The organism is Telluria sp. RB2R28 (genome assembly GCF_059685835.1).
This window is the reverse complement of the sequence record NZ_JCASIK010000004.1, coordinates 169,498-225,537: the sequence shown is the minus strand read 5'-3', so window position 1 is coordinate 225,537 and position 56,040 is coordinate 169,498. Positions and strand designations below refer to the sequence as shown.

Sequence of the window (56,040 nt, the reverse complement as noted above, 5' to 3'; positions counted from 1 at the left end):
GGCGCGGTGGGCCTTTACTCGGTCACTGGCAGGCTGCGCGCGCGGATCTTGCGCGAGACTTCGACGCAGTACGCCACCTGCGTGGCAATCGATGGCGGTACCGGCACCTCGCCGCGCAGCGCGGCGCCGATCCAGGCGGCCGTGGTGGCCGCATCGCGGCCGTCGGGCACGATCGCCAGATCATCGGTAGGCGCGTCGCGCTCGACCAGCAGGGCGCGCTGGCCGGCGTGGAACCAGTCAATACGCTGGGCGCGGTGCGGGTGGGCGACGGTTTCGCCCTCGGTGCCGCGCATCAGGAATGCGTCGCCCCGGGTTTCACTGTCGACGCCTTCGAAGTACTCGCCCAGTGTTACCAGGTATTCAGGGTGCGTGTACGAGACCAGGCGCAGCGCCGGGCCGTCGAATGGCTGCAGGATCTTGACGATGGTGTGGGTCGAATTGCGCACGCCCAGCACGCGGCGCAGCGCGAGCATGCGCGCCAGTTCCGGGGCCAGATGCTCGATCGGCATGAAGGCCACGCGGCCGTGGACGAATTCGTTGTGCACCTCGGCGCCGGTGGTCGCGTCGGTCACGCCCAGCTCGTGCAGGATTTCAGCCGTGGTGACGCGCCCCGGATCGTTGCTCACGCCATGCACCAGCACCGGCACGCCTTCGCGCGCCAGCAGCAGCGCCAGCAACGGCGTCAGGTTGGCCAGCTTGCGTGAACCGTTGTAAGTGGGGATCGATACCGGCGCGAATTCGCCGCGTGGCGCCGGCAGCGGCGTGAACGCAGCGCTCGCTGCATCCATGAAGCCGGCCAGCTCGTCGACCGATTCGCCCTTGATGCGCATGGCGAGCAAAATGGCGCCCAGTTCGAGGTCGGACACGCGGCCCTCGAGGATGGCCGCGTACAGCCGGTGCGCGTCGTCGCGCGTCATGCTGCGCGCCCCTTTCACGCCGCGGCCGATTTCCTTGATGAAGGGGGCTGCGACAAAGCGTTCGATATCGGTAGTCATGACAAAAGGATACACGGGAACGTCGCACTCCGGCAGCACGCACGGGTGCAGAGCGCTGCCCGACGCCGCCATTTGGGGCCGCGCATGTGCACATACAGCAATTTCCGCTTACACTGATCCATCCCCCAAAAGAAATATAGATCGCATCATGACCAGTACGCCACAAATCGAAAATACCAACGTCAGCTCGTTCGCCCGCATGCCAACGCCGGTCGAGCTGCATACCACCCTGCCGCTGAACGAACGCGCCTATGCCACCGTGATGCAGGGCCGCGAAACGCTGCGCAACATTCTGGATCGCAAGGACAAGCGCCTGTTCGTCGTCGTGGGCCCGTGCTCGATCCATGATCCCGAAGCCGGCCTCGACTATGCGCGCCGCCTCAAGGCGCTCCAGGATGAAGTCAGCGAGACGATGGTGCTGGTGATGCGCGTGTACTTTGAAAAGCCACGCACGACCACCGGCTGGAAGGGCTATATCAATGACCCGTTCATGGACGATTCGTTCCGCGTCGAAGTCGGCATGGAGCGGGCGCGCCAGTTCCTGCTGGATGTCTGCGAAATCGGCTTGCCAACCGCCACCGAGGCGCTCGACCCGATCTCGCCGCAATACCTGGGCGACCTGATCGCCTGGACCGCCATCGGCGCGCGCACGACCGAATCGCAGACGCACCGCGAAATGTCGTCCGGCCTGTCGACACCAGTGGGCTTCAAGAACGGCACCGATGGCGATGTGAGCATCGCCATCAATGCGGTGCTGTCGTCATCGAACCCGCACGCGTTCCTGGGCATCAATGGCCAGGGCTCCGTGTCGATCGTGCGCACCAGCGGCAACGCCTATGGCCACGTCGTGCTGCGCGGCGGCGGTGGCCGGCCGAACTATGATTCAGTTTCGGTGGCCATTGCCGAACAGGCGCTGACCAAGGCCAAGCTGCCGGCCAATCTGGTCGTCGACTGCTCGCACGCCAACAGCTACAAGAAGCCGGAACTGCAACCGCTGGTCATGTCCGACGTCATCCAGCAAATCCGTCATGGCAACAAGTCGCTGGTGGGTGTGATGATCGAGTCGAACATCGTCAGCGGCAGCCAGTCGATTCCAAGCGATCTGTCGCAGCTGACCTACGGCTGCTCGGTCACCGACGGCTGCATCGGCTGGGAAGAAACCGAAACCATGCTGCGTGAAGCGCACAAGGAATTGCTGCAGCGTCCGTAAGAAACCAAGCAACATCCGCAGGGTGGGCGGCGGCGCCCTCCGCCCTGCGGTAGAATGCCCGGTTCCGCTCAATCCACCTGGCTTTCCACATGATCGTTCTCGGCGTCGAATCCTCCTGCGATGAAACCGGCTTTGCTCTGTATGACACCGAGCGCGGCCTGCTGTCCCACGCCCTGCACTCGCAGGTCGCGATGCACGAAGAATATGGTGGCGTGGTGCCCGAACTGGCGTCGCGCGACCATATCCGGCGCGCCATTCCGCTGCTGGACGAGGTGCTCAAGCGTGCCAATCTGCCGGCCTCGAACATCGACGCCATCGCCTATACCCAAGGCCCTGGCCTGGCCGGCGCGCTGCTGGTCGGCTCGTCGGTGGCGTGCAGCCTGGCGCTCGCGCTCGACAAGCCGGTGCTGGGCGTGCATCACCTCGAAGGCCACCTGCTCTCGCCGCTGCTCGCGTCGGAACGACCGGACTTCCCGTTCATCGCCCTGCTCGTCTCGGGCGGTCACACGCAACTGATGCGCGTCGATGGCGTGGGCAGCTACACGCTGCTGGGCGAAACGCTGGACGATGCTGCCGGCGAAGCCTTCGACAAATCGGCCAAGCTGCTGGGCCTGGGGTATCCGGGCGGCCCGGCGATCTCGCAACTGGCCGAGCGTGGCGATCCGGCGGCCTACAAACTGCCGCGGCCGATGTTGCACAGCAAAGATTTCAACTTCAGCTTTTCGGGCCTGAAGACGGCGGTGCTTACCGTCGTCAAGAACCACGACGTCAAGGTGATTGCGGATATCCCCGAACAGGACAAGGCGAACATCGCGCGCGGCTTTGTCGATGCGATTGTCGACGTGCTCACCGCCAAGTGCGTGAGCGCCATGAAGCACACGGGTTTGAGCCGGCTGGTGATCGCCGGCGGCGTCGGCGCCAACAAGCAATTGCGCGCGTCGCTCAATGCGGCGGCGGCCAAACGCAAGTTCAAGGTCTATTATCCGGAGCTGGAATTTTGCACCGACAATGGCGCGATGATCGCGTTTGCCGGCGCGATGCGTCTTGAGCGCAACCCAGCGCTGGCACAGCGTGATTATGCGTTCAATGTGCGTCCGCGCTGGCCGCTGGACGAGCTCGAAGCGGCCTGAATACAGTCCCACAACCAGCCTTAAGCCACGAGAAACAGCCTGCCGCCAACATTGAACTTGCCTGTCTGACACCGATCCTACGGTGTGACCGTTGCCATTAAAACGGTGGCAATATCCGTCGATCAAGTTTTACGGAGGTGAGCAATGCGCGTAGTCAGCTGGAATATTCATTGGGGTTGTGGCAAGGACGGTCGGATCCGCATTCACGCGATGATCGACGTGCTGCGCCGCCTGAACCCCGATGTGATTTGCCTGCAAGAGGTGGCTGCCAATCACCCCGAGCTCGAAGGCAGCGCCAGCGCCAACCAGTTCAAGCAACTCGCCGGCGCCTTCGGCGGCTACCACGCGATGGAGCACACGCCGAGCGAGATTTACCAGAACAATGTCCCGCGCCTGTTCGGTAATCTGATCCTGTCCAAGTACCGCATCTCGCAGGTGCACCGTCACCTGCTGCCGTGGCCGGCTGATCCGGACCATGCGGCCGGCATGCCGCGCGGCCTGCTCGAAACTGTTGTCGAAGCACCTGGCGGCAAGCTGCGCCTGCTCACGACGCATCTCGAATATTATTCGCCCGTCCAGCGCATGGCGCAGGTCAACCGCATCCGCGAACTGCATGCCGAGGCCAGCGCCAGAGCCCTGCTGTTCCAGCCCGATCCGAACCTCGACGCGCCATACCAGCTGGGCTTTCGACCCGGCTCGGCGATCCTGTGTGGTGACTTCAATTTCGCGCCCGATGCACCGGATTACGCGGCGCTGCTGGCCCCGCCGGAAGGCAGCGCCCTGGCGCTGGTCGATGCCTGGCGCGTCGTGCACGGCGCCATGGCGCGCGCGCCGACCACCGGGCTGCACGGGTATCCGTGGCCCGAGCGGCCTGAATGCTACGATTATTTCTTCGTCACCGACGACCTGGCGCCGCGCCTGACCGCCGTTGACGTGCAGTCCGAGACGGCGGCGTCGGACCACCAGCCGGTGGTCCTCGATCTGACTTAAGCGACGGCGTCGGCCGGCGTTTCCAGGCCCGGGATCTCGCGCAGCGCGCGCTCGAAGACTTCAGGCAACTGGCCGCCCGAAATCAGGTGTTTCTGGTTGATGATCACGGCTGGCACCGACTTGATGCCGGCGTTCAGGAAGAACTGCTCGCGCTCGCGCACTTCGTCCTTGTACTCGTCCGACGCCAGGATACGGGCTGCCGTCTCGCGCTCCAGGCCCACACTCTCGACCGCGCGCAGCAGCACGGCGTGGTTGCTCGGGTCTTCGCAGCGGGTGAAATACGCTTCGAGCAGCGCGACCTTGAGCTGGCGTTGCTTGCCTTCTTCTTCGGCCCACGACAGCAGGCGGTGCGCGTCGAAGGTGTTGTAGATGCGGCCGCGCCGCTCCATGTCGAACGTGAAGCCCACGGCAGCGCCGCGCTCGCGGATCATTTCGCGGCTGGATGCCTGCTGCTCGAGGCTGGCGCCATATTTTTCAGTGACGTGCTCGACGATGTCCTGGCCTTCCGGCGGCATGTTCGGGTTCAGTTCGAACGGCTGGAAATGCAGGTCGACGCGCACGTCGTCGCCCACGTTCAACAGTGCCTGTTCGAGCGATTTGAGACCGACTGCGCACCATGGGCACGAGACGTCCGATACGAAATCAATCCTGAGTTGCTTGGTCACGGCGTACCACCTTTCTGTCCGGCGCGGCACGAATGTGCCGCTATTGCCGACTATGGTAACGCCTCCGTAAAAACCCCGCGCACGCTGCTCATCCCGTTAAGGTGGACGCGGTCGGCCAGGCCGCTATGCCGTCCACGCGTTCAGCTTCACGGGATGTAGTGGCGCATTAGATTTATTTGAACGCGTGGACGGCAGAGCCGCCTCGCCGGCCGCGCCCACCCTACTTCTTGGCCGCGGCTGACTTGCTGCCAAGCTTGGACTCTTTGCCGGCGATCAGGTTGCCGATATTGCCGCTGTGACGCCAGACCAGCAGCGCGCTCATGACGATCACGGCCAGCAGAATGGCATCGACGCCGAACAGCAGGCCGTAGTACAAGGGCGCGAAGACCGCGGCCACCAGGGCTGCCAGCGACGAGTAGCGAAACGCATACGCGATGATCATCCAGGTGGCCAGCGTCGCCAGGCCCAGCCATGGATTGATGCCGAGCAGCACGCCCAGCGCAGTGGCCACGCCCTTGCCGCCGACAAAGCGGAAGAATACGGGCCACAGGTGGCCGATGAACACGGCGATGGCCACCAGCGCGATGCCGGTATCGTCCAGCCCGTAGTCGTAGCCATAGCGCACCGCCAGCCAGACGGCCAGCCAGCCCTTGGCCGCGTCGCCGACCAGCGTGGCAATCGCGGCCTTCTTGCTGCCGCTGCGCAGCACATTGGTGGCGCCGGGGTTTTTCGAGCCATACGTGCGCGGATCGGACAGGCCGAACGCGCGGCTCATCACGACCGCGAAGGAAATCGAACCGAGCAAATAGGCGGCAATGGTGGCAATCAGGGTGTTCATCGTGTCTCTTTCGTGGGCGCCGGTATCGAGCTCATTCTTGTACCGGAAATTGGTGCGTGAATATACACCATCGGATGCGTGCGGCGAAGCTACTCGGCAATGGCGCAGATCACCGGTTGCGCCTGCAGCACATCGACCAGCACGCGCGGATCGATGCCCACCAGATAGCCGCGGCGTCCGCCGTTGATATAGATCTTGTCGAGCTGCAGGATGCTTTCCTCGACATACACCGGCATCGCCTTGCGGATGCCGAACGGCGATGTTCCACCAACCAGATACCCTGAATGGCGCTGGGCCACATCCGGCTTGCATGGTTCGACCGACTTGCAGGGGATGGCGCGGGCCAGATTCTTGGTCGACACCTTGCAATCGCCGTGCATCAGCACGATCAATGGCCTGGCTGCTTCATCCTGCATGACCAGGGTCTTGACCACGTCATGTTCCGGCACGCCCAGCGCGCTGGAGGAGACCGATGTACCGCCGTGCTCCTGGTACGCATACGGATGCTCGGAAAACGCCACGCCATGCTTGCGCAGGAATTGGGTGGCGGGGGTCTCGGAGACGTGCTCTTTCTTGGCCATGCGTGTTACGCTAAAGACGAACAATAGGGGTTTCTATTATGCAGGAAGAACTTCGGTTTGCCACCTTCAACACTTTCAATCTGGCACCACCCGGTGCACGCTTGTACGACAATCTGGCACCCACCACGGCCGACGAATACGAAGCCAAACTGGACTGGACGGCGCACCAGCTCGACCTGATCAATGCCGACGTGATCGGCTTTCAAGAAATTTTTTCGCAGAGCGTGCTGGCGGAAGTCCTGCAGCGCACACGGCGCTATCGCGACGCGCACCATATCGGCTTCGATCCCGACCCGGGCGCGGCGCGCCTCACGCCCAGCGTGGCCCTGGTCTCGCGCCTGCCGCTGGCCGAGCCGGGCACCGAACTGGGCAAGTTTCCGGCCAATGTCACGATGCCACCCGGTAGCCGCGACCCCGATCGCTTTACGCGCGCGCCGCTGCATGCGGGCGTGATTGCGCCGTCGGGCGTGGTGATCGACGTGATCGTCGTGCATTTAAAATCGCGCCGCCCCGATTACCGCTCGAGCGACAGCGGGGCCGACCCGCACCTGTACGCGCTGGCATGCCTGCGCTCGCTGATCCGGCGCGGCACCGAGGCCACCGCGCTGCGCGTGCTGCTGACAGATATGGCGCACACGCACCGCCGCCCGCGCATCGTGCTGGGCGACTTCAACGATGTGGCCGATTCGGTGACGACCGAAATCGTGCTGGGTGCGGGCACACCGCAGGCCGAGCGCCTGTATGACGCGAGCCAGGTGCAGCGCCGGCTCGATCACCAGCGCCATGTGGGGTTTTCGATCCTGCACGACACGCGCCACTCGACGATCGACCATATCCTGGTGTCGCCCGAATTCAATCCGGCGCTGCCCGAAGCGATCGGCGAAGTCATCGACGTGGTGTATCTGAACGACCACCTGAACCTGGCATTGCCAGAATCGTCGGACCACGGGCAGGTGCTGGCCAGGATCCGGCTGTTCGACTAAGGCTGCCGCATCAAGGCCGCCGCATCACGGCCTCCGCACTAAGGCCTCATATACCAGGCCCGGTGCGGGCTCAGGTTCGGCCGCGTACTGGCCGCGCTGGCATAGAACCCCTGGTAATCGTCGCACCCATGCCGGCGCAGAAAGTCGAGCTGCTCGGCGGTTTCCACGCCCTCCCCCACCACCCGCAGCTGCAGGCTGCGTGCCACCGCGATGATGGCTGGCACCATGGCGGCATGCACGGGATCGTGCACAACATCGCCCACGTAGCTGCGGTCGATTTTCAATTTGGTCAACGGAAAGCGCCGCAATGCTTCCAGGCTCGACAGGCCAGTACCGAAACGGTCGACACTCAGCTGCACCCCGCGTGCGTGCAGCGCCAGCGCCGTGGCGCCAAACGCCGGCTCGCCCCGGATCAACGCGTCTTCTGCGATCTCGAGCTCAAGCGCGGCCGGCGGCAGGCCGGCGCTCCCGAGTGCGGCGTCGATTGCCGGGAGCAAGCCGTCATGCGCCAGCTGGACATCGGACAGATTGACCGCCACCGTGGCGGTCGAACCGGCATGGCGCCATGCGCGGGCCCGCCGACACGCGGCGCGCAGCACCCATTCGCCGATCGGGACGATCAGCCCGGAATCTTCGGCCACCGACAGGAATTCGTGCGGCAACAACAGCCCCCGTTGTGGATGACGCCAGCGCAGCAATGCTTCGACCGACGTCACGCGCCCGGTCGCCACTTCGATTTCAGGCTGGTATTGAAGCATGAACTCGTTGCCGTCGAGGGCCTGGCGCAAGCGGTTTTCAAGCTCGACGCGCTCGATCACGTGGGCGTTCATGGCCGGGCTGAAAAACTGGAAGCTGCCGCGCCCGTTCTGCTTGGCGTGGTACATGGCGACATCGGCGTGGTGCAGCAGGGTATCGACTTCGGCGCCATCGTCCGGGCACAGCGCGATGCCGATCGAGGCCGATAGCGTCACTTCCTGGCCGCCGATGTCGATTGGCAGCGCCACGGCCTGGGTCACGGCGACGGCCACGCAGGCAGCCTGGTCGGCGCCCTTGATGTCGGCCAGCAGCACGACGAACTCGTCGCCGCCCAGCCGGCTGATGGTGTCGACCTGGCGTACGCAGGCACGCACGTGCAGCGCCACTTCGCGCAGCACGATGTCGCCGGCCTGGTGGCCGTGGGTATCGTTGATGGCCTTGAACTTGTCCAGGTCGAGGAACATGACGGCGCAGCGGCTGCCCTGGCGGCGCCAGGTGGCCAGTGCCTGGTGCAACCGGTCCAGCAACAGGATGCGGTTGGGCAGGCCCGTAAGGGCGTCATGCTCGGCCTGGTGGCGCACCTGCTCCTCAATGCGCTTGCGCTCGCTGATATCGGACAGCATCGCCATATAGCCCGAGACGTCGCCATGCGCATCGCGAATGGCCGTGAGCGCGACGCGTACCGGATAGCGCTCGCCATTGCTGCGCGCGCTGGCCAGTTCACCTTCCCAGTAGTCGGCGCCTTCGAGCTCGGCCCAGATGCGCTCGTAGAAGCCGTCGTCGACGCCCCAGCCCAGGCTGGCAAAAGGCTGGCCGATGATCTGCTTGGGGGCATGCCCGGTGATGGCGGTGAAGGCGCCATTGACGGCGCGCACGCGGTACTCGGCGTCCATCATGATGATGGCGTCGCGCGCATTCTGGAACACCAGCGCGCCCTGCTCGAGATTGGTCTCGGCCTCTTTGCGCGCCGTGATGTCGACTTCCATGCAGAAGATTTCTTCGATCACGTCGTCGTGCATGACGGGGTAGTAGCAGGAATAGACCCAATGGCGGCGGCCAGTCGGCGACTGCACCAGCCAGTCGCTCGCCTGCGGCGCCTGCCCGGTACGCCAGATGGTGGCGATCACGTCGTCGAATTCGGGCTGGCGGCCGGGGTGGAACGCCACGTCGCGAAACGCCCGACCGACGGCATCGGCGGCGCGGATGCCATAGAGTTCTTCACTGGCATGGTTCCAGAAGCGGATGATGCCGGCGCGGTCCATCGAGTGCACGGCAACCGCCGGTGCCAGTTCAAGGGCAGTGACGAAATGGTAGAGCCAGCCGAGGGTGGATGAATGGTGCCCAACGCCGTCAAGCCCGTCGAGTCTCCGCCCGTCAAGCCTGTCGGGCCCCTGCCCGTCAAGTCCGTCAAGTCCGTCAAGCCTGGCCTGCGCGTCGAGCCCTTCCTGTCTGGCTGGCGGACGATCCGGGGACTCTGGCAGTAATTCGCTCACGGCAGCGCCTTTCGCTTGGACAGTGGCAGCAATCAGGAAGACAAGCCTGTCATTGGCATGCCGCATGACACGTCGTGTCGGCGAAGCGGCAAACGGCGCGCCGACAACGGGGCAATTGCGCCGTGCCACCAGGTCGGACAGCCAGCTGATCGCTTATCGCATTCAGATGGATCAGACCGCAATCGCCGCCGTTAGTTCAACGATGACGTCAGGCCGGGCTGGCAGGCAGGGCTGCCGGGGCCGCGACCTCGCTGGTGCTGTCGTTGTTGCTGTCGTTGTTGTCACTGTCTTGCACGATGGCGTTGCCATCGGCATCGACGTCATTCTTTGGTTCGAGCTTGCGCTTGGCCTTGTCGTCGGCCTTGCGCTTCTTGTCGAGTTCCCGTTGCCGTTTTTCGTATTGAAAATTATTCCGTGCCATAGTCACCTCGATATGATGGATCGGTAGGGGCTACCGTCCTGACCGGCCATTATGGACTACCGCGCCGATCCCGGCTTGCCTTAACGCTAACCGCGGGGGTGGTGTTCGGTATGCAGGCGCTTGAGTCGTTCGCGCGCCACATGGGTGTAAATCTGCGTGGTCGAGATATCGGCGTGGCCGAGCAGCAGTTGCACCACGCGCAGGTCGGCGCCATGGTTGAGCAGGTGCGTGGCGAATGCGTGGCGCAGCGTGTGCGGCGACAACGGTCCGGTGATGCCGGCTTTCTTTGCGTGCTTCTTGATCAGGATCCAGAACATCTGGCGCGTCATCGGGCCGCCGCGGCTGGTAACGAACAGGGCGTCGTCCATCTGGCCATTGAGGATGATGCCGCGTGCATCCTTCAGGTAGCGCTCGATCCAGCGCCGCGCCTCTTCGCCGAACGGCACCAGGCGCGTCTTGCTGCCCTTGCCCGTCACCCGCAGCACGCCATCGTTCAAGCTCACTTCGACCAGCTTCAGGGCCACCAGTTCCGACACCCGTAATCCGCTGGCATACATCAGCTCGAGCATCGTGCGCTCGCGCAGGCCCAGCGGCGTGGCGACATCGGGCGCAGCGAGCAGCGCCTCGACCTGGCTTTCGTTCACCGTGTGCACGAACCGGGTTGGCTGGCGCGCCGAGGCCATCTTCAGGCACGGGTCGACGTCGATCCGGTTGCGGCGCAGCGCCAGGCCATAGAAGCGCTTGAGCACCGACAGCCGGCGGTTGGCCGTGCTCGGGCGTGAGTCGGGATGGCGGTCGGCAAAATAGGCGGCCAGGTCGTCCGCGCCGACAGCCAGCAGGCCACGGTCGGGCTGGCGCGCGTGCAGCCAGGTGGCGAACAGGCGCATGTCGCGCCGGTAGGCGTCGAGCGAGTTCTTGGCCAGGCCCTGTTCCAGCCAGAGCGTGTCGCAGAACTCGTCGATCAGGGCCAGATCGACTGCTGCTGCCATGGGCTTGCGGTGGCGCCTTCATGGCGCAGCAACCAGCGTTTGACGGACAAATGAAAACCGTTTTCGTCATCCTGGTTGGCAAAGCCGCCCAGGCCGCCGGTGGCGGTGACGCGATGGCACGGGATCACGAGCGGGAACCGGTTGGCGCCGCAGGCCTGGCCGACGGCGCGCGGGGCCGAGCCGATCACGCGCGCCACGTGTCCATAGGTGTGCACGGCGCCGCGCGGGATCGCGTGGATGTGCTGCCAGACCTTGCGCTGGAATTCAGTGCCGGCTTCCAGCAGCGGCAGGTCGAACATAAAATCGGGATCCTGCAGATAACGCGCGACCTGCTGCGCTGCCCGGTCGGCAAGCGCGCTGTCGGCGCTTTTTTCAGCGAACGATGGCGGCAGGTAGACCAGCTCGCACACCTTGTCGTCGGCCGTGCGAATGCCCAGTGCGCCAAAGGGCGCCGGTACGATGGCGTTGAACAACAGGGAGGCGCGATCTGGCTTCATGGCGGCGGTTGGCAGTGCACCGCAACGGGACCATCCCGCTGGCAGGCACCCCGGCATCTTACCCGCCGCAGCGAGTGCGCGGCCAGTCGTTTGGCATCAGGAAACGAAAAACAGGCGAAAAAAAAGCGCACCATCAGGTGCGCTCCAATTCGGGTCACGTTCCCGGTCGTTTGGCAGTACCAACGACTTCTGTAAAACGTGGTGTCTCCTCGAATATTCTCCGGTACGAGTACCGTTCTTATAGCAATGCTCCCCCAAAACCTGTACTGCTTGTTGCTGGCCCTGCACCGCACCACTTCAGTGCGTATGAGCGCCATGATAACGCAAATGCTTATAGAAAATGTATCTTTTAGGTCACAACAACACAAAATTGTTTTACTTATAAACAAAATGCTTTGGTGACCAGGAACTGACGCTCACCGTGCAACTTCGCGCAGGATAGCATGTACGGTCTCCTTGCCGATCCTGTTTTCCATCTGGCCGTACACCGGCTGCAATGCGCGGCGCCATTCGGCCTGCTGCGCCGGATTGAGCGTATGGATCACGGTCGTGCCGGCCTGGCGGATTTTTTCCATCGACTCGTCATTGGCGCGCTGGGCGATCTGCTTTTCGTACACGGTCGCTTCGCGCATCGCCCGCGCCAGGATCGTGCGCGTCGCTGCCGGCAAGCCGTCCCAGAATTTCTTGTTGACGATCACGGCGTACCCCAGATAGCCGTGGTTCGACACGGTCAGGTGTTTCTGCGTTTCGTGCATGCGCTGCGTGTACATGTTCGACGGCGTGTTTTCGGTGCCTTCCACCACGCCATCGCGCAGCGCCGGCGCGGCTTCGGAAAACGCCAGCACCATCGGCTGCGCGCCCAGCGCCCGCATCTGCGCATCGAGCACCATGGAGGCCTGGATACGCATGCGCACACCGTCGAAATCCTTCAGCGCAACCAGCGGCTGATTGGCCGACATGACCTTGAAACCGTTGTCCCAGAAGGCCAGGCCGGTGATTCCCTTCGGTTCGAGCTTGCGCAGCAGCTCGCGCCCGATGCGCCCTTCCGTCACCTTGTACAGCGCCGCTTTGTCCGGAAAAATATACGGCAGGTCGAACGCTTCGAATTCGCGCACGCCCAGCGGCGAAAACTTGGCCAGCGACGGCGCCAGCATCTGCACCGCGCCCAGTTGCAGCGCCTCGAGTTCTTCGCGGTCCTTGTACAGCTGGCTGTTCGGATAGACTTCCACCCTGACCTGGCCGCGCGTCATTTGCTCGGCCAGCGCCTTGAACCGCTCGGCGGCGCGGCCCTTGGGCGTATCCGGCGCCACCACGTGACTGAACTTGATAACGATCGGCCCTTGTGCCCAGGCATTCATGCTGGCGGCTGCGGCCAACGCAGCGCACAGCGCGCGCACGGCCGGGAGATTGAGTTGCATGACGGTTCGATTCTTCCTGATGAAACGTTACACTGGCACATGCCGCATTGCCCGCCATCGCGGCGATGCCACGATGCGCCCGACAGTGTAACCAAAACAGGACCTTGCATGAAATTTCCGTTCATCCAGCCCGGGGCGACAGACGACCTGGACGCCGAGCCCGAGCCGCGTGCGCGCTCGCGCGGCTGGCGCTTCCTGCGCTGGATGGTGCCGATCCTGCTGGTGCTGCTGTTTTTGGCTGTGCTGATCTGGCTGCCATGGCAGGCGCGCCAGATGGAAAGCAACGATCGGCAAGAGCAATTGATTGCCGATACGCTGTGGGTCGAGCAGACACTGCGCTTCGAGCTGGCGCGCAGCGAGGAAGCGCTGGCTGCGCTGGGCGCCGACCTGGTCGTCGCGCCGCTGCCGCCGGCCAAGCTGACGGCGCGCTTCCGGCAAATGTTCACCAATGGCCCCGAGCTGGTGCGCGTCGTCTGGAGCGATGCCGACGGCGTCCAGCAAGCCATCCACGGCAGCGACCTGCCTGCCGCCGGCCTGCCCCCTGCCACCTTGCTGGCCGGCGAGATGGCGCGCTCGATCCGGCGCGGCCGCTACAGCGTCCCGTATGGCGCGACGGCCTCCACCCACGGCGTGATCGATTACTACCTGCCGCTGTTTCGCGGCGGCCAGTTCGCCGGCAGCCTGGTGGCGACCTACAGCCTGCAGGTGCTGCTGGATGAAACGGTGCCGTGGTGGTTTGCGCAGGACAATGCGCTGACGCTGCTCGACCGTAACGAATTGCCGGTGGCGCGGCGCGCGTCGGGCGGTCCGGGCCGCAACGTCTACACGCACCAGCGCGAGCTCGACCTGCCCGGCGCCCAACTGGTGCTGTCGACCAACAGCGTCAAGCGCGCGCCGCAACTGCTGCCCAATCTGCTGGTGGGCTCGGTGATCGTGCTGGCGCTTGGCTTGCTGATGAGCCTGGCAGCACTGTGGCGCCACATCTCGCGCACGCTGGCGGCCGAGGCCGCGCTGCGCCAGCAGATGGCGTTTCGCACGGCGATGGAAAACTCGCTGCTCACGGGCTTGCGCGCGCGCGACCTCGAAGGCCGCGTGACGTACGTGAACCGCGCCTTTTGCCAGATCGTCGGCCTGTCGCAGGAAGAATTGATCGGCAAGAAGCCGCCGATGGCGTACTGGGCGCCGGAAGCGATGGCCGAATACGAGGACCGCTTCCAGGGCATCCTGTCGGGCAAGGTCACGCCGCAGTTCGAGACCGTGTTCCAGCGCCCGGACGAAGTGCGCGTGCCGGTGCTGGTGTTCGAGTCGCCGCTGGTCGATGTCGACGGGCGCCATACCGGCTGGATGAGTTCGGTACTCGACATCACCGATCGCAAGCGCGTCGAAGAACTCAATCGCCAGCAGGAAGAAAAGCTGCAGGCCAGCGCGCGCCTGGCCACGATGGGCGAGCTGTCTTCGATGCTGGCGCATGAACTGAACCAGCCGCTGGCGGCCATCTCGAGCTACACGGTGGGCGCACTGAACATGCTCGACCGCGCCGCCGGCACCGGCCTGGAAGTCAAACCCGGCATGCTGCGCCACGCCCTGGAACAGGCGCGCCAGCAAGCCCAGCGCGCCGGGCACATCATCCGCAGCGTGCACGAGTTCGTCAAGAAACGCGAACCGCTGCGCCAGGAACTGACGATCCGCAGCGTGATTGCCAGCGTGCATGCGCTGATCGAATTGCAGGCCCGCCAGGCCGGCGTGGTGCTGCGCGTACACTTGCCGCCTGGCTTGCCGTCCGTGCTGGCCGACCGCGTCCTGCTCGAGCAGGTGCTGCTGAACCTCACGCGCAACGGCATCCAGGCCATGCAGGACACCGTACAAGACCAGCGCGTGCTGCGCATCGAGGCGGCGCACATCGACGACCAGGTGGCCGTCTCGGTGATCGACCGCGGCCACGGCATTTCACCCGAAGTGGCCGAGCGGCTGTATTCGCCGTTCTATTCGACCAAGGCCGAGGGCATGGGTATGGGGCTGTCGATTTGCCGCACCGCGATCGAGTTCCATGGCGGCACCCTGAGCCATGCGCCGTACCCGCCCGGGGGCACCGTGTTCACGTTTTCGCTGCCGGCGCAGGCAGCAAGCCGGGCGGTCGGCTAGAATCGCGTGCGGCGCCCTGCCCGACTATTACGGAGACCCCCATGCTGCACATCGTCGACGACGAAGAAGTCATACGCGATTCGCTCGCATGGCTGGCGCAATCGCGCGGCCTGAACGTGCGCAGCTATCCCGGCGGCCAGGAATTTCTCGACGTCATCAAGGACCTCGACGTCAGCGGCGACTGCGTCCTGCTCGACGTGCGCATGCCCGGCATGAACGGCATTGCCGTGTTCGACCAGTTGATCGGCCGCGGCCTGTTGCCGCGCCTGCCGGTGATTTTTCTGACCGGCCACGGCGAAGTGCCGATGGCGGTCGACTCCCTCAAACGCGGCGCTTTTGATTTCTTCGAGAAACCGTTCAATGACAATGTCTTGATGGACCGTGTGGAAGAAGCGCTGGCCGCCTCGCGCAAAGCGGCCACGTCCGCTGCAGTACAGGCGCGGCTGGCGACGCTGTCGACGCGCGAACGCGAGGTGCTCGACCTGATCCTGGCCGGCATGATGAACAAGGTCGTGGCCGACAAGCTCGGCATCAGCATGCGCACGGTGGAGGTGCACCGGGCCCATATCTTCGACAAGATGCAGGTCAAGACGGCGGTCGAACTGGCCGGCCTGCTCAAGTAACTACCGGCGGCGCGCTCGCGCTGCCTTCACACTGTCTTCATTTCCTGCGCGTAAAGGGTCTGAAGGGTGCGCAACAGCCTTGTAAAATAATGTCTGAACGCGCCGTGGCCATGGCGCCGCGATGCACAGGCTTTTTCAGGAAACGCGCATGAACGAAAAGACAGTTGCAGACAAGATGTTTTTACGCACGGCGAAATCGATGCTGGTGCTCAATGGCCAAGCCAATCCGACCATGACGGCGCAGATGCCGGCCGACATCGTCAAACAAGGGGACGGGCCGTTCGACGTCATCCTGATGTTTTGCCTGGGCCAGAACGACCTCGCGCATTACCTGCCGCTCGCCAAACAACAGCTGAGTGACACCGGCTCGCTCTGGATCGCGTACCTGAAGCAGACGGCCTCGAAAGCGACCGACATCAACCGCGATTCGATCAATGCCTATGCCAAGGAGCATGGCATCACCGGCGTAGCCATGATTTCCATCGATGGTGACTGGTCGGCGCTGCGCCTGAAACGCATTGCAGTCTAGGTAGCCGAATGGCGGCTAGGCACCGTGGCGCGCCAGCGCCCACGCCACATGCTCGCGCACCAGCTCGGATGGATGCTCGGCCCGCGTTTGCAGCGCTGCCACGATGGCTGCATCGCCGCGCAACTGCTGCGCCGCATTGCCCAGCCCCACCGCCAGATTGCGCAACCAGCGCTCGTGCCCGATGCGGCGGATCGGACTGCCTTCCATGCGCCGGTTGAATTCGGCCTCTTCCCACGCGAACAGGCCGATCAGGTCGCCCTCGCCCAGGCCGTTGCGCTCATCGAAATCGGGCACCTGTGCCCGCTGCGCGAACTTGTTCCACGGGCACGCCACCTGGCAATCGTCGCAGCCGTAGATGCGGTTGCCGATCAGCGGGCGCAACTCTTCGGGGATGCTGCTTTTGAGCTCGATCGTCAGGTACGAGATGCAGCGCCGCGCGTCGAGCTTGCCCGGCCCCAGGATCGCGCCGGTCGGGCACATGTCGATGCAGGCGGTGCAGCCGCCGCAATGCTTGCCGGTGGGTGGGTCGACCGGCAGCGGCAGGTCAATCAGGATTTCGCCGATGAAGAAGGTTGAACCGGCCGCGCGCGACAGCAGCAGCGTGTGCTTGCCGCGCCAGCCCAGGCCGGCTTTTTCGGCCAGCGGCAATTCCATCACGGGCGCCGAATCGGTGAACACGCGAAACCCGAACGGCCCGATGTTCTCCTGAATTTTCTCGGCCAGCGCCTGCAGGCGGTTGCGCAGCACCTTGTGGTAGTCGCGGCCTCGCGCATACACCGACACGACAGCGGCGTTCGGGTCAGCCTGGCGCAGGCGTTCCCCGGCGCGCCAGTCGCCCTGGCGTTCGGTCGGCAGGTAGTCCATCCGCACCACGATCGCGCGCACGGTGCCGGGCACGAGTTCGGCCGGCCGCGCACGCTTCATGCCGTGGGTTGCCATATAATCCATCTCGCCGTGGTAGCCCGCATCCAGCCAGGCTTGCAGGCCTGCTTCGAGGTGCCCCAGATCGACATCGGCAATGCGCACGTCGGCAAAGCCCAGCCCCACGCCCCATCCCTTGATGGCGCGCGCTAGCTGGGGCAGATCGACAGATGAGGTTGGGGAATCGGCCATACCGGGGTGAGAACACCACAAGAAAAGAATGCAGCAGAATGCAGTACAACACGCTATTTTATGCCATGCAGCCCATCAAAGCGCACCAGCACCACTATTTGCCGGACGAGTCCGCCACCAACGCACTGGGCGGCGCGCTAGCCCGCGCGCTGGCGCCGGGCCTCGTCATCTACCTGCACGGCGACCTGGGCGCCGGCAAGACCGCCCTCACCCGCGCCCTGCTGCGCGCGCTGGGTCATACGGGCACGGTCAAGAGCCCGACCTACACGTTGTCGGAGCCATACAACGTGATGCTTGACGACAATCCGCTGAGCGTGATCCACTACGATCTATATCGCATGTCGAGTCCGGAAGAATTCCTGGACGCCGGCTTTCGCGAAGATTTTGACGGCCACAACGTCTGCATCGTCGAATGGCCCGAAAAAGGCGAGCCCGTGTTACCGCCGCCGGACATCCGTTTACTGCTGAGCGTCAGCGGAAACGGCCGTGCTGTAGAATTGCAAGCGTTGTCTGAATTAGGCCTGCTATGCCTCGATCGTCTCGCTTTCCTCCCGCCGCCCCAGTAACTACTGCGTCCGCACGCCGCCGCGTCATGCTCAAGGCCGGCGGCACGCTGCTGCTGTCCGTCGTCGCGCCGCTGCCCGCCAGCGCCAACCAGATCCTGGCGGTGCGTGTCTGGCCCGCGCCCGAATACACCCGCGTCACGCTCGAAAACGACACCAACCTCAAGACCGAGCACTTCCTGATTCCCGATCCGCCGCGCCTGGTCGTCGACATCGACGGCCTGGGCTTGAACCCCACGCTCAAGAGCCTGGTGGCCAAGATCGAATCGAACGACCCGTACATCAAGCAGGTGCGCGTGGGCCAGAACCGGCCGAACGTCGTGCGCCTGGTGTTCGACCTCAAGGCCGAGGTCAAGCCGCAGGTGTTTACACTCGCGCCCGTGGCCGGCTATCAGCACCGCCTGATCTTCGACCTGTATCCCGTGACGCCAGTCGACCCGATCGCGGCGATGATCGAAAGCGGCGAATGGAGCACCGGCCCGACCAAGACCGTGGCGGCGGGCACGCCGGCGCTGGGCGACCCGGTGTCCGGCCCGCCGGGCGCCACGATGCCGGCCACCGTGCTGCCGCCGTCCGGGGCCATCGGCCCGGGCACGGCTGCAGCAGCAGGCGCCATCGTCGCCGCCACGCCGCCGGTACAGATCCCGACCCCACCGCCAGTGGCGCCGCGCACGCAGCCGAACGCCGCGCCCGATGCCATCGCCCGGCTCGAAGCCGAGATCTCGGGCCTGCGCGGTACACCGCCGGCCCAGGCAGTGCAGCCCACGCCCGGCAGGGCCAGCGCCCGCCAGCCCCAGAAAGTGGCGCGCATGGTCACCATCGCGCTCGACCCGGGCCACGGCGGCGAAGACCCGGGCGCGATCGGCGCCAATGGCAGCCGCGAAAAAGACATCGTGCTCGAAGTGGCCAAGCGCCTCAAGACCAAGCTCGAACAATTGCCCAACACCCGCGTGATGCTGACGCGCGACGGCGACTTCTTCGTACCCCTGAACACCCGCGTGCAAAAGGCGCGCAAGGTGCAGGCCGACCTGTTCGTGTCGATCCACGCCGACGCCTGGGTCTCGCCAACGGCAAGCGGCTCGTCGGTGTTCGTGCTGTCCGAAAAAGGCGCCAGTTCCAGCGCCGCGCGCTGGCTGGCCAGTGACCAGAACCGGGCCGACCTCGTGGGCGGCGTGAACCTGGCCGGCGGCAGCGCCGACAAGCAGCTTGCCAGCGTGCTGTTCGACCTGTCGACGACGGCGCAGATCACCGACAGCCTCAAGCTCGGCAAGGCCGTGCTGCGCGAAATCGGCGGCATCAACCGGCTGCACAAGGCGTCGGTCGAGCAGGCCGGCTTTGCCGTGCTGAAGGCACCGGACATCCCGTCGATTCTGGTGGAGACCGCGTTCATCTCGAATCCACAAGAAGAAGCGCGCCTGAACGACAACGGCTACCAGGACCAGCTGGCCAACGCCATCACGAACGGCATCCGCCGTTATTTCGCCGACAACCCGCCGATGGCCAAGAGCCGCCAGACCTGACATGGACCACATCACTTTCGGGCAACTGCCCGCGATCCGCATTACGGCGCCCGACGGCGCCACCGCCGTCGTCACGCTGTACGGCGCGCACCTGGTCTCGTGGCATGGCGCCGACGGTGGCGAGCGCGTGTTCCTGAGCGCCCGCTCGGCGCTCGACGGCAGCCGCGCGATCCGTGGTGGCGTGCCGGTCATCTTTCCGCAGTTCGCCGAGCGCGGCGACGGCATGCGCCATGGTTTTGCGCGCGTGTCCACCTGGCGCCTCGAAGACAGCGGCGTCGAAGATGGCGCGGCGTGGGCCGTGTTTGGCCTGAACGAGGCCGATCTGCCGCCAGCCATGGCAGGCGCCTGGCCGCACCGGTTCGCGCTGCAACTGCGCGTGGCCGTGCGCGCCAACGAACTGATCATGGCCTTGAACGTGCGTAACACGGGCGACGCAGCGTTCCCGTTTGCGGCGGCGCTGCACAGCTACCACCTCGTGCCGCACCTGGCCGACGTGCGCATCGAAGGGCTCGAAGCCGGCACGCTGTCGATCGCCGACAAGCTCGACGTGGTGTACGAACAGGTCGACGACACCATCTTCCTGGGCACCTGGGCGCGCGTGCTGACGCTCGAGCAGGAAGGCTTTTCCGATGCAGTCGTGTGGAATCCGGGCGCGGCCGACACGGCGGCGCTGCCGGACATGGAAGATGAAGAGTATCAGCGCTTCGTCTGCATCGAACCGGCGCAGCTGACGCCGGTGCAGCTCGAACCTGGCGCGGCCTGGGAAGGCCGCTACCGGGTCAGCTGAGCGCCGTTACATCGCGCAGTTACATTGATTCCTTGATCATCCGTCCATTGCTCGGCTGCACAGGCCGCGCATTGTACGGATACAGGCGCGAGAACAGGGCCATCTGCTGCGGCGAGGCCGTCATCGGCTGTTTCATCACGATCCACAGCACGTTCTCGGTACAGGGCGGCTCGCTGAGCGAACCCATATACGTGAAATAGTCGCGCCGCGCCGGCAGGATCTCGTTCACATTCAGCACGATCGATGGCGTCACGGTCGTCAGCTTTTCCAGCGGCAGGTTGTTCCACACGGTCTGGATCATCGGATTGGCGTCGCCACGCTCGAGCGGTACCGCCAGCACGGCGATCTTGTTGTCGTAGCTCTTGTGCACCAGGTGCACCACCATCTCGGTGCCGCGGCCATTCACGCGTTCTTCGCCCGGCCGGTGAAAGTGAAACTGCTGCAGCTCATACGTGGTGCCGCCCACGGTCAGGAAATTTCCACCCGCGACATTGACCTGCACCGTGTGGCCATTGTCGATCTCGTTGAACGAGCTCGGCTGATAGTCGAACGTGATCTGCTCGAGGTTAACCTTGATGCCGTCGCGCAGGTCGATCGGCGACTGGCGATTGCCTGCATTGCAGGCTGCCCACGCCGTATTGATCTTGGACCAGTTCTCGGGTCCGAACTCGCCGTCATAACTCCAGTGCGTGCCGTTCTTCGGTTTGGCTGCTTCGACGGCCACGGCCGCCACCATCGCCGCTTCCTTCTTGCGACGTGCGTCGGCCGCCTTGCGGGCGCGCGCGGCTTCTTCGGCGCGCAGGGCCTGCTTGGCGCGCAGCTCGGCGAGCTTTTCGGCGATGCGTACCGACAGGTCGACCTCGCTATCCTCTTCGGATTTCGCGGGCGTAGCGGCAGCAGCAGCAGGCGCAGCAGCGGGCTTGAGGTTCGGCCGAATGGACGCGATCGCAGGCTTGGCCGGCTCGGCCACAGGCTTGGCGGTCTTCGGTGTCGGTTCGTTCGCCTGTGCCAGGGCAGTGACCAGGCCCAGCGTACAAAGTGCGATCAGGTTACGCATGTGATTTTCGGATAGTTTGATTCTCTCCATCCTTTATCGGACCAGGGGCGGGTAACTTGAGTGCGCTGCGGCAACATCGGACATTTAATGTCCGGATCGGCTGGTTTGCTGGCCTGCGCGACAACACCTCATACCATCCTTGCATCACCCGCCCTGCGCGCTTTGCCCTCGATTACAATTGCCCGATACTTACAAAAGCGGCGCTGCCGCGACAGGGAGAGCAGATGCAGGCAGTGTCATCAAAAAAGAACACGATCCACGCAACCGTCGGCGCGGCACTGTGCGCGCTGCTGGCCATCGCCAGCACACACGCCGCAGCGGCCAAGGCCGAGCAGGAATTGCCGCCCAGGCTGACGGTGGCCGATGTCGTCAAGGCGTCCAAAGCGGCCGAGTGGCGCGCGCTCGATCCCGAGAACACGATGTACATCGAACTGCCAACAGGCCGCGTCGTCATCGAACTGGCGCCGCGCTTCGCGCCGAACACGGTGGCCAATATCCGCGCGCTGGTACGCGAGCGCTACTTCGACGGCTTGTGGGTGATGCGCGCGCAGGATGGCTTCGTCGTGCAATGGGGCGACCCGGATGAAGAAAAGCCGCGCCCGTTCAAGGCCGCCAAGACCGTCGCCGCTGAATTCACCGTGCCGTACACGAAGAGCGACACCTTCACGCGCCTGAAGGAACGCGACGTCTACGCGCCGCAGGTCGGCCACGTCGATGGCTTTCCCGTTGCACGCAATCCGGCGACCCGGCAAACCTGGCTGCCGCACTGCTACGCAATGATTGGCGTGGCGCGCGACAATGGTGCCGATACCGGCAACGGCTCGCAGCTCTACACGGTGATCGGCCACGCGCCGCGCCACCTGGACCGCAACATCACGGTCGTGGGCCGCATCGTGGCCGGCATGCCGCTACTGACCGTCATGCCGCGCGGGACCGGCGCTTCGGGCTTCTACGAGAAGGCCGAACAGCGCACGCCGCTCGCCAGTGTGCGTATGGCAGCGGACGTGCCGCCCGCCGAGCGCAGCAAGCTCGAAGTCATGCGCTCGGACAGCGCTGCGTTCCAGGCCGTGATCGACGCCCAGCGCAATCGCGGCGGGCCGTGGAGCAAGGTCGCGGCCGGCGCGATCGACCTGTGCAACGTGCCGATTCCCGTGCGCGAGCAGCCCTGAAGCGACTGAGGCGGCGGCCCAATTTGCAGCCGGGGACGATCCGGCGCTTTTTGGGCGGGCTATAATCTGCGGATGAACGCCCCTGCCCCGACCATCCGCCCCATCCAGCAGCTTCCCGACCAGCTCATCTCGCAGATCGCCGCCGGCGAAGTGGTCGAGCGGCCCTCGGCCGTCGTCAAGGAGTTGCTGGAAAACGCGCTCGACGCCGGTTCGACGACGATCACCATCCGCCTGGAAGAAGGCGGCGTCAAGCGCATCGCCATCACCGACAACGGCCGCGGCATCGCGCCCGAGCAGCTGCCCCTCGCGCTGTCGCGCCACGCAACGTCCAAGATCGCTTCGCTGAGCGACCTGGAAAACGTGGGCACGCTGGGCTTTCGCGGCGAAGCGCTGGCCTCGATTGCGTCCGTCGCATCGGTGCGCGTGACCTCACGCACGGCCGACGCCGCCCACGCGTTCGAGATCGTCGGCTCGCACGAAGGCGTGGTGGCGCCATCGTCGGGCGCCTGCGGCACCACGATCGACGTGCAGGACCTGTACTTCAATACGCCGGCGCGGCGCAAGTTCCTCAAGTCCGAGCAGACCGAATACGCCCACTGCGCCGAAGTCGTGCGCCGCATCGCGCTGTCGCGCCCGGACGTCGCCTTCAGCCTGTCGCACAATGGCCGCACGATCGACCACTGGAACGTCAGCGAAGCGGCCAAGCGCAGCGCCCACATCCTTGGCAACGATTTTGCCGAGGCGCGTCTGGCGCTCGACGAAGCGGCCGGTCCGCTGCACCTGCATGGCTACGTCGGCCTGCCGACTGCCTCCAAGGCGCGCGCCGACGGCCAGTTCTTCTACGTGAACGGGCGCTTCGTACGCGACAAGGTGCTGGTGCACGCGGTCAAGGCGGCCTACCAGGACGTGCTGCACGGCGACCGCTTCCCGGCCTATGTGCTGTCGCTCGACCTCGACCCGGCGCTGGTCGACGTCAACGTGCACCCGTCGAAAACCGAGGTGCGCTTTCGCGACAGTCGCGCGGTGCACCAGTTCGTGTTCCACGCGGTGCAGCGCACGCTGGCGCAAACGTCGGCCACCGCGCACGGGAGCGTGCCGGGGCCGATGACCGCGGCCGAAGTGCGCCCGAGCGGCACGCCGCTCTGGCAGTTGTCGCAATCGCCAGCGCAGCCGCAGCAGCGCCCGCACGAGCAGACCTCGTTTGGCGCGCAGCTGACGCAGACCTTCTCGCCATCGCCGTACGCAGCGGGCAGCCGCTGGGACGATGCAGCCACGGGTGGCGGCGTGCCCCAACGCCTTGAAGCCTACGGCGCGCTGTTTGCATCCGACGCGGCCAGCAGTTCGTCTGGCACTGCGTCGAGCCCGGCGCCGATGCCGGTACCGATGACGGCGGCCGACAAGCCGCTGTCGAACGACGACTTCCCGCTCGGTTTCGCGCTGGCCCAGCTGCACGGCATCTACATCCTGGCGCAAAACACGCGCGGCCTGGTGCTGGTCGACATGCACGCGGCGCACGAGCGCATCCTGTACGAGCAGATCAAGAATGCACTCGACGCCCAGGCGCAGGGCCAGGAAATGCAGGTGCAGGCGCTGCTGATCCCGGTCACGTTCTACGCCGACGCGATGGAGGTCGCCACCGTGCACGAGCACGCGGAGACGCTGGCAACGCTGGGCTTTGACATCGCGGCCCTGTCACCGACGACGCTGGCAGTGCGCAGCGTGCCGACGCTGCTCAAAAACGCCGACGCGCAAACGCTGGCGCGCGACGTGCTGCGCGACGTGCGCGAATTCGGTGGCTCGCGCGTGCTGATCGAACGGCGCAACGAGCTGCTGGGCACCCTGGCCTGCCACACGGCGGTGCGCGCCAACCGCATCCTGAGCCAGCCCGAAATGAACGCGTTGCTGCGGCAGATGGAAAGCACCGAGCGCGCCGACCAGTGCAACCACGGCCGCCCAACCTGGGTGCAGCTCGAGATCTCTGCGCTCGACAAGCTCTTCTTGCGCGGCCAATGATGGTGGACATGAACCAGCCGCTGGCCGTGGCCATCATGGGTCCGACCGCTTCCGGCAAGACCGCGGCCGCCCTGCGCATCGCGCAAACGCGCCCCGTCGAAATCATCTCGGTCGACTCGGCCCTGGTGTATCGCGAGATGGACATCGGCACCGCCAAGCCCACGCCGGCCGAACTGGCCGCCGTGCCGCATCACCTGATCGACATCCTCGATCCGCTCGATGCGTATTCGGTCATGCAGTTCAGGAACGATGCGATCCGCCTGGTGGCCGAGATCACGGCGCGCGGCGCGCTGCCGCTGCTGGTGGGCGGCACGATGATGTATTTCAAGGGCCTGGTCGAGGGACTGGACGACTTGCCGACCGCCGACGTGGCGCTGCGCGCCGCACTCGACGCGGAGGCGGCGCGCATCGGCTGGCCTGGCATGCACGACAAGCTGCGCGTGCTCGACCCCGTCACCGCCGACCGGCTGGCACCGAACGACGCCCAGCGCATCAACCGCGCGCTGGAAATCATCGAACTGACCGGCAAGCCGATGTCGGCGCTGCTGGCGCTGCGCACGAAGCCCGTGCTACCGTTCAGGCTCGTCTCGTTTGGCCTGGAGACCGATGACCGCGCGGTCCTGCACAAGCGCATCGCGCAGCGCTTTGACGCCATGCTGGGCCAGCGCGACGACAGCGGGCTGGTGGCGGAGGTGGCGCGGCTGCGGGCGCGCGGTGACCTGTCGCCGCTGCTGCCGTCGATCCGCTGCGTGGGCTACCGCCAGGCCTGGGATTATCTCGACGGGCGCATCGACCGCGCCACGCTGCGCGAGACCGGCATCATCGCCACGCGCCAGCTGGCCAAGCGCCAGATCACGTGGCTGCGCGCGATGCCGGACCGGATCGTCATCGATTGCCTGGGGCCGGATCCGGCCAGCGCGATGCTGGCGCACCTTGCGCTGTTGGAAAAATGACATGCGCGGCGACTATTTGTGACCCACACGCACCTGCGATCTTGACAGCCATCCACTCACGCCGGATAATACTTGCCGTTGCGGTGATATAGCTCAGTTGGTTAGAGCACAGCACTCATAATGCTGGGGTCGGTGGTTCAAGTCCACCTATCACCACCAAAGATTTCAGGCGATGGCCTGGCTCCAACGAGTCAGGCCATTTTGCTTTTGCCCGTTCCGGTGATATAGCTCAGTTGGTTAGAGCACAGCACTCATAATGCTGGGGTCGGTGGTTCAAGTCCACCTATCACCACCACAGATTTAAGGCGGATGGCCTGGCTCCAACGAGTCAGGCCATTTTGCTTTCGCCCGTTACGGTGATACAGCTCCGCTGATTCGAGCACAGCACTCATCATGTTGGGGTCGGTGGCTCAAGTCCATCTGTTCAAATTGCGGAAGCCGCTCCGCTACAATAGCGCCGGCTTCCGGTGCCTGCAAACGTCCCACGCCATTGGCCCAGCCATCTAATTATCCGGTCACAGCGCAGTGACCTCGGGTGCAGTACCGGCGATAACACGGAACACTCGGTGTCACTACCGCTGTTGTGTCTGACCAGTGCACTTGCCGGACACATCAGCAATCGACGATTTTTCGGCCACGGCAGCAGTGCTGTATTGGAACAATTGCGCATCGTGCAGGGCTTTCTGCTGCCATCCCGCGACGTGGCGGCGCACCTGGGCAACCCGCATCTGTCAGCAAAGTTTATTTCTCGCATGCCCCCTTCCTGATGGTCCATGCACGCTGAATTGACGTATAGTTCTCTTGAGAAATATCTGTTTGAAAGCGGGCCAGCATCTTGAAAGGTGGTCGTCATGCAATTCGAAGAGTTTGATTTTTCCAGCACGCAGTCTGCGCGCGTCCTTGCCAATCCGTCGGAGGAAGCGTCGCCACCACAACGATTCCAGTACCTCGTCGACAATACGCCGGCGATCATCTACTGCACCGTGCCCAGCGGCGACTTCAAGATGACGTTCGTCAGCAACAACGCCGTCCATGTGCTCGGCTACCGCCCCGAGCAGATGCTGGCCGATCCGAATTTCTGGTTCGACCACATCCATCCCGACGACGCCCCGCATATTTTTTCCAGCCTGGCACTCATCTTCACACAGGGCCAGCGCAGCTATGATTACCGGTTCCGCGCCCACGACGGCAGCTATCTGTGGATGCACGATACGCTGCGCCTGATTCGCGACGAGAATGGGGTGCCGCTCGAAGTGATCGGGTCGCTGACCGACATCACGCTGCGCAAGCAAATGGAAGAAGACCTGAAGATCAAGGGGCTCGAACAGCAGGCCTTGATCGCCGAGTTACGCAATGCTCACGAGCAGCTTCTGCAATCGGAAAAGATGGCATCGATCGGCCAGCTTGCGGCAGGCATTGCGCACGAAATCAATAACCCGGTCGGCTTCGTCAATTCCAATATGGGGTCCCTGAAAACCTACGTCGAGACGCTGCTCGACGTGATCGACCGCTACGAACTGGCGGCGGCGCCGCATCCGCAGCTTGCCGCGCAGATGGCCGAGGTGCGCAATCAAGTGGACCTGGCGTTTTTAAAAGGCGATGTGGTCGACCTGGTGGGTGAATCAATGGACGGCCTCAAGCGGGTCAAGGACATTGTGCAGGCGCTCAAGGATTTTTCGCACGTCGGCGACGCGGTCTGGCAAGTAGCCGACCTTCATCAGGGCCTCGACAGCACCCTCAACATCGTCGCCAACGAAATCAAGTACAGGGCGCGGGTGGAAAAACATTATGGGGACATACCCCCCATCACGTGTCTGTCGTCCCAGCTCAACCAGGTGTTCATGAACCTGCTGGTCAACGCAGCGCAGGCGCTCACGGGCGATGGCGTCATTTCGATCCGCACCGGCGGGTCCGGCGGCTGGGTCTGGGTCGAGGTGAGCGACAATGGCAGCGGGATCCCGCCGGACATCATGAAGCGGATTTTCGAACCTTTTTTCACAACCAAGCCGGTCGGCAGCGGCACTGGCCTGGGATTGTCACTGTCGTATGGCATCGTCAGCCGGCATGGCGGCCGCATCGACGTTGCGTCCGAGCCAGGCGTCGGCACCCGCTTCACCGTGCACCTGCCGGTCACCCCGCCCCAGCAGACCGCTACAGCAGGATAGCGCCGTCGGCGTTGCGCCGCACGTGCAGAATGCCGGGTTCCTCCGCCTCCAGCCGCGCAGCCTCGAGCTCTTGGGCACTGGGCGCAGCGGCTTTTGCTGCCACCAGGCGGGCGCGCAGCGCCAGCGCCAGGCGCACGTTTTCTTCGAGCTCGACCGGGCTCCATGGCTTGAGCATGAATCGGAACGCCTGCGCCTGATTGATCGTGTGCAGCATGGTGTCGAATTCCGCCGACGCCGACAACATGATGCGCACGGTATCCGGCGCCACCTCCTTGAGCGCTTCCAGCAACTCCGCACCGTTCAACTGCGGCATCCGGTAGTCCGATATCACCAGGTCAACGTCGCATGTGCAGATATGTTCCAGCGCCGCCATCGGATTGGTGAAGGCGTCGATGTGCAGCTGTTCGTGCTGGAACAGCAGCCGCAACGCGCGCTGCAAGGCATTCAGCACCTGTGGATCGTCGTCGACCAGTAAAATCCTGCTCATGCTGCCCCCGTTGGATTGTGCACCCATATCGCGAGGCGGCAGCGCGCTTTTTGCTCGAAGTCGCGCACGTGCGCGATGATGCGCGCGTCGAGCACATGGTCGGCCGACAACAGCATCAGGCCGTCGCGGCTGACCATGTCGCGCGCCAGCACCATGCCGGGCACCAGCTCGGTCGACAGCATCTCCACCCCGGCACCGATTCCCATGTCGCTGTTGTTCACAACCTGCCGGAACGCGGCCACCACTTGCGGATCGTAGCGCTTGCCCGCAGCATCGAGGATCAACGTGACTGCCTCGTCGGCGCGCAGATGGCGCTGCACCATGGCGCCCTGCTGCAGGTTGTAGTAATCGACTGCCACGGCGAGGATGCGTGCCCCGATTGGAATGGCGAGCCCGGTCAGGCCATCCGGAAAGCCATTGCCGTCGAAACGCTCCAGCTGGCTGCGCAAGATGACGGCGCTGCCGCGTAAGTCTTCCAGCGGCATCAAGAGTTCTTCGGCGCGCACCGGATGCCTGCGAAACAGGCCCAGCGTCTCGCCCTGCAATGCCGTGAACGGCGTTTGCAACATGGCGTCGCTCAGGCCGATCTTGCCGATGTCGTGCAGCAGTGCGGCAATTGCCAGATCCTGGCTGTCGCGCGTGTCGAGGCCCAGCACGGCGCCCATCTTGCGCGCGAGCTCGGCAATTTGGCGCGTATGGCCCGGCAGGTTGTGGGCCCGCTGCTCGATCATGCTCGAAAAAATCTTGATCGTGACGACAAAATTGTGGCGCAGCTTGGCGTTGGCGGCGATGGTCGCGGCGTGCTCCAGCTTCAGCAGCCGGGTGCGCTCTTCGACCTTCGCCTCGAGGCTCTGGTTGAGCGCGCGCAATTGGGCATTTTGCTGCACCGTCAGTGCTTCAAGGCGCACTTTTTCCTGCTCCAGCTGGCGCCGCTCGAGTACATCGCGCAGCACCATCAACAGGTCACCGTCGACCCATGGCTTGGTGATGTAGCGACAGATTTCGCCGGCATTGACGGCGTCCTGGATGGACTGGACTTCCGAGTAACCGGTCAACAGCAGTCGCATGGTGGCGGGCCAGGCGGCCCGTGCGGCTGCAAGAAACTGTGCGCCGTTCATCTGCGGCATGCGCATATCGGAAATGATCACGTCGACGGCTTCTTGCTGCAACACTGCCAGCCCGGCGGCACCGCTGTCAGCAACCAGTACCTGGTAGCCATTGGCACGCAACAGCCGCCGCAGCGACGACAGGATGTTGGGCTCATCGTCGACGCACAGCACTTTGGGCTGCGACGCAGGTGACGGGGCGGACGCCAGGGCGCTCATGGCGTCAACACCTGGCACAGCTCCCCAAACAGGGTCACCATCTCGCCGCGCACACGGTCCCAGTCATCGTCTGGCACCGGGATCATGAACGGCAGCACACAGGACAGCGGCGCCAGCGATCCGCCGGGTGCATCGACAACATGGGCGAGCGCATTCGCCAGACCAATGAGCACCGTCAGCGCAGGCTGCGCAGCGTCGCCTGCACATTCGTGGTGACCGGCGACCGCGGCGCCGATCAGGGCGGGGAAATGCCAGTGCGCGGCCAGTGCACTGCCGATGCGTGCATGGTCGATGCCGAGGACGGCATTTTCCGCAAACAGCAGGCTGCAATCGTTGTCACGGGCAAACCGTACCACTTGCAGGTATTGCTCCTGGCACTGCGTGGCGATGACCAGCCTGCCGATATCGTGCAGCATGCCTGCGATGAAAGCGTGCTCCGGATTGAGCTGCATATACGGCGCCAGCACGCGCGCGCACACTGCCGTCGCTGTGGCATGGCGCCAGAAGCCCACCAGGTCGAAAGCAGCATCGCGGTGCGGCGCGAAATTGCCGATGATCGAGCACGCCGTCACCAGGGTGCGGATGCTGGCAACGCCAATGATGGACACTGCCTGCTGCACCGTCACCACTTTGCTCGACACGCCGTAAAACGATGAATTGGCAAGCCGCAAAATGCGCGCCGCCAGGGCGGCATCGAGCGTGATGCGCTCGGCCAGTGTATGGATATCGATGTCCTCCTGCTGCATCGTCGCCTGCAGCTCCATCACCAGCTGCGGCAGCGACGGCAGTGCGCGCACGCGGTCGATATAGTCGCCCTCCAGCGCGGTGGCACAGCCAGGCGGCGTCAGGCCGGACGGCCCGGCACACGGTTCGGTTCGGATCGGGTCAGCGCGATTCATGTGTCTGCCTCGGGACGAAGGTGAGCAGCGTGCCGCGCGACGCCGAGCGTTCACCCATCGGATAGCGGATGATGTCGTAAGGGTTGTTGTGAATGTCCTGCGCCTGGCTGGCTGGCCTGGCCAGGTGCACATCTTCGGCGTCGCCCAGCACGGCGACCTGCGCACCGAACAGGCGCCTGGCGCAGGCGTTGGCAAAGGCAATCATGCCACTGTCATCCACGCCGACCAGGGCCAGCGGCAAATGCTCCATCAGATCGCGCGCCACCTCGAGGGCTGTCTCCTCAAGGCGGATTTGCTCCTGCTTCTCGAGCAACAATTGCTCCAGCTTGCGGTTGGCGCTGCGTATTTCCAGATGCAGGCGCTGGTTATCGTCGGCAATTTCCTTGATTCTGAAACCTTCGGCGATATGCCCGCGCAATTGCGTATCGTTCCAGGGTTTGGTGAGAAACTTGAAGATCGCCCCTTCATTGACCGCATCGGTCACGGACTGCAGCTCCGTGTAGCCAGACAGCATGATGCGGATCGAGTCGGGACAGAGCGCACGCGCCCGGCGCAAAAAATCCACACCCAGCATGCCGGGCATGCGCTGGTCGGAAACGATGACATCGACGCAGTGCTTCGACAACACCTCGAGCCCGGCGGCCCCGCTGTCGGCGCAAAACACCTCGTAGCCATCGCGCCGGAGCAAGCGCTTCAGCGCCGCCAGGATATTCGGTTCGTCGTCGACCAGCAACAGGCGCCGGTGCGGAGCAGGCGAACGCAACGCTTGGGGTGGAAGGATGACAGGAGCGATCATCGGCGTGCTCATCGGGATGCGCCGGTGGCGGACACGCGGGGCGGCGCGAGTGCACGGGATTGGATGCAGCCACTGGCCAAAGCCAGCGTGAAGGCTGGTCTGGTTGCAGTATTGTACCTAGCTGGCATGGCCTGTCCGCCTGACAAAAAACGGTTGGGTGAAATCGGGTATTGCCATTGTCGCGACTTGATTATGCGCTCAGTTGCAGAAAAAAAACATTCTTAAGAAAAAATTTAATTACCAATGCATATGGTCGCGATCGATGGTGATAACTGGGCCACCACTTCGAAGCGACCGTCAGATCTGGTCAGCAAACCGAGGGTCAGGTCTGACAAACGGACACAAGCTCAGCCGTAGTACCAGAGCGTCGAGGCTTGCCGACAAAGCCTTTTCCACTCAACAAAAAGCCGCTACATCAAACGATGCAGCGGCTTCTTGTTGGGCCGGCACTGCTTTGGCTCGGCCTCAATGCTTCTTGCCCCCACCCGAGACCTTGTTCTCGGTAGCCCACGCGCGGCGCTCTGCTTCCTTCTTTCCGACGCCCTTCTTCTCATACCCTTCTTCGATATGTTTGACCTGGCGTTTCTGCTTGTCGGTGTACGACGATTTATCACCCTGCGGCATGATGATTCTCCTGTCAGCAAATGCGTTGGCCAGCCGGGATGACCGGCCACGACAGCATTAGCCTACGCCGCTGCAGGTGCGCGTTTTGTGCGCCAGACCACGGATGCCAGCACTTGCTCCAGCCACGTCAGGTCGGCGTGCGCCACTCGCCATCCGGCGCATCCTCGTCAAGCGCAAAGTCGCCGCGCGCCAGCGCCAGCAGCACTTCGTGCGCCGCCTGCACATGCTCGGCCGGGACCAGGAGCCGCACGCCGCCCAGCGCAGGGGCCAGCAGCAGGTCGGTCTGCATCAGGTGCGCGTCGGCCAGCATCGCCGGGATGCCGGATGCTTCCAGGCAGCCCTGCGCCAGCGTGGCGTCCACGGGAATCATGTAGCGGGCCACGACGTACAGATCGCGCTCGGGCACGGCTTCGATGTCGGGGTGGGCGGCGAGCCAGTCGTTCAGGGAGAGCGTGTGCATCCGGGTTCCTTGGCTTAGCGCAGCAGTGCGGGAAGGTGCGACAACAGGTACAGGACCACGCCAATCATCCCGCCCACGATGGTGCCGTTGATGCGGATGTATTGGAGGTCCTTGCCGATATTGAGTTCGATCTGGGCCGACATCTCGCGGTCGTCCCATTGCTTGACGGTGTCGGCGATGTGCCGCGTGAGGTAGCCTGCGAATTCGGGCGCCACGCCGCGCGCGGCGGCTTCGAGGTTCTCCTGCAGCGACTGGCGCAGCTGCGGGTCGTCGCCCAGCGCCTTGCCGATCCAGGCGCCCATGCCGATGATGCGGCGGCGCATGCTCGAATCGTCGCTGGCCAGATCGCGCTTGAGCCATACCTTCAGCTCGGCCCACAGCGAACCGACGTAGCCATTGAACGTGTCGTCTTCGAGCAGGTAGCGCTTGACGTCGTCGGCCTTGGCGATGAAGTCGGGATCGGCCTTCATGCGCTCGATGAAATCGGCCACGTTCTCGTCGAAGCGTTCACGCAGCGGGTGCGCGGGGTCGGCCGCGACCTTGTTGAGAATCCCCGAGGCCAGGCGCACGGCGATGTCGGCGCCCTTGCGGCCAATGAGTTCGGACGGCAGCATGCGTTCGACCAGCGCGTAGTCTTCCTTGAGCCAGTCGACGATGCCACCCGCGATGGCGCCCTGGGTCTCGGTGTTGTCCAGCAGATGGGCGAGCTGGCGGATGCCTTCGTCGAGCAGTTGCTGGTGGCGCCGGCCGCGCGTCAGGCTTTCGAGGATGGCGCCGCCGGATTTCGACAAGTCGACGCTGCCCACCATCGTGTGCACCGCGCGCCGGATGACGTTCTGCACCGGTGCATCCTCGATGAAGTCGAGCATGAAGGTGGCGGCGCGCACCAGGTGCGCGCCCATCAGTTCGGTGTTGGCGGGTTTCGCCAGCCAGTCGGCCAGCAGTTGCACCGGGTCGTGGCGGCGGATCAGCTTGAGGATCGACTCGGTGTCGAGGAATTTTTCGCGCACGAACAGCGCCAGGTTGTCGGCGATCTTGTCCTTGTTGCCGGGGATGATGGCCGTGTGGCGCGAGATGATCGGAATCGGGATGCGCTTGAACAGCGCCACCACCGCGAACCAGTCGGCCAGCGCGCCGACCATGGCGGCTTCGGAAAACGCGCGCAAGAGGCCCGTCCACCAGGTCTGCGGCAGCACCAGGCTGACCACGAACAGCACGGCTGCGCCGACGAAGAAGCCGAGGGCGATCAGTTTGGACTTGCGCAGTTCGTCGTACTTTTGCATGCGGGGCGGCCCGGCTGTGGCGATGCTGCCATGCTAGCCGACTTTGCCCGCGCGTGACGCGCCGGCTGCCTTCAGCGCACCAGTGCCAGCACCCGCCTTACGCCGCCACTTCTTCCTCGCACAAGGTCAGCTTCGCGCAGCGCTGTCCGTGCAGCTGCGGCAGCAGGAGTTCGCTGCGCTCTTCCAGCAGTGCAAACACCTCGTCTTTCGACAGCACGTACTGCTCCAGCAGCGTGTCCTTGAGCGACTCCATCATCAGCTTGTAGTCGCGGATCGCGTCCAGCGTGTAGCTGTACAAGGCGTCGGCCTTTTCTTCTACCAGCCGCACGGTGTGCTCGCCGCCGATATCCTTCTGCAACTGGCTGTAATCGATCTTCGAGCGCGAATACATCGACAGGCGGCTCACCATCAGGTTGAGCATCCTGGTGATCTTCTCGATGTCGTTCTGGCTGCCCACCGAAATACCGCGCGGGCCGTAGAACATTTCTTCGGCCGCGACGCCGCCGTACAGGCCCACCACGTCGCGCTCGAGTTCTTCCAGCGTGCGCAGCGACATGTCTTCGCCCGATTGCAGCACATAGCCCAGCGCGCCAATCTTCGACACCGCTTCGGTGCTGATCTTGAGCAGGTGCGAGCGTTCCTTGACTTCAGCCAGCGTCAGGCCCTGGCGCAGGAACGGGTCGATCTGCATGAAAAAGTGGCCCAGCTCGTGCAACGCGATCCGCTCGCGCTGCTTGTGCTTGTCGAGCGTCGTCGCGCGGTCGGTCAGGCCGATCGTGGCGCGCTCGTAGGCGCGGAACAGCAGGTTCGTGTTGATGATCGTCTTTTCCTGGATCGACAGCATGCTGGCGCGTTCGACCACGGTTTCCAGCAGCGCCGGGCTCAGGTTCTGGGTGATCTCGGCGACCTGGTCCAGGTTCAGGTCGTTCCAGTCGACGAGGCCATCCTTCTTGCGCGACAGGAAGCTGCGCAGCAGTTCGCGGCGCTCGGCCTTGTTCGGCAGGCGGAAGTTGATCTTGACCGAGAAGCGGCGCAGCATCGCTTCGTCCATGTCGGTCGAGCTGTCATCGAAGTTCGAGGCGACAATCCAGATGACGCCCGCGCCCTTGTCGCTTTTCACGCCGTCCAGCAGGCCAAGCATCGTGTTGGCGGTGTCGTCTTCCCATTTCTTTTCGCTGCGCCCGCGCGGCATGAAGAGGCTCTGCGCTTCGTCGAGGAAGATGATGCACTTGCCCTTGGCGCAGGCCTTGCGATGCAGGGCGTTGAGCGCCTTGGAGCCGCCGCCGACATAGCCCGATTCGAGCGCCGAGCCGGACGCCGAAATCATCGGCAAATTCAGGCGCTTGGCCAGGTAGCCCACCAGCTTGGTCTTGCCGGTGCCGGCCGGGCCGGTGAGCATCACGTTGAACGGCTTGTCGATATTGTGCGACTGGTACTCGGCGCGGTTGCGGATCATTTCTTCCAGGTGCAGCACTTCCTGCTTGATGTCGTCCATGCCGATCAGATCATCCATGCTGCCCTTGAGCTTGTCCGGGGTGATGACCGATGCGCTCATGCCGGTGCCCGGCATGCCGAATTTGATGAGGTACAGCACCAGCAGCACGATCGCGATATTGAAGGCGTTCTGCTTGAAGAAGGCGCCGGCGCGCGCCAGCGTGCTTTCGCCCTCGTCCATCACGGCTTCGTGAGCTGCCAGGAAGTCGTCCTTGGCGATCGAATACGGAATCGCGTTCTTGAGCAGCACTTCGCGCTCGAGCGACAGGTGCGAGGTGCTCGGGACCTTGACCACGTTCAGTGCTGCCGAATCCTTGAACTTGTAGATATAACGCGGCGCTTCCGACAGCGGTTTGGCAATCAAGAGGTATTCCAGCCGGGCTTTCTGGCTGGCCAGTGCGGTAATCTCGGCGATGTTCTGCGAATGGACCACCGGGCGCGCGTCCTGCGGCACATTGGATTTGAAGATCGCCAGCGTGACCAGCATGCCCATCAGGATGACGGCAAGGATGCGGACGTAGACGTTCTTGAATGCAATCTGAAGACGGGAAAAATTGGGCATAAGGTGTACTCGTCGAAAATGCGTACAGCAAAGAGAGACTGGGGTGCCATGCCACCGGTAACAGTGGCCGGTGTCGGCAAAGGGCCGACGAATTCGAGGTGTTGCAGCTTGCTTTTTGATGCTTTTCGGCAAGGGAGTAAGAAGACTATACCTTCAAAAAAAACTGCCGGAAATACCAAAAAGTCAAAAACGGACGCGATTTAAGTCGAATGAAAGTCTTGATAAGAGAATTGATTATCCGACTGACAGCATTCGTGATGAGTGTGTCAAATAAATCGGACATTCTTGCGAGAATGGCATGATGAAATGCCTGGAAGATGACTGTCTATATTGCTGAGCGCTGCATATTTACCACAGTCAACTTTTCAGACTGCATGCAATATGGCGTTATTGGTATCGAAAGTGATGGCTATTTCTGCAACTGCTCAGCAAATCCCAATAAGCGCGCGCCGACTGAAAAACCAGCCGGGCAAAGTCGGGCAATACAGTGTGTTCCACCAAAGGCGGCAAGTGCTTATTCGGCCAGGCGTCGGTTAATCGGCGCCAGTGCGGCACAGGCCATGCAACTTCATCATCGTATTCCAGTTGCGCGACGTGGTGCCATCGCCCAGCCGCTTGCCGAGCGCCGCCGCGGCTGCGCTGTCGAGCAAGCCTTGCGGACACCAGACGTAGACAGCGTGACGTCCAGGCGCCATGCGCTCGGGCGCCCAATCCTGGCCGCACAAGTCGGCCGCCAGCGCGCGTTGCGGCGCACCTGCCAGCAGGAAGACGAACAGGCGCGCATGGTCGGTAGCCACGTGCAGCAAGGGGTTGTCGTCAATGATCTCAGCCACTTCATCGCATGCAAACACGAACACGCGCGCACTGACATTCAGGTGCAGGGCGATGGCCGCTTCGATCTGTTGCGCCGCATCGACGGGTGGGATAGCGGCGTCGAACACGATATTGCCGCTATTGAGCAGACTGCGCACGCCCGTATAGCCGAGGTCTTCGACCAGCTTGCGCAGGTCGGCCATCGCAATGCGTTTGGCCCGGCCAACGTTTACCCCGCGCAGCAGGGCAATGTAGCGCAAGCGCGGCGCCGTGTCGGCCCCTGCCCCCATGTTACTGCAACCCTTCCTGGCGCAACGCTTCCTGCACCGCGGGCAGCGTTTTGATGCGCGCATGATAGGCCTGCAATGCCGGCCAGCTATCCAGCGAGAAGCTGGTGAACCCCACCCAGTTCAACACGGTAAACAGATAGGCATCGGCCACGGTGAACCGGTCCTCGATGAGGTAGCCGCCGTCGCCGATCTGGCCAGCCACATACGTTAGTGGCGCGGCCAGCGTGGCCCAGGCGGATTCCTTGGCCTCGCTCGACGCGCCCGGTGCGAAGATGGGCGAAAAGCGCTTGTGCAGCTCGGTCGATGTCCACGCCAGCCATTCCATCGACTCGTAGCGCTCAAACGTGCCGGGAGCAGGCGCCAGCGCGCCTGCCGGGGCCTGGTCTGCCACGTATTGCAGGATGACCTGGCTCTCGGTGAGCAGGTGGCCATCTTCCAGCGCCAGCGCCGGCACATAGCCCTTGGGATTGATGGCCCGGAAATCTTCGCCGCCTTCGGTCAGCTTGGTGCGCAGGTTGACGCGCTCGCTGTCAAATGGCAGGCCGGAGGCGATCAGAGCGATACGGGGCGCGAGCGAGCAGGCGCCGGGACTGAAGTAGAGTTTCACGGGGTTCCTGAAAATAATGATGGATGGCAAAAGCCTACAGCATTTTGGCGACGCGCTCCAGCCACAGGCGCTGCGGCATGAACGCGACATATTGCGTCGCCGTCGTGATCTGCCCGCACACCGGTGATACCATCTCCTGAGTATTGAATGGAGGAAACTATGAGCGACGATCACGACCTGGTCCCGGTGACCAGCGCCCTGCCGGGCATGATGCTGTCGGATGAGCTACTCGACAGCCAGGGCCTGGTGCTGCTGGCCAAAGGCACGATCTTGAGTGAGGCGATCATCGCATCGTTCGCGCGCCATCAAATCGACATGATCCCGGTGGCGCGCGTCGAAGCGCACCGCGCGCCGGATGCGGCTGCGGTGCAAGCGCGGCTCGACACCCTGTTCCGCCGCCACGACCGCGACGACGACAACGACTGGGCCGGCAACCTGCTGCGCCGCTACGTCGAGGATTACCGGCTCGAGCGGCAGGTGGCGCCATGACCCTCGATGAATTGACGGCCGGCCTGGACGACCTGCCCTCGCTGCCGGCTGTCGTGATGGAGCTGCTGGGCAGCATCGACCAGGAAGATGCCGATCTGGCCTTGCTGGCAAAAAAGGTGGCACTCGATCAGGCGCTAACTGCCAAAACACTGCGCCTTGCCAATTCGTCGGCCTTTGGCTTGCAGGTCAAGGTCACGACGATTCAGCAGGCATTGACGTTCCTGGGCGTGCAAGCCACCCGCAACCTGATCATGGCGGCATCGATCACCGGCTGCTTTCCCAGCGGCCGCTGCCCGGCGTTCAATGACAAGGCGTTCTGGCGCCTGTCGATCGCCACCGCCGCCTGCGCGCGGGTGCTGGCGCGGCACATGCACTTCAATCCGGATGTGGCGTTCACGGCCGGCCTGTTGCACGGGATCGGCCGCCTGGTGCTGGTGACGCGTTACCCCGAGCAATACGACGCCGTCCTGCGCGAATGCGAGCGCGTCGATGGCGATCTGCTCGAGACGGAGCGCGCCATGCTGGGTGTCGATCATGTGCTGGCAGGCCGGGCGCTGGCGGAGTATTGGCAATTTTCGGACACGCTGCGCCAGGCCATCGCATTCCACGGCCAGCCGGAGATGCCGGGTGCGGGTTTCCTGGCCACCATCGTGCATGTGGCAAGCGCGGTCGCGCATGCGCTCGATCTGGCAGGCTATGCGCACGAAGTGGTGCCGACGATGTCGAGTGTCGCCTGGACGGCGCTGGGATTATCCGAGGAAACATGGTTGCAGGTGTTCCGCGAGACGGAGCTGCAATTTGAAGAGATGACCGCCATCCTGTTGGCGTAAGCCGCAGGACGGAATCAACTGGTGGGAATCAGGTAGTACGAGGAGAATTGCTGTGCGGCGCCACTCAGGCAGCGCCGCGGCACGCCAACAACGAAGGCATGACAGACACGTCTGCCATGCCCACGATTTCAGTGCGCATAATTACCGGTTTTTGGCGTCACGTCGCCCGACTGGTTTGCCTGACCCTGTGCTGGCTGGCCTGCCTGCTGGGCTGCTGCGGCAGCGGCGGCTGCTGCTTTTTCTTCTGGCTTTGGACGGCCTTGTGCATCCGACAGACGGTACTTGGTGCGGCGATCGCCCATCAGGTCACGCAGGTCACGGATGCTCATGCCCGTCACTTCGTGCATGCGGATCAGCAGCGACGCGCCAACCGGCAGACGGTGGTGACGAATCTTGCTGATCACGGGTGGCGCCACCTCGAGCATGCGCGACAGCGCAGCGTCGTTCTTCAGTTGCATCTTGCCCAGCAGAATGTCGAGTAGATGGTTCGGGTTGTAACTCTCTTGCGACGACAGAGCGTGATGTTGTTGTGCCATGATATTACCTCACGAGTTGGTTAAAATAGTTCCCTTGTGAACCTTAGTAGAAGACAACATGTCTTCAACATAAGTTCCCGGAACGTGTTCAGGAATTAAACAGGGCGAATCTGAGTAGTTCCTTAAGAATTCCGGTCCTGCCGTGCACTACGTCGTTTCTGCAAGCGCACTTGTCTTTCAAACAAATTATGGCGGCGCACGCCGGACTGAGGCCGACCCTGCGCACGTGACTCCTTGTCAGAAATCAAGCTAACGTATGGAAAGCTTGTCACGTTTGCATTTCAGCACATGGGGGCACATTGTGGCGCACGCAAGAGATTTCCCTGATAAATTTTTCCAATCAGAATGATGATGGAACTCTTTGATTTACATAGAGAAAGACTTGGTGCATACGATGCCATCGCGAGGCAAAAATAAAGTATGTTCGCTAGCGGACATTTAACATTGTAAATAAAACGATAATTACTTTAGGTAAGGAAACTAAGCATTCCGTTCTGAATGATCCGTTCTTTCCTGTCCGTGTTTTTATCGGGTCAATACCGAATTACGGTAAACTGGTTCCCCTGCCTTGTCGGCACAGCAATTCGTCCCCAACTACCCTCTCCATGCAGAAAAAAGTCTTTATCAAAACCTTCGGTTGCCAGATGAACGAGTACGACTCGGACAAGATGGTCGATGTCCTTGGCGCCTCGGATGGGTTGGTACGCACCGACAAGCCGGAAGACGCGGACGTCATCCTGCTCAACACGTGCTCGATCCGCGAAAAGGCGCAAGAGAAAGTGTTCTCCGATCTTGGCCGCCTGCGTGAACTCAAGCGCAACAAGCCGGACCTCGTCATCGGCGTGGGCGGCTGCGTTGCTTCGCAAGAAGGCCAGGCCATCATCAAGCGCGCGCCGTTCGTCGATGTCGTGTTCGGCCCGCAAACGCTGCACCGCCTGCCCAAGCTGATCAGCGACCGGCGCGCATCCGGCGTGGCCCAGGTCGACATCGCCTTCCCCGAGATCGAAAAGTTCGATCACCTGCCGCCGGCCAAGGTCGACGGCCCGGTGGCGTATGTGTCGATCATGGAAGGTTGCAGCAAGTACTGCAGCTACTGCGTCGTCCCGTACACCCGTGGCGAAGAAGTGTCGCGCCGCTTCGAGGACGTGTTGACCGAGGTGGCGGGCCTGGCCGCGCAAGGCGTCAAGGAAATCATGCTGCTGGGCCAGAACGTGAATGCGTTCCGCGGCACCATGGAAAACGGCGAGATCGCCGACTTTGCGCTGCTGCTCGAATATATCGCCGACATTCCCGGCGTCGAGCGCCTGCGCTTCGTGACCAGCCACCCGAAGGAATTCAGCCAGCGCCTGATCGACGCTTACGCCAAGATCCCGCAACTGGTGAACCACCTGTACCTGCCGGTGCAGCATGGCTCGGACCGGATCCTGTCGGCCATGAAGCGCGGCTACACGGGCCTCGAATACAAATCGATCATCCGCCGCATCCGTGCGGTGCGTCCGGACATCACGTTCTCGTCCGACTTCATCGTGGGCTTTCCCGGCGAAACCGAGGCCGACTTCGAAGCGATGATGAAACTGGTGGCCGACGTCAATTTCGACAACAGCTTCAGCTTCATCTTCAGCAAGCGCCCCGGCACGCCGGCCGCGAACCTCGACGATGACACGCCGCACGAAGTCAAGCTGGCGCGCCTGCAGCGCCTGCAAGCCCTGATCGACGCCAACACCCGCAAGCACAGCGCCGCCATGGTCGGCACCGTGCAGCGCGTGCTGGTCGAAGGCTATGCCAAGAAAGATGTAACCCAGCTCCAGGGCCGCGCCGAGAACAACCGCGTGGTTCTTTTCCCCGTGGATGCAGCGGGTGTCCAGCTCATCGGCCAACTGGTCGATGTGCGCATCAGCGCCAGCCACGATTATTATTTGCGCGGCGAACTCGTCGCCAACCTTGATACGATTGCCATCGCCAGTTGAAAACACAGCCAACCCAGCCCTCGTACTTCATTCCTGAGCCGCTCGACAACACGCGGCTTGCCCACCTGTGCGGTCCACTCGATGAAAACCTGCGCCAGATCTCGGCCGCGCTCGACGTGACCGTATTTCGCCGTGGCGAGAAATTCATCGTCACCGGCGACAATGCCGAACGCGCCGTCGAATTGCTCGAACGCTTCTACGCGGTCGCCAACAAGGTCGTGCCGATCGAAGAAGTGCAGCTGGCCCTGGTCGAGCAGCGCGCCGGCATCAAGCCGCGCAGCCTTGAGGCGCCAGGCGGCGAGCCGCGCGCCATCAAGGGCGTCAAGGCCGTCAAGGCCGTGCCCGACGTGGCACAGGCCGACGCGCAGGACGACATTGCGCCCAACGACGTCGACAGCCCGGCCCTGAGAACCCGCCGCAGCGACCTGCGCGGGCGCACGCCGCACCAGATCCAGTACCTCAACGATGTACTGAACCACGACATCGCCTTCGGCGTGGGCCCGGCCGGCACCGGCAAGACCTATCTGGCCGTGGCCTGTGCGGTAGACGCACTCGAACGCGACGCCGTCAAGCGCATCATCCTGACCCGTCCGGCAGTCGAGGCCGGCGAGCGCCTGGGCTTCCTGCCGGGCGACCTGGCGCAAAAGGTCGATCCGTACCTGCGTCCGCTGTACGACGCGCTGTACGACCTGCTCGGTTTCGACCGCACGCAAAAGCTGTTCGAAAAGCAGATCATCGAGATCGCCCCGCTGGCCTACATGCGCGGACGCACGCTGAACCACGCGTTCGTCATCCTGGACGAAGCGCAGAACACGACCGTCGAGCAGATGAAGATGTTCCTGACCCGCATCGGCTTTGGCAGCAAGGCCGTGATCACGGGCGACGTCACCCAGGTCGACCTGCACAAGAACCAGCGCAGCGGCCTGGTCGACGCCATGCACGTGCTCAGGGATGTGCGCGGCATCGCCTTTTCCCAGTTCTCGAGCGTGGACGTGGTGCGCCACCCGTTGGTCGGGCGTATCATCGATGCCTACGAATCCGACAATTCAGTGCAGGAACTGGCCGATCTCCCCAAACCGATCCCGGTGAAAAATGCAAGAAAAAAAACATCCGCTTGAACTCGAGGTGCAGTTTGCCGACCCACGCCTGGAAAGCCTGCTGCCCGAGGCTACCTTGCGTACCTGGGTCGAGTCTGCCCTGCTCGGCCCGGCCGAACTGACCCTGCGGTTTGTCGACGCGGCCGAAGGCCAGGCGCTGAACCTGGCGTATCGCGGCAAGGACTACGCGACCAACGTCCTCACCTTCGCCTACAACGAAGATGAAGACCTGGCCGAGGACGATCCGGTCAAGGCCGACATCGTCCTGTGCACCGACGTGCTGCAGCGCGAAGCCGACGAGCAAAAGAAAACCGTCGAGGAACACACGGCGCACCTGGTCGTGCACGGCGTGCTGCATGCGCAGGGCTGGGACCACGACAACGATGACGATGCCGAAGAAATGGAACAGTTCGAGCGCGACATCATGGAAGTGCTGGGGTTCCCGGATCCGTATGCGGACTGAATAACGTCAGCCTGGCCTGAGCGGCGGCGCGCCCGCCGCTCAGGCCGCACGCCTGCATCAAAAACAGGCAATGGGCCTTTTGGTGTATCCTACGCCCATCGCAACAACGGCTTCTCGCCAACTATGCCCGAGTATCCCAGTGACGTCCGTCCGGACGCCAAACCCCATCGGTCCCTGCTGGAAAGGTTGACCGCATTCATCTCCCCCGAGCCTGAAAACCGCGCAGAGCTGCTTGAAGTGCTGCACGACGCCCACGAACGCAACCTTCTCGATGCCGACGCCCTGTCGATGATCGAAGGCGTGTTCCAGGTGTCCGACCTGTCCGCGCGCGACATCATGGTGCCCCGTTCCCAGATGGACGTGATCGATATCACGAAGCCCATCGAAGAGTGGATGCCCTACGTGCTCGAGACCGCCCACTCCCGCTTCCCGGCCATTGAAGGCGAACGCGACAAGGTCGTGGGCATTCTGCTGGCCAAGGATTTGCTGCGCTATTACGCCGAAGAATCGTTCGACGTGCGCACCAAACTGCGCCCGGCCGTGTTCATTCCCGAATCGAAACGCCTGAACGTGCTGCTGCGCGACTTCCGCGCCAACCACAATCACATGGCGATCGTGGTCGACGAGTATTCCGGCGTGGCCGGCCTGATCACGATTGAAGACGTGCTCGAGCAGATCGTCGGCGACATCGAGGACGAATACGATTTCGACGAAGAAGAAGACAATGTGATTTCGATCCGCGAAGGCCAGCTTGGCCCGCGCTGGCGCGTCAAGGCGCTCACCGAGATCGAGCAGTTCAACGACGAAGTCGGCACCAACCTGCCGGACGACGACGTCGACACTGTCGGCGGCCTGGTCGCCAGCCACCTCGGCCACATGCCCCACAAGGGCGAAGTAGTCGATCTGCACGGTGTGCGCTTCGAAGTGCTGCGCGCCGACGCGCGTCAGATTCACGTCCTGCTGGTCGAAAAACTGCCATTGGCGGACGACGACCACGACTGATGCTGCGTCGCCGTACCTCCCCAGCCGCAGCGCCGGTCCCGGCGCTGCGCGCCAACAAGCCTTCGGCCCTGCTGCTGCTGGGCGCCGCACTCGCCGGCGCCTCGTCGCTCCTGTCATTCCAGCCGGTTGGCTGGTGGCCGCTGCAATTCTTGTCGCTGGCCTGGCTGTTCTACCAGATCGGCATGAGCCCGTCCGTCAAGCGCGCCACGCTGATCGGCTGGGCCTTCGGCTTTGGCTGGACGCTCGCTGGCGTGCACTGGCTGTATGTCTTCATGACCGATTTTGCCCACTTGCCGGCAGTACTGGCGGTGGTGGGCTTGACGCTGCTGTGTCTGTACATGGGCCTGTGGGGCGCCTTCACGGCGGGCGTGTCCACCTGGCTGCGTCGCCGCTGGTCGCTGCCGGTGGCCGCCTTCCTGCTGCTGGTGCTGCCCGTGACCTGGGGCGTGTCGGAATGGCTGCGTGGCTGGGTATTCACCGGTTTTCCGTGGGCCTCGTCCGGCTACGCACATGATCTCGCGCCGCTGGCTGGTTATGCGCCGCTGATCGGCGTGTACGGCATGGGCATCGTCGTGGGCATCATCGCCGGTTGTTTCGCCATGCTGACCCAGCGCGCGCGCTGGCCTGCAATGGGATTGATGGCCGCCCTGCTACTGGGCGGCGCAGGCCTGCGCACTGTCGAATGGACGCAGGATGTCGGCCAGCCGATCAGCGTGCGCCTGTTGCAAGGCAATATCGCGCAAGACCGCAAGTTCGACGCCGAATTCCTGAACAGTATCCTCACCCGCTACCAGGGCCTGATCACGGCCGCACCGGCCGACCTGATCGCCACGCCCGAAACAGCGATTCCGACCTTCCCGCAACACCTGCCGGATGGCTACCTGGCCGGTCTGCAGCGCTACGCCACCACCAGCGGCAGCACGCTGGCCATCGGCATGCCGCTGCTCGACGGTCCGGGCAAATACGGCAACAGCCTGGTCACGCTGACGCCGCAGCCCCAGGCAACCGTCTACCGCTACGACAAGGCGCACCTGGTGCCGTTCGGCGAATTCATCCCGCCGGGTTTCCGCTGGGTGACGGACATGCTCGACATTCCGCTGAATGACGCCACGCGTGGCGCCGCGCTGCAGGCGCCGTTCGCCGTCAAGGACCAGCTGGTGCTGCCGAATATCTGCTATGAAGACGTGTTTGGCGAAGAAATCGCCTACCAGCTGCGCAACGCGCCGCAACCGGCGACGCTGCTGCTGAACGTGTCGAACCTGTCGTGGTACGGCCAGTCAGTCGCCATCCCGCAGCACCTGCAGATATCGCGCATGCGCACGCTGGAAACGGGCCGCCCGATGCTGCGCGCGACCAACGACGGCGCCACCGCCATCATCGACCGCCGCGGCAATCTCACGCACGCACTGCCGTTCTACACCGACGGCGTGCTCGCCGCCACCGTGCGCGGCGCGACCGGCATGACACCGTTCATTCGCCTGGGCAGCGCATCGTTCCTGCTGCTGGGGGCATGCATGCTGCTTGGCGCGTGGTTTGCCGGGCGGCGTTATCTGCGCAAGAAAGCGTAGGGTGGATGGCTATGCCATCCACGCGGTGATGGTTACAGGTCGATCCGAAGCAGACGAAATCGAAGGCGGCTTCGTCAACCTGTGCGTCTTGTTGACGTTATCGATCACCGCGTGGACGGCATAGCCGTCCACCCTACGCAAAACAGCTCCCAGAGGTGGGAAGAAATTCAGTAGAATTGGCCATTTGGCAAACATACCGCGTTCACGGTCCACGGGCCGCGTTCCACTCGACATGCTCACATTCCAGCAAATCATCCTCACCCTGCAGTCCTACTGGGACAAACAGGGTTGCGCACTGCTCCAGCCCTACGACATGGAAGTCGGCGCCGGCACCTTCCACACCGGTACCTTCCTGCGCGCGATCGGTCCGGAGCCATGGCGCGCCGCCTATGTGCAGCCATCGCGCCGTCCGAAGGATGGCCGTTACGGCGAGAACCCGAACCGCCTCCAGCACTATTACCAGTTCCAGGTTGCGCTGAAACCCGCGCCCGAGAATATCCTCGACCTGTATCTCGGTTCGCTCGAGGCACTGGGTCTGGACCTGAAAAAGAACGATGTGCGCTTCGTCGAGGATGACTGGGAAAGCCCGACGCTGGGCGCCTGGGGCCTGGGCTGGGAAGTCTGGCTCAACGGCATGGAAGTCACGCAGTTCACCTACTTCCAGCAAGTGGGCGGGCTCGATTGCAAGCCGGTGCTGGGCGAGATCACGTACGGCATCGAGCGCCTGGCCATGTACCTGCAGGGCGTCGAGAACGTGTACGACCTGGTCTGGACCGAGTGGCAGGAAGACGGCAAGACCAAGAGCCTGAGCTACGGCGACGTGTTCCACCAGAACGAGGTCGAGCAGTCGACCTACAACTTCGAACACTCCAATACCGAGATGCTGTTCCAGGCATTTGCGAACCACGAATCGGAAGCCAAGCGCCTGGTCGAACTGGCGCTCACGCTGCCGGCCTACGAGCAGATCATGAAGGCCTCGCACAGCTTCAACCTGCTGGACGCGCGCGGCGCGATTTCGGTGACCGAGCGGGCCGCCTACATCGGCCGCGTGCGCACGCTGTCGCGCCTGGTGGCGCAAGCCTATTACGACTCGCGCGAAAAGCTGGGCTTCCCGATGGCGCCACAAGCCAAGCCAGCCAAGCCAGCCGAACCAGCCGCTGACCAAGCCGCAGCCTGAAAAGAACAGAACAGACCATGAACCAAACACTCCTAGTCGAACTGCAGACCGAAGAACTGCCGCCGAAGGCACTCGTCAAGCTGGGCGCTGCTTTTGCCGCCGGCATCGCGAATGGCCTCAAAGCGCGCGACTTCCTCGAAGCCGACAGCGTCGTCACCACCCACGCCACGCCGCGCCGCCTGGCCGTCTCGATCACCAATGTGCGCGACACCTCGCCTGATAAAGCAATCCGTGAAAAAGTGCTGCCGGTGACGGTGGCCCTGGACAAGGAAGGCAACCCAAGTGCGCCGCTGGCCAAGAAGCTGGCAGCACTGGGCTTTCCCGACCTGACGATCGACCAGCTCGAACGCGCCCCTGACGGCAAGACCGAAAGCTTCTTCTACACCTACACCGCCGCCGGCAGCGCACTGACTGGCGCACTGCAGGACGTGCTCCAGGACGCAGTAAACAAGCTGCCGATCCCGAAGCTCATGAGCTATCAGCGCCCGAACGGCGACACCGTGCAGTTCGTGCGCCCGGTGCACCGGCTGCTCGCGCTGCACGGCGAGCAGGTGCTGCCACTGACGCTGCTCGGCTTGACGGCTGGCCGCGAGACCGCCGGCCACCGCTTCCTGTCGCATGGCAACGCGATCACGATTGCGCATGCCGATCAATACGCGAACACGCTGGAAACCGAGGGCAAGGTCATCACGTCGCCACAGGCGCGCAAGGACAGCATCCGCGCCCAGTTGCTCGAACAGGCCGGCGCCGACCAGGTCCTGATGCCCGAGTCGCTGCTCGATGAAGTCGCGGCCCTGGTCGAATGGCCGGTCGTCTACGAATGCCGCTTCGAAGAAGAATTTCTGGCCGTGCCGCAGGAATGCCTGATCCTGACGATGCAGACGAACCAGAAGTACTTCGCGCTGACGGACGCTGACGGCAAGCTGCGTTCGCGCTTTCTGATCGTGTCGAACATCGCGACGGACGACCCGTCCGCGATCGTCGGCGGCAACGAGCGCGTCGTGCGCCCGCGCCTGTCGGACGCCAAGTTCTTCTTCGAGCAGGATAAAAAGAAAACGCTCGAGTCGCGCCTGCCGGCGCTCAGCAACGTCGTGTACCACAACAAACTGGGCTCGCAGGCCGAACGCAGCGAGCGCGTGACCAAGCTGGCCATGTACATCGCCACGCGCCTGGGCTTTGACGCCTCGCTCGCCGAACGCGGCGCGCGCCTGTCGAAGGCCGACCTGCTCACCGACATGGTCGGCGAATTCCCGGAACTGCAAGGCATCATGGGCACGTACTACGCGCGCCACGATGGCGAGCACGATGAAGTGGCGCGCGCGGCGTCCGAGCACTACCAGCCGCGCTTTGCCGGCGACACCCTGCCGACCACCGATACCGGCCTGGCCGTCGCACTGGCCGACAAGCTCGAAACGCTGGTGGGCATCTGGGCCATCGGCCTGCAGCCAACAGGCGAGAAAGACCCGTTCGCGCTGCGCCGCCACGCGCTGGGCATCATGCGCATGCTGGTCGAAAAGCGCCTGCCGCTCGAACTGTCCGACATGCTGCGCGACGCCGTCACGACGTTTGCCGACCAGCCGGCGTTCAAGGATCCGAGCGCGGAGGTCACGGCCTTCATGCTCGACCGCCTGCGCGGCCTGCTGCGTGACCGCGGCTTCTCGCCGAACGAAGTCGAAGCCGTGCTGGCCCAGAACCCGGACCGCGTCGACGACGTCGTGCAGCGCCTGGAAGCCGTGCAGGCCTTCGCCGCACTGCCCGAAGCCGCCTCGCTCGCCGCCGCCAACAAGCGCATCACCAACATCCTCAAGAAGAACGAGGAAGCACTGGCGCAAGCCGGCGCGGTCGATCCGGCCCTGCTGCAGGACCAGGCCGAGAAAGACCTGGCTGCTGCCGTCACGCGCGTGCAGCCGGCCGTCGATGCGGCGTTTGCGTCAGGCGACTTCGCCGGCACGCTCAAGACGCTGGCAGAGCTGCGCGAGCCGGTCGACGCATTCTTCAACGATGTGATGGTGATGGCCGACGACATTGCGCTGCGCAACAACCGCCTGGCGTTGCTGGCGTCGTTGCACGGCATGATGAACCGCGTGGCCGACATCTCGAAGCTGGCGACGTAAGCACCGCATGCAGACACCCCCGATGAAACTCATCATTCTCGACCGGGACGGCGTGATCAACCACGACTCGCCCGACTTCATCAAGTCGCCGGCCGAGTGGATTCCGATCCCCGGCTCGCTCGAGGCCATCGCCCGCCTGAACCAGGCGGGCTATCGGGTGGTGCTGGCAACGAACCAGTCGGGCATTGCGCGCGGCCTGTTCGACATCGCCACGCTCAACGCCATCCACGCCAAGATGCACGCGGCGGCGCAGCTGGTGGGCGCCGACATCGACGCCATCTTCTTTTGCCCGCACGCGGCGCTCGACGCGTGCGACTGCCGCAAGCCCAAGTCGGGCATGTTCGAAGAAATCGGCAAGCGCTTCAAGATCAACCTGAAAGGCGTGCCGACGGTGGGCGACTCGCTGCGCGACCTGCAGGCGGGCTTCAACCGTGGTTGCACGCCCTACCTGGTCCTGACCGGCAAGGGTGAACGCACGCAGATGACGGGCGGCCTGCCGCCCGGAACGACGGTGTATCCGGACCTGGCCGCAATGGTCAGCGCCCTGCTCAAGCCCGCCAGCGCCACTGGTGCTGGCGCTGTCCAGGCGTCATAATCAATACAACACCACGATAAGAATAACCAGATCGTTTTGTCCGGAGTCCCTTTGCGTAATTTCAGTCTGTTTCTGCGTTCCCTGCTGTTCACGGTTGTCATGATGGTGGCGACCATCATCTGGGCTTCACTGTGCTTCCTGGCAGCCCCGCTGCCCTACAACCAGCGCTTCTGGTTCACCTCGCGCTGGAACGTCTTCATCATCTGGTGCGCGCGCGTCATCTGCGGCATCCGCTACGAATTCAAGGGCTACGACAACCTGCCCGACGCGCCGGCGATCGTGCTCTCGAAGCACCAGTCGGCGTGGGAAACCATCTTTTTGCTGCCGAACCTGACGCGTCCCCTGGTCTACGTCTTCAAGAAGGAAATCCTGTACATCCCGTTCTTCGGCTGGGCCATGGGTTTGCTGCGCATGATCCCGATCGACCGCAAGCAGGGCAAGAACGCGTTTTCTCACGTGGTGCGCCACGGTAAACGCCGCCTGGCCGATGGCCAGTGGATTATCATGTTCCCCGAAGGTACCCGCATCCCGGTGGGCCGCAAGGGCAAGTACAAGAGCGGCGGCGCGCGCCTGGCGGTCGAGACCCAGGCAGTGGTGGTGCCGATCGCGCATAATTCGGGCGAGTGCTGGCCCAAGAATTCGTTCATCAAACGGCCCGGAACGATCACGGTATCGGTCGGCAAACCGATATCGCCGCAAGGCCATACCCCTGACAGCTTGATGCAAGAGGTAGAAAATTGGATAGAATCGGAAATGCGCGTCATTTCGCCCCACGCCTACAAAGGTGGTTGAGCGACGTTAGCACCCAGATCAGGAATTCGCGTCCGCAGCAAACGGCGGCGTCGTCGAAGATCGACGGCGACCAGCTCGAGCTGTTTGCACAAGAATTCTTTGCGGCGCTCAAGCCTTCCGACAGGCCGGCGCCGCCGTCCCAGCCATTGTTCAAGGCGCCGCCGGCGCCGCCCCGCACCAGGCTTCCTTCGCCGCCCGTCGGCCCGCAAGACCCTCCCCTCAAACGCATCGCCCTCGGCCAGCACTACGTCGACTATGCGCTGCGCCGCTCGTCGCGTCGCTCGATCGGCTTCATGATCGACGACGACGGCCTGCGCGTGACGGCGCCGCGCCGCGTGACGCAGGACGACATCGAGAACGCGCTGCGCGCCAAGAGCCGCTGGATCATCACCAAGCTGCTCGAACGGGGCGAGCGGCGCGAACTGCGCCAGCAACGCGCGCCGGTTGTGTGGGTCGACGGCGCCCTGCTGCCGTTCATGGGCGGCGAGATCACGCTGCGCCTCGAACCGGCCACGCGCAGTCATTGCCGCTTTGACGAAGCGACGCGCGAACTGGCGATCGGGGTGGTGCCCGGACTGGCCGAATGGCAGCTCAAGGAACGGGTCAAGCTGTGGTTCCAGGCCGAGGCCAAGCGCGTGTTCACCGAGCGCCTGGACCATTACGCGCCGCGCCTGAACGTGCGCTACAAGACCTGCACGCTGTCGTCGGCCGGTTCACGCTGGGGTTCGTGCACGGTGGGCGGGAGCATTCGCCTGAACTGGCGCCTGATCCACTATCCGCTCGCGCTGATCGACTACGTAGTCGCGCACGAACTGGCGCACCTGCGCGAGATGAACCACAGCCCGGCGTTCTGGGCGACGGTGGCCGAGGTATATCCCGATTACGATGGCGCGCGTCTGGCGCTGCGCAAGCAGTCGCACCAGATGCCGGTGCTGTTCGACGAGTAGGCAGGCGAGTAAGCAGGCAAGTAAGCAGGCCGCTGGCCTGCCGGGTTCATGCAGGTCAGTGCAGACTCAATGCATGGCGCGCTGCCGCCAGATCGCGCATGGTGGCGGTCTGCTGCTGCGACAGGCAGCGAAACGGGATCGGCAGCGTGCCCCGTTTGAGCACCATCATGAAGCCGCGCGAGTAGGTGCGCACGGCGGCCACGTCGGCCCATTCGATCAGCGTGACGCCACCACTGGTGCGCACGATGCCGTGCGCGTCGATGGTGAATTCATAGGTGCGGCGCCCGCGGCCGAGCAGCACGAAGTTCAGCCCCGCGCTCAGCGTGCTGCGCAGGCGCAGCAGAAAGCTCGCAGGCCAGCGCACGCGCCGGCGACGGATCAGGAAGCCCCCGTGCTGCCACATGAAACTGACGTATTCGCTCAGCGAATAGCGGACGAAAAAATGCAATGCATCGAGCGGCAGCACGCTTGCCGCTTGCTGCTTTGCCGGCGCGTGGTCGGCCAGGCCTGAGCCCAGGATCGTTCCCAGCGTGTCGACTACCCCTTCCTGGACCCGAAGAGACACTGGCTCTCCATCACTGCCCGGTGTCGCGCGATTCAATGACAACATGGCGCATCCCCTATAGTTATGTAGCGTGCAGATGGGAATGGTAACAAAACCTACCCAATAAGCCGTTGCACGAGTTCAACAGTGCGCAGGGTTGCCCCGCGATGGCGCCCGGCAAACGCCAGCGCCCTGGCGCCCATCGCCGCGCACGCCGCATCGTCACGCAGCAGGCGCGCGGCCTGGGCGACGAGCGCGTCGGCGTCCGGCACGCGCAAGGCGGCGCCGCCATCGACCGCATCGATCGTCGCGTCGAGAAAATTGAACGTGTGTTCGCCCACCAGCACCGGCTTGCCCAGTGCGCAGGCTTCGATCAGGTTCTGGCCGCCCAGCGGCAGCAGGCTGCCGCCGATATAGGCGCAGTCGCAGGCGGCGTAATAGGCGAACATCTCGCCCATCGAGTCGCCCAACAGCACGTCGGCGTCGATGGCGGCGGTGTTGTCAGCATCGAGCTGCGAGCGGCGCGCAAGCGTCAAACCGCCTGCCTCCACCAGCTTGGCCACATCGTCAAAGCGCTGCGGATGGCGTGGCACCAGCAACAGCAACGCGTTCTGCGGCTTGTCGCGGTTCTGGCGCCAGGCGTCCAGGATCAGCGCTTCTTCGCCTTCGCGCGTGCTCGCGCACAGGAACACCGGGCGGCGCGCGGCGCCATCGATGCGCGTGCGCAGCCACGCGCCCTTCTCCAGCGCGCTCGGTGGCGGCACGATGTCGAACTTGACGCTGCCGGTGACGACGACGTTCGGCGCGCCCAGCGACGCAATGCGCGCCGCATCGGCGTCGGTCTGCGCCGCCACCAGCGTGAACGAGCGCGCCGCCTCGAGCATCACGACACCGGCCTTGCGGCCCCGCTTGAGCGAGCGTTCGGACAGGCGCGCATTGGCCAGCACGACCGGCACGCCCTGGCGCGTGCAGGCGTGGATCAGGTTCGGCCAGACTTCGGTCTCCATCAGGATGCAGGCGCGCGGACGATGACGGCGCAGGAAGCGCGTCGTCATCCATCCCGTGTCGTACGGCAGGTAGGCCTGCACGACACGCTCGCCGTGGCGCGCAAACAGGTCGCGCCCGGTGGCGCGGCCGGTCGGCGTCATGTGGGTCAGCAGGATGCGGCACTCGGGATACGCCAGCAGCAGCGCATCGATCAGCGGCTCGCTGGCGCGCGTCTCGCCCACCGACACCGCATGCACCATGATCGTGGGCCGCTCCCCAGCGGCAGGGCCGCCAAGGGACAGGCGTTCATTCCAGTGCGCGCGGTAGCCTGGTTCCTTGCGGCCGCGCCACCACAGCCGGCCCAGCACGGCCGGCATGGCCAGCCACCAGAGGCTCGAGTACAGCGTGCGGTTCATGTCATGCCGGCGCCAGCAGGCGCCGTGCTGCTGCGATGACGTCGCCGCTTGACGGCGGCGCGCCCAGATCGCCCAGGTTGACGATGCGATCGGACCAGTTGCCTTCGGTCTTCCACTTGGGCGAATCGCAATAAATCTCGATCGTCGGCCGCACGAAGGCGGCGGCGATATGGGTCAGGCCCGTGTCGACGCCCACCGCCAGGCGCGCATGCTGGGCCAGCAATACCGCATCCATCATCGACAATTTTGGCAGCACGCGGGCATTGGGGATCGCTGCCGCCAGCGCCTGGGCATCCTCGTGTTCGGCGGGTGAGCCCCATGGCAGAAGCACCGGCATCGGTGCGAGGGCCGCGCCCAGTGCGATCCAGTTGGCGTCTGCCCACTTCTTGGCTGCGCGCGCCGTGCCATGGAAAAAGACCGCGTAGTCGTCGTGCGGCAAGAACGCCGGCCGCGTGGCAGGCATCGGCGCCGGCAACCCGAACTCCGGGGCCGAGTCGACGCTGTAGTCGAGCGCAGCGCCCGCAACCATGCGTCCGCGCGCGACGGCATGCGTGCGCGGATTTAACGGGATGCTGTCGGTATGGAAGATGCGCGAAATGCCTTCATAGCCCGAGCCTTCGCTGCCGTTGGCCAGGCCGACCTTCTTGCCACCCTTGCGCACGCGCGCCGCGCCCATGATGATGCCGGTCTTGAGCAAACCCTGGGTATCGAACACATAGTCGTATTCGTCTTCGCGCAGCGTGCGAAAGAACGCGCGGATTTCAGCCCGCGTTTCTTTCTTGCCCAGACTCTTGCGCCAGCGGCGCAGTGACCACGGGATGATCTTGCGCACATGGGGATTCAGGCGCACGAGGCTCACGTACCCTTCTTCGACCACCCAGTCGATCGTGGCGCCCGGATGCTCGCGCAGCAGGTCGGCCACCATCGGCAGGTTATGCAGCACGTCGCCCAGCGACGACACGCGCACGAGCAGGATCTTCAAGCGCGTATCCTCAGAACGGCAGGTCGGCATCCGGCTTGGCAGCCAGGATCACGGTCTTGAATTCGGCCTGGATGCGCGCCAGTGCTTCCGGCGACTCGCCCTCAAAGCGCAGCACCACGACCGGCGTCGTGTTCGACGAACGGGCCAGGCCGAAGCCATCGGCGTACTCGACGCGCAGGCCGTCGATGTCGTTGATTTTTTCGGACGTCGGGAACGTGGCGTTGGCGCGCAGGTGGTCGATCAGCGTGAAGTTCTCGCCCTCTTGCAGCTGCAGGTGCAGTTCCGGGGTGCTGCTGGCCATTGGCAGGCTGTTGAGCAGCGCCGACGGATCCTGCTGCTTCGTCAGGATCTCGAGCATGCGCGCGCCGGCATACATGCCGTCATCGAAGCCGTACCAGCGCTCCTTGAAGAAGATATGGCCGCTCATCTCGCCGCCCAGCGGCGCGCCGGTTTCCTTCAGCTTGGCCTTGACCAGCGAGTGGCCCGTCTTCCACATCAGCGGCTTGCCGCCATGCTGCTCGATGTACGGCGCGAGGTGGCGCGTGCACTTGACGTCATACAGGATCTCGCCGCCCGGGACGCGCGACAGCACGTCGGCCGCGAACAGCATCATCTGGCGGTCCGGGAAGATGATCTGGCCATCCTTGGTGACGATGCCGAGGCGGTCGCCGTCGCCGTCGAAGGCCAGGCCGACTTCGGCGTCGGTCTCTTGCAGTGCGCGGATCAGGTCTTGCAGGTTTTCCGGGTGCGCCGGGTCGGGATGGTGGTTCGGGAACGTGCCGTCGACGTCGCAGAACAGCTCGACCACTTCGGCGCCCATGCCGCGATACAGGTCGCCCGCGAACGCGCCGGCCACGCCGTTGCCGCAGTCGACCGCGATCTTGATCGGACGCGCCAGCTTGACGTCGCCGATGATGCGCTCGAGGTAGGCGGCGCGGATGTCGTGGGTGCTGTAGCCACCGCGCTGCGCCGCGATCGCGCCGTCATACGCTGCGATGCTGTCGTGCAGGCCGGTGATGGCGTCGCCGTAAATGGCTTCGCCGGCCAGGACCATCTTGAAGCCGTTGTAGTCAGGCGGGTTGTGGCTGCCGGTGACCATGATGCCCGAGCGGGTGTCGAGCACGTTGGTGCCGAAATAGACCATTGGCGTGGCAACCATGCCCAGGTCGATCACATCGACGCCGGCATCACGCAAGCCTTCGCTCAATGCGCCGGCCAGTTCAGGGCCGGACAGGCGGCCATCGCGGCCGATCACGACCTTGCTCTCTCCCTTGGCCAGCGCGGCGGCGCCGAATGCACGACCGATGTGACGCGCGATACCGGCGTCCAGGGTCTTGTCAATGATGCCGCGAATATCGTAGGCCTTGAAAATCGTTTTGGAGAGAGCAACCATTTTGTTTCCTGGAATATTGGAGGATTGATAAGTAACCACTATTGTAACGGCAAGCGTGGCTGGCGTGGGAATGGTGCGCGTGCGCAAGCCGGGCCGGAAACCACATGAAAAGAACAGGGAAAACAGGGAGATAGCCGGGGCCGCGAATGGGCGCCGGAGTCGATGGCAGCAGGCCACCGGCGCCGGCGCTGAAAAAGCGCGCGGCGCATGCTCCGCGTGGCGGAGCAACAATACTGCTTAGACGCGCAGGTCGTCGATCGACTTGCCGCCGTCGACCCATTCCTTGACCCACTTTGGCTGACGGCCACGGCCGGTCCATTGCTGGCTGGAGTCCTGCGGGTGACGGTAACGCACGGCAACGGTCGCGCCTTTCGAACCGCGGCCGGTGGTGGCCATCAGTTCTTTCAGCGGCATGCCGACGCTTTGCGCGATTGCCAGGATTTGTTCGCGTGCTTTCTGCACTTCCTGGGTTTCACGCGTTTTCATTTCCTGCTTGATTTGTTCTTGCAGGTTGCGCAAATCGCCTACCGACATATTCGACAGATCCATCATCGTTCCTCGTTCGTTAAAAAATTGAATGCAGATTCAGCAATTGCTGACGATCGGTGAATACTCACCAAATGTCGCAATATACTACAACAATAATATTCGGTCAGTCTTTCTTGCTTAAAAAAAGCCAGCGTGGCGACTTGAATCGAACGATACGCCCGTACAACCAGAGGTAACTGATTATGAACAACAGACAGAACACCATCAATGCGCCCGTGCTTTCCCAGAACACTGTCGCCGGTATCACAGCCAGCAATGAAATCAGCCATAAATAAGGCGAGGTGCGGGCATTGCGTTTCATCAGTGCGCGGGCCTCGCGCGGCCCCACGGTCCATTGCACGATGCGCCGAAA

The 56,040-nt window shown here is 63.7% G+C and carries 55 protein-coding genes and 2 tRNA genes (1 of these 57 only partly in view); 29 read left to right on the top strand and 28 right to left on the bottom strand.

Going from position 1 to position 56,040, the window contains the following annotated elements; translation table 11 throughout:
* Positions 1–14 precede the first annotated feature (14 nt).
* The gene (gene ybiB, locus AC56LV_RS16735) at positions 15–995 is read right to left on the bottom strand and encodes a DNA-binding protein YbiB (protein ID WP_499559242.1); all 981 of its coding nucleotides are present in this window, start codon (positions 993–995) and stop codon (positions 15–17) included.
* 148 nt (positions 996–1,143) lie between these two features.
* On the opposite strand from ybiB, the gene AC56LV_RS16730 reads away from it, so the two are divergent.
* The 3 genes from AC56LV_RS16730 to AC56LV_RS16720 all read left to right on the top strand — a co-directional run bounded on the left by AC56LV_RS16730 (position 1,144) and on the right by AC56LV_RS16720 (position 4,325).
* Positions 1,144–2,205 carry a 3-deoxy-7-phosphoheptulonate synthase gene (locus AC56LV_RS16730; protein ID WP_499455521.1) on the top strand — a complete coding sequence of 354 codons (1,062 nt, stop codon included), beginning with the start codon at positions 1,144–1,146 and terminating at the stop codon, positions 2,203–2,205.
* An 89-nt stretch (positions 2,206–2,294) separates the two neighbouring features.
* Entirely contained in the window at positions 2,295–3,335 is a 1,041-nt protein-coding gene (gene tsaD, locus AC56LV_RS16725; protein ID WP_499503699.1) for a tRNA (adenosine(37)-N6)-threonylcarbamoyltransferase complex transferase subunit TsaD, read from the top strand.
* 144 nt (positions 3,336–3,479) lie between these two features.
* Positions 3,480–4,325 (top strand): endonuclease/exonuclease/phosphatase family protein, encoded by an 846-nt coding sequence (locus AC56LV_RS16720; RefSeq protein ID WP_499559240.1) that lies wholly within the window; start codon positions 3,480–3,482, stop codon positions 4,323–4,325.
* Here the strand turns inward: AC56LV_RS16720 and AC56LV_RS16715 are convergent.
* From AC56LV_RS16715 to ybaK, 3 genes are all read right to left on the bottom strand, one after another.
* A complete protein-coding gene (locus AC56LV_RS16715) occupies positions 4,322–4,990 on the bottom strand; it encodes a DsbA family oxidoreductase (RefSeq protein ID WP_332532329.1) in 669 nt (222 codons plus the stop codon). The genes AC56LV_RS16720 and AC56LV_RS16715 overlap by 4 nt on opposite strands.
* Positions 4,991–5,210: 220 nt before the next feature.
* Positions 5,211–5,828, bottom strand: coding sequence for a glycerol-3-phosphate 1-O-acyltransferase PlsY (gene plsY, locus AC56LV_RS16710; protein ID WP_499559239.1), 618 nt, complete (start codon positions 5,826–5,828; stop codon positions 5,211–5,213).
* Positions 5,829–5,917: 89 nt separating this feature from the next.
* Positions 5,918–6,409 (bottom strand): Cys-tRNA(Pro) deacylase, encoded by a 492-nt coding sequence (gene ybaK / locus AC56LV_RS16705; RefSeq protein ID WP_499559237.1) that lies wholly within the window; start codon positions 6,407–6,409, stop codon positions 5,918–5,920.
* Between the two features lie 38 nt (positions 6,410–6,447).
* Here ybaK and AC56LV_RS16700 point away from each other — a divergent pair, with 38 nt between their 5' ends.
* Entirely contained in the window at positions 6,448–7,392 is a 945-nt protein-coding gene (locus AC56LV_RS16700) for an endonuclease/exonuclease/phosphatase family protein (protein WP_499559235.1), read from the top strand.
* 38 nt (positions 7,393–7,430) lie between these two features.
* Here AC56LV_RS16700 and AC56LV_RS16695 read toward each other — a convergent pair whose 3' ends face one another.
* From AC56LV_RS16695 to AC56LV_RS16675, 5 genes are all read right to left on the bottom strand, one after another.
* Entirely contained in the window at positions 7,431–9,641 is a 2,211-nt protein-coding gene (locus AC56LV_RS16695; RefSeq protein WP_499559233.1) for a putative bifunctional diguanylate cyclase/phosphodiesterase, read from the bottom strand.
* A gap of 208 nt (positions 9,642–9,849) precedes the next feature.
* Entirely contained in the window at positions 9,850–10,062 is a 213-nt protein-coding gene (locus AC56LV_RS16690) for a hypothetical protein (protein ID WP_499559231.1), read from the bottom strand.
* Positions 10,063–10,148: 86 nt separating this feature from the next.
* On the bottom strand, positions 10,149–11,051 hold the full coding sequence (xerD, locus tag AC56LV_RS16685) for a site-specific tyrosine recombinase XerD (protein WP_499559229.1): 903 nt from the start codon (positions 11,049–11,051) through the stop codon (positions 10,149–10,151).
* Positions 11,024–11,548 carry a methylated-DNA--[protein]-cysteine S-methyltransferase gene (locus AC56LV_RS16680; RefSeq protein WP_499559228.1) on the bottom strand — a complete coding sequence of 175 codons (525 nt, stop codon included), beginning with the start codon at positions 11,546–11,548 and terminating at the stop codon, positions 11,024–11,026. Before AC56LV_RS16680 ends, xerD begins: the two co-directional genes overlap by 28 nt.
* 416 nt (positions 11,549–11,964) lie before the next feature.
* Positions 11,965–12,966: a TRAP transporter substrate-binding protein gene (locus AC56LV_RS16675; RefSeq protein ID WP_499559226.1), complete on the bottom strand. Its 1,002-nt coding sequence runs from the start codon at positions 12,964–12,966 to the stop codon at positions 11,965–11,967.
* Positions 12,967–13,074: 108 nt separating this feature from the next.
* On the opposite strand from AC56LV_RS16675, the gene AC56LV_RS16670 reads away from it, so the two are divergent.
* From AC56LV_RS16670 to AC56LV_RS16660, 3 genes are all read left to right on the top strand, one after another.
* Positions 13,075–15,108, top strand: coding sequence for a two-component system sensor histidine kinase NtrB (locus AC56LV_RS16670; protein WP_499559224.1), 2,034 nt, complete (start codon positions 13,075–13,077; stop codon positions 15,106–15,108).
* 41 nt (positions 15,109–15,149) lie between these two features.
* Positions 15,150–15,731, top strand: coding sequence for a response regulator transcription factor (locus AC56LV_RS16665; RefSeq protein WP_499559222.1), 582 nt, complete (start codon positions 15,150–15,152; stop codon positions 15,729–15,731).
* A gap of 148 nt (positions 15,732–15,879) precedes the next feature.
* Positions 15,880–16,260, top strand: coding sequence for a DUF3052 family protein (locus AC56LV_RS16660; protein ID WP_499559221.1), 381 nt, complete (start codon positions 15,880–15,882; stop codon positions 16,258–16,260).
* Between the two features lie 15 nt (positions 16,261–16,275).
* Here the strand turns inward: AC56LV_RS16660 and queG are convergent, their stop codons facing one another.
* Positions 16,276–17,373, bottom strand: a complete 1,098-nt coding sequence (queG, locus tag AC56LV_RS16655; RefSeq protein WP_499559219.1) for a tRNA epoxyqueuosine(34) reductase QueG — start codon at positions 17,371–17,373, stop codon at positions 16,276–16,278.
* A 65-nt stretch (positions 17,374–17,438) separates the two neighbouring features.
* Between queG and tsaE the strand changes: the two genes are divergently transcribed.
* The 3 genes from tsaE to AC56LV_RS16640 are packed head-to-tail and all read left to right on the top strand — an operon-like array spanning position 17,439 to position 20,243.
* A complete protein-coding gene (tsaE, locus tag AC56LV_RS16650; protein WP_258835609.1) occupies positions 17,439–17,939 on the top strand; it encodes a tRNA (adenosine(37)-N6)-threonylcarbamoyltransferase complex ATPase subunit type 1 TsaE in 501 nt (166 codons plus the stop codon).
* Positions 17,900–19,456, top strand: a complete 1,557-nt coding sequence (locus AC56LV_RS16645) for an N-acetylmuramoyl-L-alanine amidase (protein ID WP_499559218.1) — start codon at positions 17,900–17,902, stop codon at positions 19,454–19,456. Before tsaE ends, AC56LV_RS16645 begins: the two co-directional genes overlap by 40 nt.
* Position 19,457: 1 nt before the next feature.
* Entirely contained in the window at positions 19,458–20,243 is a 786-nt protein-coding gene (locus AC56LV_RS16640) for a D-hexose-6-phosphate mutarotase (protein WP_499559216.1), read from the top strand.
* A 19-nt stretch (positions 20,244–20,262) separates the two neighbouring features.
* Here the strand turns inward: AC56LV_RS16640 and AC56LV_RS16635 are convergent, their stop codons facing one another.
* Positions 20,263–21,300, bottom strand: a complete 1,038-nt coding sequence (locus AC56LV_RS16635) for a carbonic anhydrase (protein ID WP_499559214.1) — start codon at positions 21,298–21,300, stop codon at positions 20,263–20,265.
* A 224-nt stretch (positions 21,301–21,524) separates the two neighbouring features.
* Here AC56LV_RS16635 and AC56LV_RS16630 point away from each other — a divergent pair, with 224 nt between their 5' ends.
* The 7 genes from AC56LV_RS16630 (at position 21,525) to AC56LV_RS16600 (ending at position 27,600) form a co-directional block, all read left to right on the top strand.
* Positions 21,525–22,469, top strand: a complete 945-nt coding sequence (locus tag AC56LV_RS16630) for a peptidylprolyl isomerase (RefSeq protein ID WP_499559212.1) — start codon at positions 21,525–21,527, stop codon at positions 22,467–22,469.
* 72 nt (positions 22,470–22,541) lie between these two features.
* The gene (gene mutL / locus AC56LV_RS16625) at positions 22,542–24,482 is read left to right on the top strand and encodes a DNA mismatch repair endonuclease MutL (RefSeq protein ID WP_499559210.1); all 1,941 of its coding nucleotides are present in this window, start codon (positions 22,542–22,544) and stop codon (positions 24,480–24,482) included.
* A gap of 8 nt (positions 24,483–24,490) precedes the next feature.
* Positions 24,491–25,435 (top strand): tRNA (adenosine(37)-N6)-dimethylallyltransferase MiaA, encoded by a 945-nt coding sequence (gene miaA, locus AC56LV_RS16620; RefSeq protein ID WP_499559209.1) that lies wholly within the window; start codon positions 24,491–24,493, stop codon positions 25,433–25,435.
* 82 nt (positions 25,436–25,517) lie between these two features.
* Positions 25,518–25,594 (top strand) — tRNA-Met (locus tag AC56LV_RS16615).
* 59 nt (positions 25,595–25,653) lie between these two features.
* Positions 25,654–25,730, top strand: a tRNA-Met gene (locus tag AC56LV_RS16610).
* A 271-nt stretch (positions 25,731–26,001) separates the two neighbouring features.
* On the top strand, positions 26,002–26,202 hold the full coding sequence (locus AC56LV_RS16605; RefSeq protein WP_499559207.1) for a hypothetical protein: 201 nt from the start codon (positions 26,002–26,004) through the stop codon (positions 26,200–26,202).
* 84 nt (positions 26,203–26,286) lie between these two features.
* Positions 26,287–27,600 (top strand): ATP-binding protein, encoded by a 1,314-nt coding sequence (locus tag AC56LV_RS16600; protein WP_499559205.1) that lies wholly within the window; start codon positions 26,287–26,289, stop codon positions 27,598–27,600.
* Here AC56LV_RS16600 and AC56LV_RS16595 read toward each other — a convergent pair.
* The 10 genes from AC56LV_RS16595 to gstA all read right to left on the bottom strand — a co-directional run bounded on the left by AC56LV_RS16595 (position 27,587) and on the right by gstA (position 37,240).
* Positions 27,587–28,087, bottom strand: coding sequence for a response regulator (locus AC56LV_RS16595; protein WP_499559203.1), 501 nt, complete (start codon positions 28,085–28,087; stop codon positions 27,587–27,589). The genes AC56LV_RS16600 and AC56LV_RS16595 overlap by 14 nt on opposite strands.
* Positions 28,084–29,412, bottom strand: coding sequence for a response regulator c-di-GMP phosphodiesterase, NosR family (gene nosR, locus AC56LV_RS16590; protein WP_499559202.1), 1,329 nt, complete (start codon positions 29,410–29,412; stop codon positions 28,084–28,086). Before nosR ends, AC56LV_RS16595 begins: the two co-directional genes overlap by 4 nt.
* Positions 29,409–30,311 carry an HDOD domain-containing protein gene (locus AC56LV_RS16585; RefSeq protein ID WP_499559200.1) on the bottom strand — a complete coding sequence of 301 codons (903 nt, stop codon included), beginning with the start codon at positions 30,309–30,311 and terminating at the stop codon, positions 29,409–29,411. Before AC56LV_RS16585 ends, nosR begins: the two co-directional genes overlap by 4 nt.
* The gene (locus AC56LV_RS16580) at positions 30,298–31,107 is read right to left on the bottom strand and encodes a response regulator (RefSeq protein WP_499559198.1); all 810 of its coding nucleotides are present in this window, start codon (positions 31,105–31,107) and stop codon (positions 30,298–30,300) included. The genes AC56LV_RS16585 and AC56LV_RS16580 overlap by 14 nt, the downstream gene beginning before the upstream one ends.
* A gap of 465 nt (positions 31,108–31,572) precedes the next feature.
* Positions 31,573–31,731, bottom strand: a complete 159-nt coding sequence (locus tag AC56LV_RS16575) for a hypothetical protein (RefSeq protein WP_211524545.1) — start codon at positions 31,729–31,731, stop codon at positions 31,573–31,575.
* Between the two features lie 127 nt (positions 31,732–31,858).
* A complete protein-coding gene (locus AC56LV_RS16570) occupies positions 31,859–32,191 on the bottom strand; it encodes a putative signal transducing protein (protein WP_183556349.1) in 333 nt (110 codons plus the stop codon).
* Positions 32,192–32,205: 14 nt separating this feature from the next.
* Positions 32,206–33,474 carry a DUF445 domain-containing protein gene (locus AC56LV_RS16565; RefSeq protein ID WP_499559196.1) on the bottom strand — a complete coding sequence of 423 codons (1,269 nt, stop codon included), beginning with the start codon at positions 33,472–33,474 and terminating at the stop codon, positions 32,206–32,208.
* Between the two features lie 97 nt (positions 33,475–33,571).
* Positions 33,572–35,530, bottom strand: a complete 1,959-nt coding sequence (locus AC56LV_RS16560; protein ID WP_499559195.1) for an AAA family ATPase — start codon at positions 35,528–35,530, stop codon at positions 33,572–33,574.
* A gap of 533 nt (positions 35,531–36,063) precedes the next feature.
* Positions 36,064–36,633 (bottom strand): DUF1697 domain-containing protein, encoded by a 570-nt coding sequence (locus tag AC56LV_RS16555; protein ID WP_499559193.1) that lies wholly within the window; start codon positions 36,631–36,633, stop codon positions 36,064–36,066.
* Between the two features lies 1 nt (position 36,634).
* Positions 36,635–37,240: a glutathione transferase GstA gene (gene gstA, locus AC56LV_RS16550; protein WP_499559191.1), complete on the bottom strand. Its 606-nt coding sequence runs from the start codon at positions 37,238–37,240 to the stop codon at positions 36,635–36,637.
* Positions 37,241–37,399: 159 nt separating this feature from the next.
* Here gstA and AC56LV_RS16545 point away from each other — a divergent pair, with 159 nt between their 5' ends.
* Together AC56LV_RS16545 and AC56LV_RS16540 are read left to right on the top strand one after the other, a co-directional pair.
* Positions 37,400–37,729 carry a hypothetical protein gene (locus AC56LV_RS16545; protein WP_499559189.1) on the top strand — a complete coding sequence of 110 codons (330 nt, stop codon included), beginning with the start codon at positions 37,400–37,402 and terminating at the stop codon, positions 37,727–37,729.
* Positions 37,726–38,559 (top strand): HDOD domain-containing protein, encoded by an 834-nt coding sequence (locus tag AC56LV_RS16540; protein WP_499559188.1) that lies wholly within the window; start codon positions 37,726–37,728, stop codon positions 38,557–38,559. Before AC56LV_RS16545 ends, AC56LV_RS16540 begins: the two co-directional genes overlap by 4 nt.
* Positions 38,560–38,687: 128 nt before the next feature.
* Here AC56LV_RS16540 and AC56LV_RS16535 read toward each other — a convergent pair whose 3' ends face one another.
* Positions 38,688–39,095: a hypothetical protein gene (locus tag AC56LV_RS16535; RefSeq protein ID WP_183556342.1), complete on the bottom strand. Its 408-nt coding sequence runs from the start codon at positions 39,093–39,095 to the stop codon at positions 38,688–38,690.
* Between the two features lie 605 nt (positions 39,096–39,700).
* Here AC56LV_RS16535 and miaB point away from each other — a divergent pair.
* From miaB to AC56LV_RS16485, 10 genes are all read left to right on the top strand, one after another.
* The gene (gene miaB, locus AC56LV_RS16530; protein WP_499559186.1) at positions 39,701–41,062 is read left to right on the top strand and encodes a tRNA (N6-isopentenyl adenosine(37)-C2)-methylthiotransferase MiaB; all 1,362 of its coding nucleotides are present in this window, start codon (positions 39,701–39,703) and stop codon (positions 41,060–41,062) included.
* Complete coding sequence (locus AC56LV_RS16525) at positions 41,059–42,180, top strand: PhoH family protein (RefSeq protein WP_499559184.1); 1,122 nt, start codon at positions 41,059–41,061, stop codon at positions 42,178–42,180. The genes miaB and AC56LV_RS16525 overlap by 4 nt, the downstream gene beginning before the upstream one ends.
* Entirely contained in the window at positions 42,155–42,622 is a 468-nt protein-coding gene (ybeY, locus tag AC56LV_RS16520) for an rRNA maturation RNase YbeY (protein WP_499559182.1), read from the top strand. Before AC56LV_RS16525 ends, ybeY begins: the two co-directional genes overlap by 26 nt.
* A gap of 123 nt (positions 42,623–42,745) precedes the next feature.
* Positions 42,746–43,624, top strand: a complete 879-nt coding sequence (locus AC56LV_RS16515; protein WP_499559180.1) for a CorC family transporter — start codon at positions 42,746–42,748, stop codon at positions 43,622–43,624.
* Positions 43,624–45,192 carry an apolipoprotein N-acyltransferase gene (gene lnt, locus AC56LV_RS16510; protein ID WP_499559178.1) on the top strand — a complete coding sequence of 523 codons (1,569 nt, stop codon included), beginning with the start codon at positions 43,624–43,626 and terminating at the stop codon, positions 45,190–45,192. The genes AC56LV_RS16515 and lnt overlap by 1 nt, the downstream gene beginning before the upstream one ends.
* A gap of 232 nt (positions 45,193–45,424) precedes the next feature.
* Complete coding sequence (gene glyQ / locus AC56LV_RS16505; RefSeq protein ID WP_499559176.1) at positions 45,425–46,369, top strand: glycine--tRNA ligase subunit alpha; 945 nt, start codon at positions 45,425–45,427, stop codon at positions 46,367–46,369.
* A gap of 17 nt (positions 46,370–46,386) precedes the next feature.
* A complete protein-coding gene (gene glyS, locus AC56LV_RS16500) occupies positions 46,387–48,483 on the top strand; it encodes a glycine--tRNA ligase subunit beta (protein WP_499559174.1) in 2,097 nt (698 codons plus the stop codon).
* Positions 48,484–48,505: 22 nt separating this feature from the next.
* Positions 48,506–49,078, top strand: a complete 573-nt coding sequence (gene gmhB / locus AC56LV_RS16495; RefSeq protein WP_499559172.1) for a D-glycero-beta-D-manno-heptose 1,7-bisphosphate 7-phosphatase — start codon at positions 48,506–48,508, stop codon at positions 49,076–49,078.
* A 51-nt stretch (positions 49,079–49,129) separates the two neighbouring features.
* On the top strand, positions 49,130–49,870 hold the full coding sequence (locus AC56LV_RS16490; RefSeq protein WP_258835629.1) for a lysophospholipid acyltransferase family protein: 741 nt from the start codon (positions 49,130–49,132) through the stop codon (positions 49,868–49,870).
* Positions 49,867–50,817 (top strand): M48 family metallopeptidase, encoded by a 951-nt coding sequence (locus tag AC56LV_RS16485; RefSeq protein ID WP_221290720.1) that lies wholly within the window; start codon positions 49,867–49,869, stop codon positions 50,815–50,817. Before AC56LV_RS16490 ends, AC56LV_RS16485 begins: the two co-directional genes overlap by 4 nt.
* Positions 50,818–50,872: 55 nt before the next feature.
* On the opposite strand, the gene AC56LV_RS16480 is transcribed toward AC56LV_RS16485, so the two are convergent.
* The 6 genes from AC56LV_RS16480 to AC56LV_RS16455 all read right to left on the bottom strand — a co-directional run.
* Entirely contained in the window at positions 50,873–51,382 is a 510-nt protein-coding gene (locus AC56LV_RS16480; protein ID WP_258835631.1) for a YcxB family protein, read from the bottom strand.
* 95 nt (positions 51,383–51,477) lie between these two features.
* Positions 51,478–52,764 (bottom strand): lipid IV(A) 3-deoxy-D-manno-octulosonic acid transferase, encoded by a 1,287-nt coding sequence (waaA, locus tag AC56LV_RS16475; protein WP_499559171.1) that lies wholly within the window; start codon positions 52,762–52,764, stop codon positions 51,478–51,480.
* Position 52,765: 1 nt separating this feature from the next.
* Positions 52,766–53,746 carry a lipopolysaccharide heptosyltransferase I gene (gene waaC / locus AC56LV_RS16470; protein WP_499559169.1) on the bottom strand — a complete coding sequence of 327 codons (981 nt, stop codon included), beginning with the start codon at positions 53,744–53,746 and terminating at the stop codon, positions 52,766–52,768.
* A 10-nt stretch (positions 53,747–53,756) separates the two neighbouring features.
* Entirely contained in the window at positions 53,757–55,139 is a 1,383-nt protein-coding gene (locus AC56LV_RS16465) for a phosphomannomutase/phosphoglucomutase (protein WP_499559167.1), read from the bottom strand.
* A gap of 237 nt (positions 55,140–55,376) precedes the next feature.
* Complete coding sequence (locus AC56LV_RS16460) at positions 55,377–55,688, bottom strand: H-NS histone family protein (RefSeq protein WP_332532344.1); 312 nt, start codon at positions 55,686–55,688, stop codon at positions 55,377–55,379.
* 103 nt (positions 55,689–55,791) lie between these two features.
* Positions 55,792–56,040, bottom strand: partial view of an MraY family glycosyltransferase gene (locus tag AC56LV_RS16455; protein WP_499559165.1) — the end only. It continues 846 nt past the right edge of the window; only the last 249 of its 1,095 coding nucleotides appear in the window; the start codon falls outside the window, past its right edge; the stop codon is at positions 55,792–55,794.

Coding starts and splice junctions, on each gene's coding strand:
- ybiB (WP_499559242.1), bottom strand. CDS start 995: ATGACTACCGATATCGAACGCTTTGTCGCAGCCCCCTTCATCAAGGAA.
- AC56LV_RS16730 (WP_499455521.1), top strand. CDS start 1,144: ATGACCAGTACGCCACAAATCGAAAATACCAACGTCAGCTCGTTCGCC.
- tsaD (WP_499503699.1), top strand. CDS start 2,295: ATGATCGTTCTCGGCGTCGAATCCTCCTGCGATGAAACCGGCTTTGCT.
- AC56LV_RS16720 (WP_499559240.1), top strand. CDS start 3,480: ATGCGCGTAGTCAGCTGGAATATTCATTGGGGTTGTGGCAAGGACGGT.
- plsY (WP_499559239.1), bottom strand. CDS start 5,828: ATGAACACCCTGATTGCCACCATTGCCGCCTATTTGCTCGGTTCGATT.
- ybaK (WP_499559237.1), bottom strand. CDS start 6,409: ATGGCCAAGAAAGAGCACGTCTCCGAGACCCCCGCCACCCAATTCCTG.
- AC56LV_RS16700 (WP_499559235.1), top strand. CDS start 6,448: ATGCAGGAAGAACTTCGGTTTGCCACCTTCAACACTTTCAATCTGGCA.
- AC56LV_RS16690 (WP_499559231.1), bottom strand. CDS start 10,062: ATGGCACGGAATAATTTTCAATACGAAAAACGGCAACGGGAACTCGAC.
- xerD (WP_499559229.1), bottom strand. CDS start 11,051: ATGGCAGCAGCAGTCGATCTGGCCCTGATCGACGAGTTCTGCGACACG.
- AC56LV_RS16680 (WP_499559228.1), bottom strand. CDS start 11,548: ATGAAGCCAGATCGCGCCTCCCTGTTGTTCAACGCCATCGTACCGGCG.
- AC56LV_RS16675 (WP_499559226.1), bottom strand. CDS start 12,966: ATGCAACTCAATCTCCCGGCCGTGCGCGCGCTGTGCGCTGCGTTGGCC.
- AC56LV_RS16670 (WP_499559224.1), top strand. CDS start 13,075: ATGAAATTTCCGTTCATCCAGCCCGGGGCGACAGACGACCTGGACGCC.
- AC56LV_RS16665 (WP_499559222.1), top strand. CDS start 15,150: ATGCTGCACATCGTCGACGACGAAGAAGTCATACGCGATTCGCTCGCA.
- AC56LV_RS16660 (WP_499559221.1), top strand. CDS start 15,880: ATGAACGAAAAGACAGTTGCAGACAAGATGTTTTTACGCACGGCGAAA.
- queG (WP_499559219.1), bottom strand. CDS start 17,373: ATGGCCGATTCCCCAACCTCATCTGTCGATCTGCCCCAGCTAGCGCGC.
- tsaE (WP_258835609.1), top strand. CDS start 17,439: ATGCAGCCCATCAAAGCGCACCAGCACCACTATTTGCCGGACGAGTCC.
- AC56LV_RS16645 (WP_499559218.1), top strand. CDS start 17,900: ATGCCTCGATCGTCTCGCTTTCCTCCCGCCGCCCCAGTAACTACTGCG.
- AC56LV_RS16640 (WP_499559216.1), top strand. CDS start 19,458: ATGGACCACATCACTTTCGGGCAACTGCCCGCGATCCGCATTACGGCG.
- AC56LV_RS16635 (WP_499559214.1), bottom strand. CDS start 21,300: ATGCGTAACCTGATCGCACTTTGTACGCTGGGCCTGGTCACTGCCCTG.
- AC56LV_RS16630 (WP_499559212.1), top strand. CDS start 21,525: ATGCAGGCAGTGTCATCAAAAAAGAACACGATCCACGCAACCGTCGGC.
- mutL (WP_499559210.1), top strand. CDS start 22,542: ATGAACGCCCCTGCCCCGACCATCCGCCCCATCCAGCAGCTTCCCGAC.
- miaA (WP_499559209.1), top strand. CDS start 24,491: ATGAACCAGCCGCTGGCCGTGGCCATCATGGGTCCGACCGCTTCCGGC.
- AC56LV_RS16600 (WP_499559205.1), top strand. CDS start 26,287: ATGCAATTCGAAGAGTTTGATTTTTCCAGCACGCAGTCTGCGCGCGTC.
- AC56LV_RS16595 (WP_499559203.1), bottom strand. CDS start 28,087: ATGAGCAGGATTTTACTGGTCGACGACGATCCACAGGTGCTGAATGCC.
- nosR (WP_499559202.1), bottom strand. CDS start 29,412: ATGAGCGCCCTGGCGTCCGCCCCGTCACCTGCGTCGCAGCCCAAAGTG.
- AC56LV_RS16585 (WP_499559200.1), bottom strand. CDS start 30,311: ATGAATCGCGCTGACCCGATCCGAACCGAACCGTGTGCCGGGCCGTCC.
- AC56LV_RS16580 (WP_499559198.1), bottom strand. CDS start 31,107: ATGATCGCTCCTGTCATCCTTCCACCCCAAGCGTTGCGTTCGCCTGCT.
- AC56LV_RS16575 (WP_211524545.1), bottom strand. CDS start 31,731: ATGCCGCAGGGTGATAAATCGTCGTACACCGACAAGCAGAAACGCCAG.
- AC56LV_RS16570 (WP_183556349.1), bottom strand. CDS start 32,191: ATGCACACGCTCTCCCTGAACGACTGGCTCGCCGCCCACCCCGACATC.
- AC56LV_RS16565 (WP_499559196.1), bottom strand. CDS start 33,474: ATGCAAAAGTACGACGAACTGCGCAAGTCCAAACTGATCGCCCTCGGC.
- AC56LV_RS16560 (WP_499559195.1), bottom strand. CDS start 35,530: ATGCCCAATTTTTCCCGTCTTCAGATTGCATTCAAGAACGTCTACGTC.
- AC56LV_RS16555 (WP_499559193.1), bottom strand. CDS start 36,633: ATGGGGGCAGGGGCCGACACGGCGCCGCGCTTGCGCTACATTGCCCTG.
- AC56LV_RS16545 (WP_499559189.1), top strand. CDS start 37,400: ATGAGCGACGATCACGACCTGGTCCCGGTGACCAGCGCCCTGCCGGGC.
- AC56LV_RS16540 (WP_499559188.1), top strand. CDS start 37,726: ATGACCCTCGATGAATTGACGGCCGGCCTGGACGACCTGCCCTCGCTG.
- AC56LV_RS16535 (WP_183556342.1), bottom strand. CDS start 39,095: ATGGCACAACAACATCACGCTCTGTCGTCGCAAGAGAGTTACAACCCG.
- miaB (WP_499559186.1), top strand. CDS start 39,701: ATGCAGAAAAAAGTCTTTATCAAAACCTTCGGTTGCCAGATGAACGAG.
- ybeY (WP_499559182.1), top strand. CDS start 42,155: ATGCAAGAAAAAAAACATCCGCTTGAACTCGAGGTGCAGTTTGCCGAC.
- AC56LV_RS16515 (WP_499559180.1), top strand. CDS start 42,746: ATGCCCGAGTATCCCAGTGACGTCCGTCCGGACGCCAAACCCCATCGG.
- lnt (WP_499559178.1), top strand. CDS start 43,624: ATGCTGCGTCGCCGTACCTCCCCAGCCGCAGCGCCGGTCCCGGCGCTG.
- glyQ (WP_499559176.1), top strand. CDS start 45,425: ATGCTCACATTCCAGCAAATCATCCTCACCCTGCAGTCCTACTGGGAC.
- glyS (WP_499559174.1), top strand. CDS start 46,387: ATGAACCAAACACTCCTAGTCGAACTGCAGACCGAAGAACTGCCGCCG.
- gmhB (WP_499559172.1), top strand. CDS start 48,506: ATGAAACTCATCATTCTCGACCGGGACGGCGTGATCAACCACGACTCG.
- waaA (WP_499559171.1), bottom strand. CDS start 52,764: ATGAACCGCACGCTGTACTCGAGCCTCTGGTGGCTGGCCATGCCGGCC.
- AC56LV_RS16465 (WP_499559167.1), bottom strand. CDS start 55,139: ATGGTTGCTCTCTCCAAAACGATTTTCAAGGCCTACGATATTCGCGGC.
- AC56LV_RS16460 (WP_332532344.1), bottom strand. CDS start 55,688: ATGGATCTGTCGAATATGTCGGTAGGCGATTTGCGCAACCTGCAAGAA.